The organism is Ferrovibrio terrae, from assembly GCF_943372915.1.
Taxonomy (GTDB): domain Bacteria; phylum Pseudomonadota; class Alphaproteobacteria; order Ferrovibrionales; family Ferrovibrionaceae; genus Ferrovibrio; species Ferrovibrio terrae_A.
In genome coordinates, this window is the sequence record NZ_CALSAN010000007.1 from 111,993 (window position 1) to 159,281 (window position 47,289).

Annotated in this window: 41 protein-coding genes and 1 pseudogene (1 of these 42 cut by a window edge); 18 read left to right on the top strand and 24 right to left on the bottom strand. The window is 63.6% G+C overall.

From position 1 onward, the window contains the following. The 4 genes from glpX to AAG821_RS07160 form a co-directional block, all read left to right on the top strand. Window positions 1-401: the 3' portion of a class II fructose-bisphosphatase gene (glpX, locus tag AAG821_RS07145; protein ID WP_341909320.1), read on the top strand. Its footprint begins 562 nt before the window's first position; 401 of the gene's 963 nt are visible here — the last part of the coding sequence; the start codon falls outside the window, past its left edge; its stop codon occupies window positions 399-401. Between the two features lie 19 nt (window positions 402-420). Continuing rightward, a complete protein-coding gene (locus AAG821_RS07150) occupies window positions 421-2,061 on the top strand; it encodes an alpha-D-glucose phosphate-specific phosphoglucomutase (protein WP_341909318.1) in 1,641 nt (546 codons plus the stop codon). 37 nt (window positions 2,062-2,098) lie between these two features. Continuing rightward, window positions 2,099-3,757 (top strand): glucose-6-phosphate isomerase, encoded by a 1,659-nt coding sequence (gene pgi, locus AAG821_RS07155; protein ID WP_341909316.1) that lies wholly within the window; start codon window positions 2,099-2,101, stop codon window positions 3,755-3,757. 70 nt (window positions 3,758-3,827) lie between these two features. Continuing rightward, window positions 3,828-4,970 carry a hypothetical protein gene (locus tag AAG821_RS07160; protein ID WP_341909314.1) on the top strand — a complete coding sequence of 381 codons (1,143 nt, stop codon included), beginning with the start codon at window positions 3,828-3,830 and terminating at the stop codon, window positions 4,968-4,970. Here the strand turns inward: AAG821_RS07160 and AAG821_RS07165 are convergent. The 4 genes from AAG821_RS07165 to AAG821_RS07180 all read right to left on the bottom strand — a co-directional run bounded on the left by AAG821_RS07165 (window position 4,960) and on the right by AAG821_RS07180 (window position 9,329). Further along, window positions 4,960-6,258 carry a pentapeptide repeat-containing protein gene (locus tag AAG821_RS07165; RefSeq protein ID WP_341909312.1) on the bottom strand — a complete coding sequence of 433 codons (1,299 nt, stop codon included), beginning with the start codon at window positions 6,256-6,258 and terminating at the stop codon, window positions 4,960-4,962. The genes AAG821_RS07160 and AAG821_RS07165 overlap by 11 nt on opposite strands. Before the next feature lie 41 nt (window positions 6,259-6,299). Continuing rightward, on the bottom strand, window positions 6,300-7,715 hold the full coding sequence (locus AAG821_RS07170; protein ID WP_341909309.1) for a hypothetical protein: 1,416 nt from the start codon (window positions 7,713-7,715) through the stop codon (window positions 6,300-6,302). After that, window positions 7,712-8,755: a hypothetical protein gene (locus AAG821_RS07175; protein ID WP_341909307.1), complete on the bottom strand. Its 1,044-nt coding sequence runs from the start codon at window positions 8,753-8,755 to the stop codon at window positions 7,712-7,714. Before AAG821_RS07175 ends, AAG821_RS07170 begins: the two co-directional genes overlap by 4 nt. Before the next feature lie 145 nt (window positions 8,756-8,900). Next, entirely contained in the window at window positions 8,901-9,329 is a 429-nt protein-coding gene (locus tag AAG821_RS07180) for an NUDIX hydrolase (protein ID WP_341909305.1), read from the bottom strand. A 65-nt stretch (window positions 9,330-9,394) separates the two neighbouring features. Between AAG821_RS07180 and AAG821_RS07185 the strand changes: the two genes are divergently transcribed. The 3 genes from AAG821_RS07185 to AAG821_RS07195 all read left to right on the top strand — a co-directional run bounded on the left by AAG821_RS07185 (window position 9,395) and on the right by AAG821_RS07195 (window position 12,650). Further along, window positions 9,395-10,618, top strand: a complete 1,224-nt coding sequence (locus AAG821_RS07185) for a cytochrome P450 (protein WP_341909303.1) — start codon at window positions 9,395-9,397, stop codon at window positions 10,616-10,618. Between the two features lie 107 nt (window positions 10,619-10,725). Continuing rightward, a complete protein-coding gene (locus tag AAG821_RS07190; protein ID WP_341909301.1) occupies window positions 10,726-12,183 on the top strand; it encodes a CHASE3 domain-containing protein in 1,458 nt (485 codons plus the stop codon). A 17-nt stretch (window positions 12,184-12,200) separates the two neighbouring features. After that, window positions 12,201-12,650, top strand: coding sequence for a response regulator (locus AAG821_RS07195; protein WP_341909298.1), 450 nt, complete (start codon window positions 12,201-12,203; stop codon window positions 12,648-12,650). 67 nt (window positions 12,651-12,717) lie between these two features. Here AAG821_RS07195 and AAG821_RS07200 read toward each other — a convergent pair whose 3' ends face one another. The 6 genes from AAG821_RS07200 to AAG821_RS07225 all read right to left on the bottom strand — a co-directional run bounded on the left by AAG821_RS07200 (window position 12,718) and on the right by AAG821_RS07225 (window position 19,944). Continuing rightward, window positions 12,718-15,051 (bottom strand): xanthine dehydrogenase family protein molybdopterin-binding subunit, encoded by a 2,334-nt coding sequence (locus AAG821_RS07200; RefSeq protein ID WP_341909296.1) that lies wholly within the window; start codon window positions 15,049-15,051, stop codon window positions 12,718-12,720. A 151-nt stretch (window positions 15,052-15,202) separates the two neighbouring features. Next, a complete protein-coding gene (locus tag AAG821_RS07205; protein WP_341909295.1) occupies window positions 15,203-16,474 on the bottom strand; it encodes an MFS transporter in 1,272 nt (423 codons plus the stop codon). A 2-nt stretch (window positions 16,475-16,476) separates the two neighbouring features. Beyond that, window positions 16,477-17,637: an acyl-CoA dehydrogenase family protein gene (locus tag AAG821_RS07210; protein ID WP_341909293.1), complete on the bottom strand. Its 1,161-nt coding sequence runs from the start codon at window positions 17,635-17,637 to the stop codon at window positions 16,477-16,479. 99 nt (window positions 17,638-17,736) lie between these two features. After that, the gene (locus AAG821_RS07215; protein ID WP_341909291.1) at window positions 17,737-18,507 is read right to left on the bottom strand and encodes a TIGR02186 family protein; all 771 of its coding nucleotides are present in this window, start codon (window positions 18,505-18,507) and stop codon (window positions 17,737-17,739) included. Beyond that, window positions 18,504-19,430 (bottom strand): sulfite exporter TauE/SafE family protein, encoded by a 927-nt coding sequence (locus AAG821_RS07220; protein WP_341909289.1) that lies wholly within the window; start codon window positions 19,428-19,430, stop codon window positions 18,504-18,506. The genes AAG821_RS07215 and AAG821_RS07220 overlap by 4 nt, the downstream gene beginning before the upstream one ends. Window positions 19,431-19,575: 145 nt before the next feature. Then, on the bottom strand, window positions 19,576-19,944 hold the full coding sequence (locus AAG821_RS07225) for a DUF962 domain-containing protein (protein ID WP_341909287.1): 369 nt from the start codon (window positions 19,942-19,944) through the stop codon (window positions 19,576-19,578). 167 nt (window positions 19,945-20,111) lie between these two features. Here AAG821_RS07225 and AAG821_RS07230 point away from each other — a divergent pair, with 167 nt between their 5' ends. From AAG821_RS07230 to AAG821_RS07260, 7 genes are all read left to right on the top strand, one after another. Continuing rightward, window positions 20,112-20,567, top strand: coding sequence for a MerR family DNA-binding transcriptional regulator (locus AAG821_RS07230; RefSeq protein ID WP_341909285.1), 456 nt, complete (start codon window positions 20,112-20,114; stop codon window positions 20,565-20,567). An 87-nt stretch (window positions 20,568-20,654) separates the two neighbouring features. After that, window positions 20,655-21,791 carry a thiolase family protein gene (locus AAG821_RS07235; RefSeq protein ID WP_341909678.1) on the top strand — a complete coding sequence of 379 codons (1,137 nt, stop codon included), beginning with the start codon at window positions 20,655-20,657 and terminating at the stop codon, window positions 21,789-21,791. A gap of 22 nt (window positions 21,792-21,813) precedes the next feature. Then, window positions 21,814-24,132, top strand: coding sequence for a 3-hydroxyacyl-CoA dehydrogenase/enoyl-CoA hydratase family protein (locus AAG821_RS07240; protein WP_341909283.1), 2,319 nt, complete (start codon window positions 21,814-21,816; stop codon window positions 24,130-24,132). A 24-nt stretch (window positions 24,133-24,156) separates the two neighbouring features. Further along, window positions 24,157-25,950 carry an acyl-CoA dehydrogenase C-terminal domain-containing protein gene (locus AAG821_RS07245; RefSeq protein ID WP_341909281.1) on the top strand — a complete coding sequence of 598 codons (1,794 nt, stop codon included), beginning with the start codon at window positions 24,157-24,159 and terminating at the stop codon, window positions 25,948-25,950. A 49-nt stretch (window positions 25,951-25,999) separates the two neighbouring features. Next, entirely contained in the window at window positions 26,000-27,148 is a 1,149-nt protein-coding gene (locus AAG821_RS07250) for an acyl-CoA dehydrogenase family protein (RefSeq protein WP_341909279.1), read from the top strand. Window positions 27,149-27,193: 45 nt separating this feature from the next. Then, complete coding sequence (locus AAG821_RS07255; protein ID WP_341909278.1) at window positions 27,194-28,402, top strand: acetyl-CoA C-acetyltransferase; 1,209 nt, start codon at window positions 27,194-27,196, stop codon at window positions 28,400-28,402. 28 nt (window positions 28,403-28,430) lie between these two features. After that, window positions 28,431-30,566, top strand: coding sequence for a 3-hydroxyacyl-CoA dehydrogenase NAD-binding domain-containing protein (locus AAG821_RS07260; RefSeq protein ID WP_341909276.1), 2,136 nt, complete (start codon window positions 28,431-28,433; stop codon window positions 30,564-30,566). Window positions 30,567-30,637: 71 nt separating this feature from the next. Here AAG821_RS07260 and AAG821_RS07265 read toward each other — a convergent pair whose 3' ends face one another. The 3 genes from AAG821_RS07265 to AAG821_RS07275 form a co-directional block, all read right to left on the bottom strand. Further along, complete coding sequence (locus AAG821_RS07265; protein ID WP_341909273.1) at window positions 30,638-32,083, bottom strand: TRAP transporter large permease subunit; 1,446 nt, start codon at window positions 32,081-32,083, stop codon at window positions 30,638-30,640. Next, complete coding sequence (locus AAG821_RS07270) at window positions 32,080-32,661, bottom strand: TRAP transporter small permease subunit (protein WP_341909271.1); 582 nt, start codon at window positions 32,659-32,661, stop codon at window positions 32,080-32,082. The genes AAG821_RS07265 and AAG821_RS07270 overlap by 4 nt, the downstream gene beginning before the upstream one ends. A 105-nt stretch (window positions 32,662-32,766) precedes the next feature. After that, on the bottom strand, window positions 32,767-33,909 hold the full coding sequence (locus AAG821_RS07275) for a TRAP transporter substrate-binding protein (protein WP_341909269.1): 1,143 nt from the start codon (window positions 33,907-33,909) through the stop codon (window positions 32,767-32,769). Between the two features lie 221 nt (window positions 33,910-34,130). Here AAG821_RS07275 and AAG821_RS07280 point away from each other — a divergent pair, with 221 nt between their 5' ends. Beyond that, entirely contained in the window at window positions 34,131-34,913 is a 783-nt protein-coding gene (locus tag AAG821_RS07280; protein WP_341909268.1) for a class II aldolase/adducin family protein, read from the top strand. On the opposite strand, the gene AAG821_RS07285 is transcribed toward AAG821_RS07280, so the two are convergent. Next, entirely contained in the window at window positions 34,901-36,052 is a 1,152-nt protein-coding gene (locus AAG821_RS07285) for an aminotransferase class V-fold PLP-dependent enzyme (protein ID WP_341909266.1), read from the bottom strand. The genes AAG821_RS07280 and AAG821_RS07285 overlap by 13 nt on opposite strands. A gap of 60 nt (window positions 36,053-36,112) precedes the next feature. Between AAG821_RS07285 and kynA the strand changes: the two genes are divergently transcribed. Beyond that, on the top strand, window positions 36,113-36,931 hold the full coding sequence (gene kynA / locus AAG821_RS07290) for a tryptophan 2,3-dioxygenase (protein ID WP_341909264.1): 819 nt from the start codon (window positions 36,113-36,115) through the stop codon (window positions 36,929-36,931). On the opposite strand, the gene AAG821_RS07295 is transcribed toward kynA, so the two are convergent. From AAG821_RS07295 to AAG821_RS07330, 8 genes are all read right to left on the bottom strand, one after another. Further along, complete coding sequence (locus tag AAG821_RS07295; RefSeq protein WP_341909261.1) at window positions 36,928-37,866, bottom strand: AEC family transporter; 939 nt, start codon at window positions 37,864-37,866, stop codon at window positions 36,928-36,930. The two genes, kynA and AAG821_RS07295, sit on opposite strands and share 4 nt — an antisense overlap. Before the next feature lie 27 nt (window positions 37,867-37,893). Beyond that, complete coding sequence (locus AAG821_RS07300; protein ID WP_341909259.1) at window positions 37,894-39,258, bottom strand: thioesterase family protein; 1,365 nt, start codon at window positions 39,256-39,258, stop codon at window positions 37,894-37,896. Window positions 39,259-39,315: 57 nt separating this feature from the next. Further along, the gene (locus AAG821_RS07305) at window positions 39,316-39,957 is read right to left on the bottom strand and encodes a helix-turn-helix domain-containing protein (protein ID WP_341909257.1); all 642 of its coding nucleotides are present in this window, start codon (window positions 39,955-39,957) and stop codon (window positions 39,316-39,318) included. Further along, window positions 39,947-40,795, bottom strand: coding sequence for a crotonase/enoyl-CoA hydratase family protein (locus AAG821_RS07310; protein ID WP_341909256.1), 849 nt, complete (start codon window positions 40,793-40,795; stop codon window positions 39,947-39,949). The genes AAG821_RS07305 and AAG821_RS07310 overlap by 11 nt, the downstream gene beginning before the upstream one ends. Before the next feature lie 58 nt (window positions 40,796-40,853). After that, window positions 40,854-41,333, bottom strand: a complete 480-nt coding sequence (locus tag AAG821_RS07315; protein ID WP_341909254.1) for a GNAT family N-acetyltransferase — start codon at window positions 41,331-41,333, stop codon at window positions 40,854-40,856. A gap of 118 nt (window positions 41,334-41,451) precedes the next feature. Then, window positions 41,452-42,258, bottom strand: a complete 807-nt coding sequence (locus tag AAG821_RS07320; protein ID WP_341909252.1) for a PhzF family phenazine biosynthesis protein — start codon at window positions 42,256-42,258, stop codon at window positions 41,452-41,454. Window positions 42,259-42,270: 12 nt separating this feature from the next. After that, complete coding sequence (locus AAG821_RS07325) at window positions 42,271-42,876, bottom strand: LysE family translocator (RefSeq protein WP_341909250.1); 606 nt, start codon at window positions 42,874-42,876, stop codon at window positions 42,271-42,273. 85 nt (window positions 42,877-42,961) lie between these two features. Then, window positions 42,962-43,231, bottom strand: a complete 270-nt coding sequence (locus tag AAG821_RS07330) for a DUF1127 domain-containing protein (protein ID WP_341897753.1) — start codon at window positions 43,229-43,231, stop codon at window positions 42,962-42,964. A 104-nt stretch (window positions 43,232-43,335) separates the two neighbouring features. Between AAG821_RS07330 and AAG821_RS07335 the strand changes: the two genes are divergently transcribed. Together AAG821_RS07335 and AAG821_RS07340 are read left to right on the top strand one after the other, a co-directional pair. Continuing rightward, entirely contained in the window at window positions 43,336-44,760 is a 1,425-nt protein-coding gene (locus AAG821_RS07335; protein ID WP_341909249.1) for a PLP-dependent aminotransferase family protein, read from the top strand. Between the two features lie 11 nt (window positions 44,761-44,771). Beyond that, window positions 44,772-46,211, top strand: coding sequence for an L-lactate permease (locus tag AAG821_RS07340; protein WP_341909246.1), 1,440 nt, complete (start codon window positions 44,772-44,774; stop codon window positions 46,209-46,211). Here the strand turns inward: AAG821_RS07340 and thiD are convergent. Both thiD and AAG821_RS07350 read right to left on the bottom strand, forming a co-directional pair. Beyond that, a complete protein-coding gene (gene thiD, locus AAG821_RS07345) occupies window positions 46,195-47,019 on the bottom strand; it encodes a bifunctional hydroxymethylpyrimidine kinase/phosphomethylpyrimidine kinase (protein ID WP_341909244.1) in 825 nt (274 codons plus the stop codon). The two genes, AAG821_RS07340 and thiD, sit on opposite strands and share 17 nt — an antisense overlap. Next, window positions 47,016-47,289: pseudogene (locus tag AAG821_RS07350) on the bottom strand (phosphoglucosamine mutase); the annotation flags it as partial. The gene thiD and the pseudogene AAG821_RS07350, both read right to left, overlap by 4 nt.

A 47,289-nucleotide genomic window follows, 5' to 3' on the forward strand; every position in this document is an offset into this window, starting at 1 on the left:
GCACCGTGCTGCAGGAAAACGGCGATGTCGCCGGCGCCTTCATGGCGGTGCAAAAGAACAGCAGCGTCGATGCCCTGTTCGGCACCGGCGGCTCGCCCGAAGGCATCATCACCGCGATCTTCGTGCGTGCCATGGGCGGCGAATTCTTCGGCCGCGTCGACCCGCAGGGCGAGGAAGAAGCCGCCAAGGTGAAGGCCTTCGGCCTCGACAGCAGCAAGTGGATGTCGGGCGCGGAACTGGTGAAAAGCGACGATGCCGTTTTCGTCGCCACCGGCATCAATTCCGGACCGGTCTGCCGCGGCGTCACCATTGAACGCGGCATCGCCTCCACCCACAGCGTCATCCTGATGGCCAAGACCGGCGCGCGCCACGATATCTCCAGTCGCTTCCCCGTCGCCTGAGCAACAGCAAGAGTCCCGCATGATGCTGCGCGAAGTCGCGATCAAGCCCTTCGACGGGCAGAAACCCGGCACCTCGGGCCTGCGCAAGAAGGTGACAGTGTTCCAGCAGCCCGGCTATCTGGAAGCCTTCGTGCAGGCGGTGTTCGACTCCGCACCCGAACTGCAGGGCGGCACGCTGGTGCTGGGCGGCGACGGGCGTTTTTTCAATCGTCAGGCCATCCAGATCATCCTGCGCATGGCTGCGGCCAATGGCATCGACCGCGTGCTGGTCGGCCAGCGCGGCATCCTCTCCACGCCGGCGGCCAGCGCGGTGATCCGCCATCACCGCGCGCGCGGCGGCCTGGTGCTGTCGGCCAGTCACAATCCGGGCGGACCGGATGGCGACTTCGGCATCAAATACAACATCGCCAATGGCGGCCCAGCGCCGGAAGCGGTCACCGATGCGATCTTCCAGCGCACGCAGACCATCACGCGTTATCGCATCATCGAGACTGCCGCCGAGATCGACCTGGAAGCCATCGGCAGCCACAGGATCGCCGGCATGACCGTCGCGGTGATCGATCCGGTCGAGGATTATGCCGCGCTGCTCGCGACGCTGTTTGATTTCGAGGCCATTCGCCGCCTCATCGCCAGGCCGGATTTCCGCTTCCGCTTCGATGCCATGCATGCGGTGACCGGGCCCTATGCCCGCCGCCTGCTGGTCGACATGCTGGGCGCGCCGGCCGCCAGCGTGATCAATGCCGAGCCGAAGGAAGATTTCGGCGGCGGCCACCCTGATCCCAATCCGGCCCATGCGCCGGAGCTGTATCAGGAGGTTGTCATCGACGGCCGGCTGGATTTTGCCGCCGCCTCCGATGGCGATGGCGACCGTAACATGATCCTGGGCAAGGGCATCGCGGTGACGCCCAGCGACAGCCTGGCCGTGTTGGCCGCCAATGCCACCCTGGTGCCGGGCTATGCCAGGGGCATCAGCGGCGTGGCGCGCTCGATGCCGACCAGCCGCGCGTCTGATGCCGTGGCAATTGCGCTCAAGATCGAAAGCTTCGAGACCCCGACCGGCTGGAAATTCTTCGGCAACCTGCTGGATGCCGGCCGCATCACCCTGTGCGGCGAGGAAAGCTACGGCACCAGTTCGGATCATGTGCGCGAGAAGGACGGCCTCTGGGCCGTGCTGTTCTGGCTCAACCTGCTGGCGGCCCGACCCGGTGAAACCGTGCTGTCGATCCTGCAGGCACACTGGCGCCGCTTCGGCCGGCACTATTACAGCCGCCATGACTACGAGGCCGTCGATGCCAAACAGGCCGCAGGAGCGCTGGATCGCCTGCGCACCGCGCTGCCGACCCTGCCAGGCCAAAAGATCGGCGCACTGACGATCACGGCCGCCGATGATTTCTCGTATCGCGACCCGGTGGATGGCAGCGAAAGCAAAGGTCAGGGCCTGCGGGTGATCTGCGGCGAACAGGCCCGTATGATCGCACGCCTGTCCGGCACGGGTACGGAAGGCGCCACCGTGCGTTTGTATTTCGAGTTGTTCGAATCGGACCCGGCACGGCAGAATGACGATGTGCAGGCCCGATTGCAGCCGCTGATCGATTTCGCCGAGGCCCAGACCGGCCTTCGCAAGGTCACTGGCCGTACCGCACCGGACGTGATCACCTGAACGACCTGTAGTTCGAGCGTAGTGTAACGGAGGGTTCATGTCGCTGCCGCCGCCGATCGACCAGACGCCTGCCTGGCGCGCGCTTGCTGCCCATGCCACGGCCACGCGCAACCGGCATATGCGCGAGCAGTTCGCCAAGGACCCGGCGCGTTTTGACAAGCTGTCGTTCCGCTGCGGCAATCTGCTGCTTGACCTGTCGCGCCAGCGGATCGACGACGAGACGGTAGAACTGCTGCTCGACTTAGCGCGCGCCGCCGATGTGGAAGGCTGGCGCGACCGAATGCTGCGTGGCGAGCCGATCAATACAACGGAAAACCGTGCCGCCCTGCACACCGCGCTGCGCCTGCCGGCCGGCGGCAACCTGACCGTGGATGGCACCGACATTGCCGCCCTGGTGCATGGCGAATTGCAGCGCATGGGCGAAATTATTGCCGCCGTGCGCGAGGGCACCTGGCGCGGCATCACTGAAAAGCCGTTCAAGAGCGTGGTGGCGATGGGGATCGGCGGTTCCGACCTCGGCCCGCGCATGGCGCTGGAGGCACTGACGGCCGACCAGCTGCCTGGCATCGATATCCACTTCGTCAGCAATGTCGATGGCACCGACATTGCCCGCACGCTGGCAAAATGCGAGGCGGAAACCACGCTGTTCGTGATTGCCTCGAAGACCTTTACCACCCAGGAAACCATGACCAATGCCGAAACGGCACGGTCATGGCTGCAGGAAAAGCTCGGCCCAGGCATCATCGACTGGCCGCGGCATTTTCTCGGCCTGTCGGCCAATACCGGCGTGCCCGGCAAGTTCGGCATCCGGCCCGAGCAGGTGCTGCAATTCTGGGACTGGGTCGGCGGGCGCTATTCGCTGTGGTCGGCGATCGGGTTTCCCATCGCACTCGGCATCGGCATGGACAAGTTCCGCGAGATGCTGGACGGCGCCCATGCCATGGATCGCCATTTCGCCACCACCCCGCTGAACGAGAACCTGCCGGTGCTGATGGCGCTGGCCGGGGTGTGGAATGTCAACTTCCTCGGCTCGCCGGCGCTCGCCGTGCTGCCCTATGACCAGGGCCTGTCCAAGCTGGCGCCGTATCTGCAACAGGCGGATATGGAGAGCAACGGCAAGGGTGTCGACCGCTGGGGCCGGCCGCTGGGCTATGCCACCGGACCCATCGTGTTCGGTGAACCCGGCACCAATGGCCAGCATGCCTTCTATCAATTGCTGCACCAGGGGCCGGAAGTCATCGCCTGCGACTTCATCGCGCCGCTGAAGAGCCGCTATCCGATCGGCCGCCACCACGACATGCTGCTGGCCAATGTCTTCGCCCAGGCCGAGGCATTGATGCGCGGCCGCACCCGCGCCGAGGCCGAGGCCGAACTGCGCGCCGCCGGGGCCGATGATGCGACCGTTGCGCAACTGGCCCCGCACAAGGTGTTCCCGGGCAACTGGCCGAGCACCACCATCCTGCTGCCGCAGGTCGATCCCTATCACCTCGGCATGCTGATTGCGTTGTACGAACACAAGATTTTCGTGCAGGGCGCGATCTGGAGCGTCAATTCCTTCGACCAGTGGGGCGTCGAACTGGGCAAGCAGCTGGCCAAACCGATCCTGGAAGAGCTGACGGATGCTTCGATACAGCATCCGCATGACAGCGCCACCAGCGGTCTGATTGCGCTGGCGCGCAGCCAGCCCCGGTCGTAATCTGGCCGCGTCGGTCGCGGTGGGGTGACCGGCACATCTGGGGTTATCATCCTTTGAGAGTGCGGCCGCCATGAGCGAAGCCGATGCCGTGCGCCAAGATGCGGTCAAACAGGGTATGCGGGAAATCGATTTCGTCCTGCATTCCTCCTGGCGCCTGGGAAAAACCATTGTTGCCGGCTGGAGCCATGATGGCCGCCGGGCCAGTTTCTGCTTTTCCGAACCCTATATGGTGCTCGGCAGTGCCGAAGACCTGCCACGTCTGGTGCGCGGCCGGCGCCTGATGGACGCCGCGGTGTTTGCCGAGACCTGCAAGGTGTTGCGCGCCCGCCCGCTGACCATGGACCTGCCTTTCACCGTCGGCACCGGCAAGGGCGAGGTCAATCCGCTGCTGATCGAGAATCTGGTCAAGCGCTATACGATCAGTGCGACCGAAAGCCGCGCCGTGATCCTGTTCGACATCGTCAGCTTCTCCAAGCACACGCCGCTGGAGCAGGTGGCGCAGCTCTCCTCGCTGGAATATTCGATCAACTCTGCTGCCAAGCGGCTCAACCAGGTGGGCCTGCGCACCGAACTGGCGCGCTCGACGGTGGGCGACGGCTTCTATGTGTGGAATCGCGGCGAAGGCCCCGATGCGGATCTGCGCAGCTGGCTGGCACTGCTGCTGATCCTGGCCGACAATGCTTTGGCGCGGCAGAAGGGCAATCCGAAACTGGTGCCCACGTTACGCGCCGCCTTCAGCATCGGCAGCCATTTCTCCTACCACCAGGTGGAAGGCACCACGCCGCGCGGCTTTGAATATATCGTCGGCGAGGTCACCATCACGCTGGCCCGCATCATCGCCAAGGCGCTGCCGGGCCAGATCCTGATCGGCCAGTTCCAGCGCGAGCTGGGCGGCGTGGCCGGCACCAGCATCGAAACCCTGGGCTTCCTGGCTCGCGCCGAACAGGTGGCCGGCACCCTGTCTGGACTGGAGGTCGGCCATGCCGCCCTGCTGGGCCTGCGCAGCATCACCACGACACCCGGTGACAAGGCCGGGATCGCGGTCTACCGCATCGGCGACAAGCACGGCTACACCCATCAGGCCTTCAATGCCCGGGTGACGGTGGAGCGCGAGAACTGTGATCCGCTGATGCTGGGCCGCACCGGCAGCGATCTGGCAGGCTTTACCGCCGAACCAGCCGCCTATGATGCGAAAGCCGCGCTCAAGCGCTAGGGATCCTGGCGCCGCTGGCGCCGGTGAAATCGGCCCCCTCGGTTTCGGCACCCTCCAGATTGGCCTCCAGCAGATCAGCCTCGCAGAGCACCGCCTGCTGCAACCGCGCACCGCGCAGATCGGCATGGCGCAGATTGGCCGCGTCGAGATGGCAGGGGAAGCTGCGCCCCGCCGCCACCACCAGGGGCCGCAGGTCGGCGCCGCGCAGGTCGGCATGGCCAAGCTTGGCGCCCTTCAGGTTGGCGCCACGCAGATCGGCGCCGGCCAGGCGGCAGTTGCGCAGATCGGCGCCCATCAGCCGCGCGCCCTGGATGGCAGCCCCTTCCAGATTGAGGCCGAAGAACACCGCATTGGCGGCCATGAGGCCGGTCAGTTGGGCCTTGTAGAGACTGCCGATCTTGCGCAGATCGAAGCCGCTGAAATCCACCAGCCGGCCATCCGTGCCACCGGTGGTGACCCAGAGTGCATGCAGGCGCAGGGCCTCCTCAGGTGTCATGCCCAGCTCTTCGATCGGCTTGCCGGCCGGCTTGTCGCCCAGCATGCCGGTGGTATTCGCCCCGCTCATATCGGCCATCTGCAGCTTGGCTTCGGTCAGCACTGCATTGGTCAGCGTGGCGCCTTTCAGTGTCGCACCCGAGAGATCGGCACCCGACAAATCGGCATTGGTCAGGTTGGCATGCGACAGGTTGGCCCGCACCAGGTTGCAGCCAACCATGATGGCATCAGTGAAGTCGGTATGCTGCGCCACCACGCCGCTCATACGCGCCTTCGACAGGTTGGCGCCCTGCATGGCCGCGCCTTGCATGTCGGCCGCCCCGGCCTTGAACTGCATGGCGCGGATGTCGCGCGTAACGGAATCGCGCTCGGCCAGCATGCCATCGCGCAGATCGGCATCGTAAAGATTGGCCTGTGAGAGATTGGCACCCTGCAGCAGCGCGCCGCGCAAATCGGCGCGCACCATGCTGGCGCCGGCCAGGTTGGTGTTGCGCAGGTCGGCACCGAAGAGGATTGCGCGGTCGAGATTGCAACCGCCAAGGCTCGCTCCATACAGCGCAGCCCCGGTGAAATCGGCGTCGCTGAGATCGGCGCCGGCGAACATCATGCCTTCAAGGTCATGGAAGGAGAAACTGGCGCGCCGGCCACCAAACACGCCGTTGCGATAGTCCTGATGCAGTTTGATGATCGTGTTGACTTCGGGCTGGCTCAGCTTCTTGCGAACCGTTCCGCCACTGGCAGAACCGGACGTACTCTGATTACCCTGGGCCGCATCGTTCTGGCGCGCAGTCATCATTTCCTCCGCTGGCATGAGCCCGCAGAGGAGAGATGGCGTCAGGCCGGCATCTTTTCAATGGCCGCGAGGCCATCCTTCATCAGCTTGCCGGCGGCAGCACCACCGCTCACCAGCTCCAGCATACGCACTGCACCATAAAGTTGCTGCCGTGCTGCATCCTTGCCCAGCGCATTCAGCTTGCCTGACTTGATATCGGCGATCAGCGTGCTGCCGCCCTGCTCGATCTGCCCGCCCAGCTGCTTCAGTGTGTTGCCGACATCCTTGTCGGCGCCGATCTCGCCGGCGACACGCGCAACCTTCTGGATTGCATAGACACGATCCTCGGCCTGCACCTTCGCAGCGAAGATTGCTTCCTTGACGGCCGCTTCCTGACCGAACTCGATGGTCGTCGGCGTCGCCAGGGCATCGAGAATCTTGGTGTCGGCGCCTGCCAGCACGCCGGTTTTCACCATGTCACGCAGCTTGCCGCCGGCCGCGTCCATCTCGGGCTGCGGACCTTCGGCCATGCCATCGGCCTTCAGCCGGCCGATCATCACCACGAAATCGTCAACCATGCCGGCGATGTTGCCGGCTTCCATCTTGGCGGAATCCGCGCGTCCGATCGTTTTGAAGAACCGCTTGCTGTCGCCGGCAATCATGCGACGGGCATACTGGCCGGGCTTGAGATCGGCAATGCCGGTCGGCATATCGCCCAGCGCATCGAAGATCGGCAGCGCCTGGAACGGATCGCTCAGACGCGCCAGCACGAAGGCGATCATGTAACCGGGCAAACCGGCGCCGCTGGAACACAGCTCGGTATAGCCTTCCTTGATTGCCTCGACCTGCATGTCGAGCAGCTTGCCCACCGGCTTGGGCGACATGTCGTCGCGCAGTTTCTCCAGCGCGGCGGCAACTTCCAGAGCGCCCATCATATCGATGAGGTCGAGATAGACCGTCTCACCACCAAGCTTGCCGACCAGCTCGGCGCGGTAGGCCGGGTCACTGTCGGCGCGGCTGAGTTCTTCGCGCAGGCGGCGGGAGACAATGCCCCACAAGGTGGCACCAAGCTTGGGAATACGCGGATCGGCATCGGCGCCAATCGCTGGTGCCGTCGAGGCACGCAGACTGGCTTCCAGTTCCTTGACGGCGGCCTGATCCAGGCTGTGCACGATGAAATCCCAGCAGGGCGCCAGAGAGGCTCGCGAGATGCGACCAAACTGCTTGTCGCCGTCTTCAGGGATGATCAGCAGATCTTCGAAAGGATGGCAGAAAATGCGCTGCAGCGTCAGATGGCGGGGCGGCCGGGTCTTGGCCAGGCGCGGCCGCAGCGTACCGAGGGCTGCATCCGCCAGGGCCGCCGAGAGAATGACCGCACGCGAGCGCTCGATAAGAAGGGTGAGCTGCGCCACCTTCTCATCGGGAATCTCGAACAGCTTGCGCTCGATATCACGCAGCTCGGATGCAAGATCGGTCATATCCGTTTCCGCTTCACGTTCTCGACGCGCCGGACCATCTCGATATCGAGAGAGCCCGAATTCCACCCCTCAAGCGCGCGCACCTGCATGCGCGTATTTTCCTGCATCGCCGCCAGGTTCGGCCGGTTTGCGGCTTCCTTATCCGGGATAATGGGCAGAACTCGATAAATTTCCGTTACTGCCGCCCGCTGGTGATCGCGATCCTGCCCTTCGGCATCCTTCCACAGTAGAAGGATGAATTCCCAGCCATCCACCGTCCACCACAACCGGTCGATATCGCGCTGCAGCGCTTCAGTGGCTTTCTCCCAATTGGATAGGACACGTTCGGCATACTCGACCGGACGTATAGCCGCCGCGGCAAGGTCACGCGCGAAGTCGTCGGTGAAAAACGCCACCTTGGCGATGCCGCGCGCCAGATAGGCCGCCTCGGATTTATCGGTGTCGGCCCAGTGGTTCATACTCTGGCCCAGATTGCCGATGCCGCTGATCAGGCGGCGCAGGCGGGCTTCCTTGGGCATGCCCGGCATGCCCAGCGGCGAAATGAACTGGCCCCAGCGCTCAAGCCGGTCGTACAGCTCGTTGGCCGTGGTACCGAACTTCTTGGCGATCTCGCCCAGCCCGGAGCGGATGCGGTCGCGGCCAGAGGCCGAGGTGAAATCCGAGACATGCAGGGCCATCAGGCCGCCGGAGAGTTTTTCCAGCGCCGATTTGAACAGGTAATACCGGGTCAGCAGAACCTCGTTCTCTTCCTCGGTGATGGCTTCCTCGGCACTGCGCTGTGCCTCAGGTCCGGCCAGGCCGGTACGTGCGGTTTCCAGAGTCGCCATGCGCACGTCTGGCGGCAGACAGGAATTGCGCTTGAAGATCTCTTCCTGCAGCGCGCGGTCATGCATGGTGAGCTGGAAGATTTCGGGCACGTCCTTCCAGCGGATGACGTAGTTGCCCTTCACCCCGGAAAACGCCGAGACGGTGAGTTCAAGATTGTCGCGACTGTCCATTCGCACGCGCGCCTGATTCAGCGCCGGCGTGGTGAACGCCACAGCCGTCCCGCGCTCCTCGAACTTCGCGGGCTGAAACTGCGACGCGGACCCTCTTGGAAAATTCATCCCCTGCCCGACAATAGATAGCGGAAACCCCACCCCTACTAAACCATAAGGCGGGTGCGGCGCAAACCGCCCGGCCGCCTCAGACCAGCCAGGCGCGCGATTTTTCGATGACCCGGATGGTCTCGTCCCACAGGTCGAGTCGGTGCAGGTCGGCCGGATCGACCCAGGCCACAGCGGCGGCATCATCGCCAGCCACGGCCTCGCCGCCGACCCAGCGGGCGGCAAAGTCGATAATCGTATAGTGATAGAGCACCCGCCCAGTGGCATCCCGCTGGATCGAATCGATCACCTCGACCAGGCCCAGCAGCTCGATCTGCACGCCGGTCTCCTCGGCGATTTCCCGGTGGATGCCGGCCTGCACGGTTTCGCCCAGATGCTGGGCGCCCCCCGGCAGGCTCCAGATCCCGGCCCGCGGGGGATTGCCGCGCTGGATCATCAGGACCTGACCATCCTTCCAGACAATGGCGCCGAGCCCGACCAATGGATTCGGGGGGTATTCACGCGGCATGCCTTTGTCTCCATACTTGGCCGGCTGAAGGGCGCTACGATAACAAAAATCCGGAGGAAACGCGCGTGACGGTGCTGTTCGATGCCCGCAATGCTGCGGTGATTGCCGACCCCTATCCGGCGCTGGCGCGCCTGCGCGAGGCGGACCCGGTCCATTGGGATGATCGGCTGGGTGGCTGGATGCTGACCCGCTACGACGATATCCGCGGCAGCTTGCGCGATCCGCGCCTGTCGTCGGATCGCATGCGGCCCTTCTTCGCCCATCTGCCCGATGCGGCACGCAGTAGCCTGGCCGACCTGGGCGACCATATGGCGCTGTGGGCCGTGTTCAACGATCCGCCCGACCATACCCGCCTGCGTGGCCTGATGAACCGCGCCTTCACCAGCGCGGCCGTCGCCGCCCTGCGTCCCAAAGTGGCCGCCATCGTCGAGACCCTGGTCGACGATCTGTTGGCCCAACCCGAGTCCGACTTTATCGAACGTTTCGCCTATCCGCTGCCGGCCACCGTGATCGCACTGCTGATCGGCGTGCCGCTGCAGGATGTCGACCTGCTCAAGCGCTGGTCCGACGATCTGGGCAGTTTCGTGCTGGCCTCCCGGCTGTCAGCGGACAAATACAGCCGCGCCAATGCCGCGATCCGGGAAATGAACAGTTATTTCGGCGACCTGGTGGAGGCCCGCCGCCGCAATCCGGCCGAAGACGTCGCCTCGGCCATGGTCGCAGCACAGGAACGCGGCAACTTTCTCAGCCGCGATGAGCTGGTGGCGGCCTGCGTGCTGCTGCTGTTCGCCGGCCATGAGACCACCACGCATCTGATCGGCAACGGCCTGCTGGCCCTGCTGCGGCACCCGGAACAGATGCGCCAGCTGCGCGAAGGCCGCCATAACGACGCGCTGGTTGCCAACGCGGTCGAGGAAATGCTGCGGTGGGATGGCCCATCCCTGGCCCAGGTGCGCGTGGTGGCAGCAGACTATGAGCTGGACGGGAGGGTCATGAAGGCCGGCCAGCGCGTCTTCCAGATGCTGGCTGCCGCCAACCGTGATCCTGGAACCTTCGCCGAACCCGACCGTTTTGACATTTCGCGCAGCGACAGCAATCGGCACCTCACCTTCGGCTTCGGCATCCATTTCTGTCTCGGTGCGCCACTGGCCCGGCTGGAAGGCCAGGTCGCCTTCCCGATCCTGCTGGACCGGCTGCGCGATATCGCGCTGGCGGCACCGCCAGACTGGAGTGATTCGATTGTGGTGCGCGGCCTGAACGGATTGCGCATCCGCTGCAGTGCGGCCTGACAGGCGGGCAGGCCAGATGCCTGGCCTGGAATGATGTTTTTGCTTCGGGTACAGACATTCTTGGATAAGATGAGCAATGTCAGTCTGTTAGGATGGTGTACCGCGCCGTGAGCATCACCCTGCCCATCATCAGGAGCCGCATTCCAATCCAGGTCGCCCTGCTGGTGGCCGGCTTCGCCGTGCTGGCGACGATGAGTCTCACTTCGCTCTGGCTGGCCCATGAATCCGACCGCGCCTCGGAATACGTCGCCCATACGCTGGAGGTGAATGCCACCATCGTGACCTATCAGGGTGCTCTGCGCCGCGCCGAGAGCGGTGAACGCGGCTTTCTGCTGACCGGTGAAGCCGCCTATCTCAATGATTACGCGATCGGACAACGTCGCCTGGGGGAATTGCAGGTCGATCTCGAACGTCTGATTGCCGACAATCCGCAGCAGCAGGCGAAGCTGCAGGACGTGCTGCCACTGGTGCGGCAGAAAATGGAAAAACTGGCCACCACCATCGCGCTCAAGCAGCAGGGCCGGAACGACGAGGCCATTGCCATCACCAAATCCGGCGCCGGCCTGGACCTGATGAACCGTATTCTGGCGCAGATCCTGGCCATGCTGAATGACGAACGCAGCTTGCTGCATGAGCGGCAGGAATATGCTGACCGGACCAACCTGCTGCTGTTTGCCGTGAATTTCGCCGGCGGATTGATTATTACCATCCTGGCACTGGCCTCGATTTCGCTGATCCGCAAGCGCAGCCATCAGCTGGCCCAGGCCCATGCCGAACTGGAACAGGCCAATCGAGGCCTGGAAGAACGCGTTGCCGAACGCACGGCCGATCTACGCGAGGCGAATGACGAGATCCAGCGCTTTGCTTTTATTGTCAGCCATGACCTGCGTTCGCCGCTGGTGAATATCATGGGCTTCACCAGCGAGCTGGAAGCCCTGGAGAATGAGATCTTCTCCGACGCCGAGATCACGCCGGAACAGCGCGAGATGCAACGCAAAGAAGTGGCTGAGGCGCTGGGCTTCATCAAAACCTCGATCGGCAAGATGGATCGGCTGATCAAGGCCATCCTCAACCTGTCGCGCGCCGGTCGGCGCGAATTCCACCCGCAACCGGTATCTCTGGACAGCCTGATCAAATCCCTGACCGGCGATGTCACCCATCGCCTGCAGGAGATCGGCGGCCAGATTGATCTGGGCCCCATTCCGGATATCGTCAGCGACCGGCTTGCCCTGGAGCAGATTTTTTCCAACCTGATCGACAATGCGATCAAATACCGGCGCGATGACCGCCCGGTGCAGATCAAGATCGACAGCGAGGAACGCGGCAATTTCATCATCGTCCGGGTGGCCGATAACGGACGCGGCATCGAGAAGCGCGATTACGAACGCATTTTTGAGCTGTTCCGCCGCGCCGGCGCACAGGACCGGCCCGGGGAGGGCATTGGCCTGGCGCATGTGCGCGCCCTGGTGCGGCGTCTGGGCGGCAGCATCCGGGTCGACAGCATATTTGGACAAGGCACCACCTTTGCCGTAATTCTACCGAAGCAGTGGATTGCGGTTGCCTGAAGTCTGAGGGGAAGGTCATGTCCGACCATACATCTGTAACTATCGTCATGATCGAAGATGACGAGGGACATGCGCGCCTGATCGAAAAGAATATCCGCCGCGCCGGGGTGAACAACGAGATCAAGCCATTCACGACCGGCGCCAGCGCGCTGGAATTCCTGCTCGGTGCGGATGGCACCGGCATGCAGCATGCGGGCGAGACATTGCTGATCCTGCTCGATCTCAATCTGCCTGATATGGCGGGGACCGATATCCTGCAACAGATCAAGCAAAGCGCAGGTCTGAAGCTGGCCCCTGTGGTGGTGCTGACCACCACTGAGGACCGTCGCGAAATCCAGCGCTGCTACGATCTGGGCTGCAACGTCTATATCACCAAGCCGATGGACTACGAACATTTCGGCCAGGCGATTCGCCAGCTCGGCCTGTTCTTCTCAGTCATCCAGGTGCCGGAAGCCGGCAGAGTCTGACGCCATGCCGCAGACATGAAAATGGCGGCCCGCACCTCCGGGCCGCCATTTCCGTTTACGCTATCGCTTACTCCGCGGCCTGGGCAGTGCCACGATTGATGATCTGCCACAGCTTCTGCGGTGTCGCCGGCATATCGACATGGGTGACGCCCAGGTCGGCCAGCGCATCGACCACTGCGCTGATGGTGGCCGGGGCCGAGCCGACCGCACCGGCCTCGCCCGCACCCTTGACGCCGAGCGGGTTGGTCTTGCACGGCACTTCGCACAGGATCACATCGATATCGGGGAAGTTGTCGGCGCGCGGCAGGCAGTAATCGGTGAAGCTGCCAGTCAGCAGCTGACCGTCGCCATCATAGACCACATGCTCGTACAGCGCCTGGCCGACACCCTGCACCACGCCGCCATGAATCTGGCCCTTGACGATGGTGGGGTTGATCACCTTGCCCATATCGTCGGCCACCACATAGCGCACCACGGTGGCGACGCCGGTGGCGGAGTCGATCTCAACCTCGCAGGCATGGCAGCCATTGGGGAAGGTGATCGCCTGGATCTGGTGATCGGTGGCGGTATCGAGGCCGGCGGCCTGGTCATAGCCGACGCCGGCGCGCTTCCGCGCCTCGGCCGCCACTTCCATGATGCCGATGCCACGATCCGTGCCGGCTACGGCGAAGCGACCTGCGGCGAACTCGATGTCGCCTGCAGCCGTCTCCAGCATATCGGCCGCCACCGCCTTGCCCTTCTCAATGATGGCATCCTTGGTCTTGAGGATGGCGCCACCCTGCGAATAGAGCGAGCGGGCACCGCCGGTGCCGCCACCCGTGGGGATCATGTCGCTGTCGCCCTGCTTGATGCGGATCCTGTCGAAATCGACCCCCAGCTGCTGCGACACGATCTCGGTATAGGCGGTTTCATGGCCCTGGCCGGTCGACTGGGTACCGACATAGACATCGACATAGCCATCCTCGGCAAAGCGGATCTCCGCCCGCTCGGTCGGCGCACCGCCGGTGGCCTCGAGATAATAGGCCATGCCGATGCCGCGGCGCATGCCGCGCTTGGCCGCTTCGGCCCGGCGCGTCACGAATCCGGCCCAGTCGATGGCCGTCAGGGCCGCCTTGGCGGTGTTTTCGAAATCGCCCGAGTCATAGACCAGGCCCATGGCGCTGGTCCACGGGAAGGCGTTGGCCGGGATGTAGTTCTTGCGGCGCAGTTCGGCGCGATCGATCTTCAGCTCACGGGCCGCCGTGTCGATCAGCCGCTCCATGATGTAGTTCGATTCCGGCCGGCCGGCACCGCGATAGGCATCCACCGGTACGGTGTTGGTGAACACGCCCTCGACGCGCGCATGCACCGCCTGGAAGCGATAGACCGAGGACAGCACCTTGGTGCCGGCCATGGTCGGGATCATCGGCGCATAGGTGGAGAGATAGGCCCCCATATCGGCGATGTTGTGGATGCGCAGGGCCAGGAAATGGTTGTCCTTGTCGAGCGCCATTTCGGCATGGGTCAGGTTGGCGCGACCATGGGTATCGGTGAGGAAGGCCTCGCTGCGTTCCGAGGTCCACTTGACTGGACGGCCGAGTGCGCGAGCGGCAAACAGGGTCAGCACCTGTTCGGGATAGATGAAGATCTTCATGCCGAAGCCGCCGCCGACATCGGCGGTGTAGACGGCGAATTTCTCATCTGGCAGGTCAAAGATCTTGGCCAGCAGCTTCTTCAGCACCCACACGCCCTGGGTCGGCACATGCAGGGTGAAGCGGCCGGTGTCCTTGTCGAAGGCGGCGAGCGACACGCGCGCCTCCATCGAGGCGACGACGATGCGGTTATTCTCCAGCGTCAATTTCACCGTCTTGGCGGCAGCGGCGAAAATGCCGTCGACCTTGGCCTTGTCGCCCACTTCCCAGTCGAATGCCCGGTTGCTGGGGGCTTCCGGCCAGATCTGCGGCTGGCCGGGTTCCATGGCCGTCGCCAGGTCGGCGGCGGCCGGCAGGCCGTCGTAATCCACCTCGATCAGTTCCGAGGCATCGCGCGCCTGCGCGGCCGTCTCGGCCACCACGAAGGCGACCGGGTCGCCGACATGGCGCACCATGCCATCGGCAAGGGCCGGGCGCGGCGGATCGGCGCGCATCGAGCCGTCGCGATTCTTCAGCGGAATGGTGCAGGGCAGATCGCCAATGCCCGCGGCCTTCAGATCGGCAATCGTGTAGACCGCCAGCACGCCCGGGGCCGCCTTGGCCGCGGTGGTGTCGATCTTCAGCACCCTGGCATGGGCATAGGGCGAACGCAGGAACACGCCATGGGCCTGGCCGGGCAGGCTGATATCGTCGGTATAGCGCCCCTTGCCGGTGATGAAGCGCTGGTCCTCGACACGGCGAACCGGCTGGCTCTGGCCGAACTTGGTCATACGGGCAGTCCTTTCAGGGAAGACGCGGACCCGATACATCCGGGGCCGTTTCTGGGGGCGGTTTTGCGGTAAATGATAGGCATTTGGCCCATCCTTTCAACCCGCCGGATTGCATCCCTGCAATCCCGGCCATGGTTCACCGCGCGGTGCCTTAGGGCCCATAGGCCCGCAGGGAGCGGTAGGTCCAGAATGGCATCGCGCCCATCAGGATGCAGATGGCCGAAAACAGGAAAACGGCGGTATAGCCGCCGGTGATGTCATGCAGGATGGCGCCGGAAAAGGTGCCAAAGGCAATACCAAAGCCACTGCCCACCATGATGGTGCCAAAGATAACGCCAAAGCGCGGACCATGGAAAATCCGGGCCGCTGTCGCCCCCACCATCGGGCCGCGGGCGCCAAAGGACAGGCCGACCAGCAGGACGAAGCTCCAGAGCAGCAGTGGCGACTGCCATGCTTTCAGAGCCCAGAGCGAACCCAGCCCGAGCAGGCTGAAGGAATAGGACAGCGCCGCCGAACTGTGCCGGCCGATCCGCGCATCGAGCCAGGAAAAGCCGAGGATGCCGACCGGTGTCAGCACCCCGATCAGACCATAGATCGATGCCGCCTTCAGCGGGGCATAGCCCAGTTCGACCAGATAGGCCACGGCCTGCACCAGCACCGAGAACATGCCCGCCGAGGTGAAGCAGAAAACCGAGGTCAGCCCCCAGAAGGCCGGATTGCGCATCGCCTTGCCGATGGTCCATTCGGTCACCACCATGGTTTCGACCACATCGCCGTCTTTTTTCGGCGGCGGCGGCAGGCGGACCCGGCCGGCCTGCACCACGGGCCAGGATACCAGCAGCAATGCCGGCATCGCCGCCAGCGCGATCACCGCCAGCATGCGATAGGCGTTGCGCCAGCCCCAGGTTTCGATCACCAGCTGCGCCAGCGGCACCAGCAGCAGCGAGCCGACGCCCAGGCCGGCATAGACCACGCTCATCGAACGCGTCAGGCCGGTGCCATCGAACCAGCGCGCCAGCAGGGCCGAATGCGGCGCATTCCCGAGCGCCGCCGCCGCACCGCCAACACCGATGCCGATAAAGATATACATCTGCCAGACTGCACCGGCGAAAGAGGCCAGCAGCAGGCCGGCGATCAGCAGCACCAGTCCGCCGATATAGAGCTTCAGCGGACCGAAGCGATCAAAGCAGTATCCCGCCAGCGGCGCGCAGATGCCGGCCAGCAGCATCTGCAGCGAGTAAATCGCCGCGACATCGGCGCGGTTGGCCTGGAATTCCGCCGTCAGAGCCAGCAGGAAGGTGGTGAAGGTCTCGCCGCTGCCGCGCGAAAGCAGATTGAGCAGGGCGCAGAGGCCTACCAGGATGATGGCGGTACGCGCAGAATTCTGTGCGGGGCTGCGACTGGCTGATCCGTCTTCCGGCATGGTCAGGCGTCCTGGCCGGATTCGGCCTGGCGCAGCATCTGCTTGGCGATCACCAGCTGCTGAATCTGGCTGGTGCCTTCATAGAGGCGGAACAGGCGGACATCGCGGTAGAAGCGCTCGACGGCGTATTCCTGGATGTAACCCGAACCGCCATGAATCTGCACCGCCCGATCAGCCACGCGGCCGACCATCTCAGAGGCAAAATATTTGCACGACGAGGCCTCCATCGACACGGTTTCGCCGGCGGCATAGCGCCTGGCCGCATCGCGCACCATGCAGCGGGCCGCATAGGCCTCGGTGCGACTATCGGCCAGCATGGCCTGGATCAGCTGGAATTCGGCAATGGCCTGGCCGAACTGCTTGCGGTCGCGCGCATAGCTCACCGATTCATGGATCAGGCGTTCGGCGGCGCCGACGCACATGGCGGAGATATGCAGACGGCCGCGATCAAGCACCTTCATCGCGGTCTTGAAGCCCTGCCCTTCCTTGCCACCGATAATATTGGCAGCCGGCACCTTCGCATTCTCGAAGATGACATCAGCGGTATGCGAGCCACGCTGGCCCATCTTCTTGTCCGGCTTGCCGATGGTGATGCCCGGCGTCTTGGCCTCGACGATGAAGGCGGTGACACCGCCGGCGCCCTTGTTGCTGGGGTCGGTGCGCGCCATCAGGGTGAAGATGCCGGCATGCGGCGCGTTGGTGATGAAGCGCTTCGTTCCGTTGATCACATAATGATCGCCCTGCCGCTCGGCGCGCGTCTTCACACTGGCAGCGTCGGAGCCGGCCTCGGGTTCGGTGAGCGCGAACGAGGCTGTCACCTCACCACTGGCCAGCCGAGGCAGCCAGGTTTCCTTCTGCTCCGCCGTGCCATCCATCAGGATGCCCTGGCTGCCGATGCCGACATTGGTGCCGAACAGGCTGCGAAACGCCGGCGAGGTCCAGCCCAGTTCAAAAACCAGTTCGACTTCCTCGGCCATGCTGAGGCCGAGACCGCCGTATTCCTCGGGGATCGACAGGCCGTACAGGCCCATCTCGGCAAAGCCGCGCCGGATCTCGTCGGGGATGCGGTCTTCGTCGGCGACCTGTTTTTCGAGGGGGACCAGCTTTTCGCGAACGAAACGGCGCAGGCCGAGCCGGGTCTGCTCCAGCGTATCCTTGTCCATCGGGGCACTCACTCTTCCAAAAGGTCTGGCCCAAACTTGGCACAACCGCGGCATGACGCAAGCGGCCGGGCAAAAAACTTGCCACGCAAACCTAGCCCGTCAGTTGCGCCGGAAGGCGACGGCGGCCAGCCAGCCCGACATCACCGCCAGCAGCACTGCCACCAGGCCATAGACGGCCGGTTCCTGCCGCGAAAAATCAAAGACCTGCTGCTCGACACCCTGCTTGTCGATGAACAGCGGTGTCGATTGCGCCGCGACAATGCGATTGTCACGGATCAGGTAAACTTCGGTCTGGTAGGTGCCGACCGGCACGGTCGAAGGGAAGCTGATTTCGGTGCGGAACAGCTTGGGGCCGAGAAAATCGATGGCTCCGATGCTTTCGCGATACAGGCCGTCACCCAGTTTCCGCCGCACAATGGCCTTGTGATACTCCGCAACATCTTCGGGGCGCCGGGTGCCGATATAGCGGAAGCGCAGGGTTTCGGTGCCGATCTGCAGGCGCTGCAGCAGGCTGTTCGGTGCAATGTCTTTCAGCGGCTTGCTGCTGGCGACGGCGTAATAGGCCGGCACATTGTCGAAGCTTTCGGAGCGCCGGGTCAGCCAGAAGCCGAGCGTTGGCCGCTTACGACGCACCACCGACGTGGCAGTCGGGCCGCGCACCACCACAACCACATCACCCGGTTCGTCGATGGCACCAAACAGCAGCAGCTCGGTGCCGGTGAAGCTGGAGGTGATGGCAATCAGATGCGACGACAGGTCGGTGATCAGCGGCGCATCGGCTGGCGCCGGGCCGCGCGGCGCGTTTGGCGTCGCCTGGGCGAGAGCATCGCCGGACACCAGCAGCAGCAGAATGGCAAGCACCCGCCTCATCGCGCAGTCCCCGCCTCGAGGAAAAACTGGTCATCTGGCGGCAGGACCAGCTCGATCGCCAGTGCAATGGCAACCGCCAGCACCAGGGCGGCCAGCAGGCCGCGGATCTGTTCGCCGCGCAGCCGCGCGCCATGACGCACACCATACTGCGCGCCGATCACCGAGCCGATCAGCAGCAATAGCGCCAGCGTCACATCCACCGTCTGCGTGGTGATGGCATGCAGCATGGTGACATTGGCGGTGACGAAAATGATCTGGAACAGCGAGGTGCCAACCACGATGGCGGTGGGCATGCCCAGCAGGTAGATCATTGCCGGCACCAGCAGGAAGCCGGCGCCCACGCCCATGATGGCGGCCAGGATACCGACGAGGAAGCCAAGCACCAGCGGCATCAGCGCGCTGATATAGAGCTGCGACTTGCGGAAGCGCATCTTGAACGGCAGCGCGCGGATCAGGGCATGGTCGTTCAGGCGCTTGCGCCGCACCACTGGCTGCGCGCTCGGCTTGGCGCGCAAAGCGCGGATGCTTTCGGTCAGCATCATGCTGCCGATGGTGCCCAGGATCAGCACGTAGGACAGCGCGATCACCGCATCGAGCTGGCCCAGCCGCTTGAGCACCGCGAAAAGATAAGCGCCGAAGCTGGACCCGGCGAGACCGCCGATCAGCAGCATGGTGCCCATCTTGAAATCGACATTGTCCTTGCGCCAATGGGCGTAGACCGCCGAGACGCTGGCTGCCACCACCTGATTGGCCGAGGTGGCCACCGCGACCGGCGGCGGCACGCCGATGAAAATCAGCAAAGGGGTGAGCAGGAAACCGCCGCCGACGCCAAACAGGCCCGACAGGTAGCCAACCGCCCCGCCGAGGCCGAGCAGCAACCAGATGCTGACCGACAACTCGGCGATGGGGAGGTAGATCTGCATAAGTGTGGCCGGACCCTGACGACTACGCGGCGTGGCGCTTCAGCGACTTTTGAAGCACCTTCTGCTTATAAAGCTCTGTCGCCAAACTGCCACGGCTATCGTTGCAAATATGTGATTTTCCCGGCGATTCCGTCCGCACCGACAGCTATGGGGTCCCGGCCTGGCTGTTATGGCCCAGCCCGGCCGGCACGCCCGCCCGCTCCAGCTCGCGACCCAGCCCGCCCGACAGGAAGGTGAAATACATGCGGAAGTCGGAAAAGAAGGACCACAGCGGGTATTTGAAGCTGGCCGGCTTGTTCTTCTCGAAGAAGAAATGCCCGATCCAGGCCGGGCCGTAGCCGATCAGCAGCGCCCCCACCAGCCAGGGCCAGTCCCCGGTGAAGATCAGGGCGACCAGGCAGGCCAGGGCTAGTGTGGTGCCGCCATAATGCCAGACCCGGGTGACCGGGCGGGCATGCTCGCGCAAATAAAACGGCCAAAAATCGCCATAGCTCTTTATCCGATTGTCGGACATAGTTGTTTCCTCCGTTTATTTAACGTTCAGTGTACGGCAGTAATTCGCCGTTTTCCAGTAAATATGTGGAAGATAGGCACGCGAATGAGATTCGAGTTGACGTTGACGTAAACGGAAACTAAGACTCACTCCAACATCAAAACCGAGCCTTTAGGGAGGGCTTAGCCGTGTCGGACAACAAGACCTATACGATCACCGATCTGGCGCACGAATTCAAAGTCACGGCGCGCGCCATCCGCTTCTATGAAGACAAGGGCCTGCTGCATCCGTCCCGCCAGGGCATGATGCGGGTCTATGCCAAGCGCGACCGCGCCCGCCTGCTGCTGATCCTGCGCGGCAAGCGCCTGGGCTTCAGCCTGGCCGAAATCCGCGAGATGATCGACCTCTACGATCTGGGCGATGGCCGCATCGAGCAACTGACGCTGACGCTGAAGCGCTCGCGCGACCGCCTCGCCGCCCTGGAAACCCAGCGCGAGGATATCGAAGAGGCGATCACGCAACTGAAGCAGGATGTGCGTATCCTCGACGACTTCCTGAAGCTGAACCGCGACCGCAGTGCCGCGGTGTCGTTCAAGGAATTCGTGCAGAGCCACAACACCCAGTTCGCCGCCGTGGCTGAATAAGGCTGGCGCCGGTTCCCCGGCGCCCGCTGAAGTTTCTTCGTTTCTGAACCATATAAAAATCCGTCCTCGCAAGGAGACATCGTCATGATGCGCAACGTGGTGATTGCCGGCTATGCCCGCTCGCCCTTCACGCTGGCCCGCAAGGGTGCACTCGCCAAGGTTCGCCCCGACGATCTCACCGCGCAGGTGATCAAGGCCCTGATCGAGCGCACCGGCGTTGACCCCAAGGCGATCGAGGACGTGATCGTCGGCTGCGCCTTCCCCGAGGGCGAGCAGGGCCTGAATGTCGCGCGCCTGATCAGCTTCCTGGCCGGCATCCCGCAGGATGCGGCCGGCACCACGGTCAATCGCTTCTGCGGCTCTTCCATGCAGAGCATCCACCAGGCCGCCGGCGCCATCCAGATGAAGGCCGGCGAGGCGTTTATCTGCGCCGGTGTGGAGAGCATGACCCGCGTGCCGATGGGCGGCTTCAACACGTTGCCCAATCCGAAGCTGCTGAAGGACTATCCGCAGGCCTATGTCTCGATGGGCATCACGGCGGAAAATCTGGCCAAGAAATACAGCATCGATCGCAAGGCGCAGGAGCAGATGGCCGTCGAAAGCCATGCCAAGGCGCTGGCCGCCCAGAAGGCCGGCAAGCTGAAGGACGAGATCGTCGCCATTGTCGACGGCAACAACCGCGTCGAGCTGGACGGCTGCATCCGCCCGGAGACCACCGCCGAAGGCCTCGCCGGCCTCAACCCCGCCTTTGACGCCGCCGGCACCGTTACCGCCGGCACGTCTTCGCCGCTCACCGATGGCGCCTCGGCCACGCTGGTCTGCTCGGAAGATTTCGCCAAGGCCCATGGCCTGAAGGTTCTGGCCCGCATCAAGTCGGTCGCCGTAGCCGGCTGCGCGCCGGAGCTGATGGGCATCGGTCCGGTGCCGGCCACCAAGAAGGCACTAGAACGCGCCGGGCTGAAGCTGGGCGATATCGACATCATCGAGCTGAACGAGGCTTTCGCCGCCCAGGCCATGGCCTGCGTCGCCGAAGCCAAATACGACATGAAGAAGGTCAACCTGGATGGCGGCGCCATCGCGCTGGGCCATCCGATGGGCGCCACCGGCGCGCGCATCACCGGCAAGGCCGCGTCGCTGCTGAAGCGTGAAGGCAAGCAGTTCGCGCTGGCCACCCAGTGCATCGGCGGCGGTCAGGGCATCGCCACCGTCCTGGAAGCCGTTTGAGCCGCACCGGAGCAGTCAGATCATGACCGAGATCAAGAAAGTCGCGGTGATCGGTGCCGGTGTGATGGGGTCCGGCATCGCCGCCCATGTCGCCAATGCCGGCATCCCCGTCATCCTGCTGGATATCGTGCCGACCGGCGCGAATGACCGCAGTGCGCTGGCCAAGGGCGCCATCGACAAGATGCTGAAGACCAAGCCGGCGCCCTTCATGCATCCGCGTGTTGCCAAGCTGGTGACGGCGGGCAACCTGGAAGACGACCTCGACAAGCTGGCCGACGTGGACTGGATCTGCGAGGCGATCATCGAGAATGTAGAGCTGAAGCGGAAGCTCTATGCCCAGTTGGAGCAGAAGCGCAAGAAAGGCTCGATCGTCACGTCGAACACCTCGACGATCCCGCTCGACCTGCTGACCGAAGGCCTGCCGGAAAGCTTTGCCGCCGATTTCGCGGTGACGCATTTCTTCAATCCGCCGCGCTATATGCGACTCTTCGAGCTGGTGAAGGGCCCCAAGACCAAGCCCGGCGTGATCGACGCGCTGCGCCAGTTCGGCGACGTCAAACTCGGCAAGGAGGTGGTCGACTGCAAGGACCGCCCGGGCTTCATCGCCAACCGCATCGGCATCTACTGGTCCACGGTCGCCACCGCGCTGGCCTATGACATGGGCCTCACCGTCGAGGAAGCCGACAGCATCGTCGGCAAGCCGATGGGTATCCCGAAAACCGGCATCTTCGGCCTGGCCGATCTCACCGGCATCGATCTCGGCCCCTATGTGGTCGGCTCAATGCTGAAGACCCTGCCCAAGACCGATCCACTGCATCAGTTCTACAAGGCGGATCACCCGCTGAATGCCCTGATGCAGAAGCTGATCAAGGATGGTTACACTGGCCGCAAGGGCAAGGGCGGTTTCTATCGCAACAAGGGCAAGGAAGCACTCGATCTCAAGACCGGTGAATTCCGCGCCACCAAACGCGCCAATCTCGACTCCGCCAAGGTGGCGAAGAAGGGCCTGCGCGCACTGGTCGAGCATCCCGACAAGGGCGGCCAGTATGCCTGGGGCGTTGCCAGCCGCGTGCTGAGCTATGCCGCCGATCTGGTGCCGGAGATTGTCGACGACATCATGGCCGTCGATATCGCCATGAAGACCGGCTACGCCTGGAAATACGGCCCGTTCGAGCAGATCGACCAGCTCGGCACGCAGTGGTTCGCCGATAAGCTGAAAGCGGCGGGCATGCCGATCCCGAAGATGGTGGAAGTCGCCGCCGGCCGGCCTTTCTACAAGGAAGAAAACGGCAAGGCCTATCGCCTCACCACCAAGGGTGACTATGCCGAGATCGTCGTGGCACCGGACGCCTGGATGCTGGCCGACATGAAGCGCGGCAAGCAGCCGATCGCCTCCAACAAGGGCGCCAGCCTGTGGGATGTCGGCGATGGCGTCGTCTGCCTGGAATTCCACACCAAGATGAATGCGGTGGATGCCGATATCATCACGATGGTGAAGGAAGCCGCCAAGATCGACAAGAAGGGCTTCAAGGCGCTGATCATTGGTTCCGATGCCGACAATTTCTCGGTCGGCGCCAATGTCGGCATCGCGCTGTTCCAGGCCAATATCGCCATGTGGCCTGCCATCGAGCAGGGTATCAGCGAAGGCCAGGACGCCTATATGAAGCTGAAATACGCACCCTTCCCTGTCGTGTCGGCAGTCGCCGGCATGGCATTGGGCGGCGGCTGCGAAATCACGCTGCATTCCTCGGCCATCCAGGCCCATGCCGAAAGCTATATGGGTCTGGTGGAAGTGGGTGTCGGCGTCATTCCCGGCTGGGGTGGCTGCAAGGAGCTGATCACCCGCGCCATCACCAACAAGCGTCGTCCCGGCGGCCCGATGCCGGCGCTGGCCCAGGTGTTCGAGGCGATCTCGACCGCCAAGGTGGCGACGTCCGCCATGGAAGCGCGCGACATGCTGATCCTGCGCGACAGCGACGGCATCACCATGAACCGCCGCCGCCTGCTGGCCGATGCCAAGGCCAAGGCGCTGGAACTGGCCAAGGATTACAAGCCGCCGGTGCCGGTGGAAATCAGCCTGCCGGGCCCGACCGCCAAGGCGGCGATGAGCCTGGCGGTGGAAGGCTTCTTCCAGCAGGGCAAGGCCACCAAGCATGACGTGGTGGTCTCCGGTGCGCTGGCCAATGTGGTGTCGGGTGGCAACACCGACATCACCGAGGTGATCACCGAGAAGAAGCTGCTGGAGCTTGAACGCGAGAACTTCATGGCGCTGATCAAGACCAACGCCACACTGGACCGCATCGAACATATGCTCACCAAGGGCAAGCCCCTGCGCAATTGAGCAGGGATTGAGGGAGACAAGGCCATGCCGAGCTATACCGCCCCGATCAAGGACTTCCAGTTCGTGCTGCACGACGTGCTGCAGATGGAAAAGATGAGCAACCTACTGGGCTTCACCGATGCCAGCCGCGACGTGATCGATGCCGTGCTGGAAGAAGCCGGCAAGTTCATGAGCGAGGTCACCGCGCCGCTCAATCGCGTCGGCGACCTGGAAGGCTGCAAATGGGACAACGGCGTGGTCACCACGCCGACCGGGTTCAAGGAAGCCTACAAGCAGTATTGCGAAGCCGGCTGGGGCGGCCTGACGGCGGAAGAGAAATATGGCGGCCAGGGCCTGCCCCATGTGCTGGGCATCGCCATGGCGGAGATCCAGTCCTCGGCCAACATGGCCTTCGCCATGTATCCCGGCCTGACCCATGGCGCCTATGAGGCGCTGCTGCGGCATGGCTCGGAAGAGCAGAAGGACATGTATCTGCCCAATATGGCATCCGGCAAATGGACCGGCACCATGAACCTGACCGAGCCCCATTGCGGCACCGATCTGGGCCTGATGCGCACCAAGGCCGAGCCCCAGGCCGATGGCAGCTACCTGATCTCCGGCACCAAGATCTTCATCTCGGCCGGCGAACACGACATGGCCGAGAACATCATCCATCTGGTGCTGGCCAAGATTCCCGGCGGTCCGGAAGGCATCAAGGGCGTCAGCCTGTTTGTCGTGCCGAAATTCTTGGTCAACAAGGATGGCTCGCTTGGCGCCCGCAATGGCGTCAGCTGCGGCTCGATCGAGCACAAGATGGGCATCCACGGCAATTCCACCTGCGTGTTGAATTACGACAATGCCAAGGGCTGGCTGGTCGGCCAGATGCACAAGGGCATGCAGGCGATGTTCGTGATGATGAATGCCGCCCGCCTCGGCGTCGGCGTGCAGGGCCTGAGCCAGGCCGAGGTCGCCTACCAGAACGCACTGACCTATGCCAATGACCGTCTTCAGGGTCGCGCCATTACAGGCACGAAGGCGCCGGATAAGCCCGCCGATCCGATCATCGTGCATCCCGATATCCGGCGCATGTTGATGACCATCAAGGCTTTCGTCGAGGGCAGCCGTGCGTTGGCGCTGTGGACCGGCATCGAACTTGATATCGCCGCCAAGCATCCCGATGCCGAACGCCGCCAGGAGGCCGACGACCTGGTCGCCTTCCTCACCCCGATGGTGAAGGCCTATATGACCGATTACGGCTATCAGTGCGCCACCATGGCCCAGCAGGTCTATGGCGGCCACGGCTATATCGCCGAATGGGGCATGGAGCAGTTCGTGCGCGATGCCCGCATCGCCATGATCTATGAAGGCGCCAACGGCATTCAGGCACTCGACCTGGTCGGCCGCAAGCTGCCGACCGGCATCGGCCGCCTCGCCCGCCGCTTCTTCCACCCGGTCTCCAGCTTCATTGAAGAAAAGATGATGGACCCCGCCATCGGCAAGGATTTCGTCATGCCGCTGGCGAAAGCCTTTGCCCGCCTGCAGACCGCGACTGCCGTGGTCAGCGAGCGCGGCATGAAGAACCCTGACGAGGCCGGTGCCGCCTCCTGGGATTACCTCAACCTCTTCGCGCTGGTGGCGCTCGGCTACATGTGGGCGAAGATGGCTGCCGTGGCCAAGCAGAAGCTGGCCGATGGCGAGGGCGACAAGGACTTCTTCGAGACCAAGCTGATCACCGCCCGCTTCTTCATGGATCGCATGCTGCCCGATACGGCAGCCCAGCTGGCCAAGATCCAGGCCGGCAGCGAAAGCACCATGATGCTGAAGGCCGCCAATTTCTGACCATGCAAGCCACGTAGTACGTGGCCCAAGTCCAGGAGGAAACGAACGAATGACCGAATACGGCATCCCGCGCAGCATCTATGGTGAGGACCATCAGATGTTCCGCGACGCGGCGCGCAAGTTCTTCGAGCGCGAAGTCATGCCCCACCATGCCAAATGGGAAGAAGATGGTGTGGTGCCGAAAGAGGTGTGGCGCAAGGCCGGCGAGAACGGCTTCCTTTGCGCCACCATGCCGGAAGAATACGGTGGCTCTGGCGTCGACCGGCTCTATTCGGCCATCCTGATGGAAGAACAGGCCTATACCGGCTGCACCGGTCCGGGCTTTTCGCTGCATTCCGACATCGTCGCGCCCTATATCCTCGCGTATGGCTCGGAAGAGCAGAAAAAGAAGTGGCTGCCCAAGATGGCGACGGGCGAAGTGATCGGTGCCATTGCCATGACCGAGCCCAGCGGTGGCAGCGACCTGCAGGCGGTGAAAACCACCGCGATCCGCGATGGCAACGAATTCGTCATCAACGGCCAGAAGACCTTCATCACCAACGGCCAGAATGCCGATCTGGTGATCGTGGTGACCAAGACCGACCCCAAGCAGGGTGCCAAGGGCACCACGCTGTTCCTGGTGGAAGCCGGCCGCGAGGGCTTCACCAAGGGCCGCAATCTCGAAAAACTCGGCATGAAGGCGCAGGACACATCCGAGCTGTTCTTCGCCGATGTGCGCGTGCCGCCGGAAAACATGCTGGGCGGCGAAGGCCAGGGTTTCTTCTACTTGATGCAGGAACTGGCCTGGGAGCGGCTGCAGATCGCGATCATGGCGGTGGCCGGCTGTGAAGCCGCGCTGAAATGGACCATCGACTATACCCGCGAGCGCAAGGCGTTCGGAAAGTCGGTCATCGATTTCCAGAACACCAAATTCGAGCTGGCCGAGATGAAGACCGAGACGCAGATCGCCCGCGTCTTCGTCGACCAGTGCATTGCCATGGTGGCCGAGCACAAGCTGGATGTCGCAACCGCGGCCATGGCGAAATACTGGTGCAGCGACCTGCAGTGCAAAATTCTCGACCGCTGCCTGCAGCTGTTCGGCGGCTACGGCTTCATGTGGGAATATCCGATCACCCGCGCCTATGCCGATGCCCGCGTGCAGCGCATCTATGGCGGCACCAACGAAATCATGAAGGAAATCATCAGTCGCACTTTGTAAGATCCGGGTATCCGGCGGAAACACGACAAAAAAGGGAGAGAGACCATGACCGAAGCCTTCATCTATGACGCCGTGCGCACACCGCGCGGCAAGGGCCGCGCCAGCGGCGCCCTGCATGAAGTCACCCCGATGCGCCTTGCCACCACGGCGCTGGAAGCCGTGCGCGACCGCAACGAACTGGATACGTCTCTCGTCGATGACGTGGTGCTCGGCTGCGTCATGCCGGTGGGTGAACAGGGCTCGGATATTGCCCGCGTCGCCGTGATCCAGGCCGGCTATGCCGAAACCACCGCCGGCGTGCAGATCAACCGCTTCTGTGCCTCGGGCCTGGAAGCCTGCAACATGGCGGCCGCGCAGGTGATGTCGGGCCAGAGCCAGATGGCGATCGGCGGCGGCGTCGAAAGCATGAGCCGTGTGCCGATGGGCTCCGATGGCGGCGCCTGGGCGACCGATCCGGCCGTGGCAATGCCGACCTATTTCGTCCCGCAGGGCATCTCGGCCGACCTGATTGCGACCAAATACGGCTTTAGCCGCGACGATGTCGACTCTTACGCCGTCGAGAGCCAGAAGCGCGCCAAACGCTCCTGGGATGAAGGCCGCTTTAAGAAGTCGATCATCCCGGTGAAGGACATCAACGGCCTGACCATCCTGGACCGCGACGAGCATCTGCGGCCCGAAACCACCATGCAGTCGCTGGCCTCGCTCGATCCGTCCTTTGCCGTCATGGGCGAACAGTTCGGCTTCAATTCGGTTGCCACCCAGCGCTATCCGGAGGTCGAGCGCATCGAACATGTGCATCATGCCGGCAATTCCTCGGGTATCGTCGATGGCGCTGCCGCCGTGCTGATCGGCAATGCGGAGGCCGGCAAGAAGAGCGGCCTCAAGCCGCGCGCCCGCATCCGCAGCTTTGCCTCGATCGGGTCTGAGCCGACCATCATGCTGACCGGCCCGAGCTTTGCCGCCGAGAAGGCCCTGCGCCTGGCCGGCATGAAGCCGTCGGATATCGACCTCTATGAGCTGAACGAGGCCTTTGCCTCGGTGGTTTTGCGTTTCATGCAGGCGCTGAACATCCCGCATGACAAGATCAACGTGAATGGCGGCGCCATCGCGCTGGGCCATCCACTGGGTGCTACCGGCGCGATGATCCTGGGCACCATGGTCGACGAGCTGGAGCGCAGCGGCAAGAGCACGGCGCTCATCACGCTCTGCGTTGGCGCCGGCATGGGCACCGCCACCATCATTGAGCGCGTCTGAGCGCCTGCAGCAGTCTGGGGATATAGCAATGATCGATTACACTGTTGACGGCGACGGCGTCGCCTCCATCACCTGGAACATGACCGACCGGTCGATGAACGTCATGAACCGGGCCAGCATCGCGGCCTTCCGAGAAGCTGTCGACAAGGCCATCCAGGACAAGGCCGTGAAGGGCGTCATCGTCACCTCGGCGAAGGCTGATTTCGTCGCCGGTGGCGACCTGGTCAGTATGCTGGAAGAGTCCAAGGATGCGGCCAAGGCCCTGCAGAACAGCTTTGCCCTGCAGAAGCTGTTCCGCGATATCGAGAAGGCCGGCAAGCCCTTTGTCGCCGCGATGAACGGCACCGCCCTCGGCGGCGGCTACGAGATCTGCCTGGCCTGCCATCGTCGCATTGTCGTCGACAATCCCAAGACCCTGATCGGCCTGCCGGAAGCCACCATCGGGCTGCTGCCCGGTGCCGGCGGCACCCAGCGCCTGCCCCGCCTGATCGGCGTGTCCAAGGCCCTGCCGATGATGCTGGAAGGCAAGAAGGTTGATCCCAAGGCCGCGCTGGCCCTGGGCATGGTCGACGAGGTTGTCGCACCGGCCGACCTGCTCGCCCGCGCCAAGGCCTGGATCTTGAGCGATGGCCAGACCGGCCATGTGAAGCCCTGGGACCAGAAGGGCTTCCGCGTGCCCGAAGCCGCCAACACACCGAAAGGCGCCCAGGTCTTCACCGCCGGCAACGCCATGCTGCGCGCCAAGACCATGGGCAACTACCCCAATGCGCAATACATCATGTCCTGCGTCTACGAGGGCATGCTGGTCGATATCGACACCGGCCTGAAGATCGAAAGCCGCTATTTCGTCGCCTGCACCCAGTCGAAGGAAGCGCGCAACATGATCCGCTCGCTGTTCTTCTCGATCGGCGAGGCCAACAAGCTGGCCAACCGACCGAAGAATGTGCCGACCCAGACCTATAGCAAGGTCGGCATCCTCGGCGCCGGCATGATGGGCGCCGGCATTGCCTATGCCACGTCGTCGGCCGGTATCGAAACCGTGCTGCTGGATTCCACGCAGGAATCGGCTGACAAGGGCAAGGCCTACAGCGCCGGCCTGCTCGACAAGCGGGTGAAGGCGAAAAAGGCCAGCGAGGCCGACAAGGAGAAGCAGCTCGGCCTGATCAAGGCGACAACCTCCTACGACGACCTCAAAGGCTGCGACCTGATCATCGAGGCGGTGTTCGAGGATCGCGCCATCAAGGCCGATGTGACGAAGAAGGCCGAAGCGCAGATCGCGCCGACCGCCATCTTCGCCTCCAATACCTCGACGCTGCCGATCAGCGGTCTGGCCGAGGCCAGCAGCCGCCCGGCCAACTTCATCGGCCTGCATTTCTTCTCGCCGGTCGACAAGATGCCGCTGGTGGAAATCATCCGCGGCAAGCAGACCTCGGATGAGACCCTGGCGCGCGCCATGGATTTCGTGAAGAAGATCCGCAAGACGCCGATCGTGGTCAACGACAGCCGCGGCTTCTACACCAGCCGGGTCTTTGCCACCTATGTCAGCGAGGGCCTCACCATGCTGGCCGAGGGCGTGGCCCCGGCGCTGATTGAGAATGCCGGCAAGGCTGCCGGCATGCCGGTCGGGCCGCTGGCGCTGGCAGACGAAGTCTCGCTGGAGCTGATGCATCGCGTGCGCACCCAGACCAAGAAGGATCTGGGCGATGCCTACAAGCCCGATGGTTCGGCGCCAGTCCTGTCGCTGATGGTCGAGAAGCTCGGCCGCATGGGTAAGAAAGCCGCCAAGGGCTTCTACGAATACCCGGCCGACGGCAAGAAGAAACTGTGGACCGAGTTGGGCAAGCATTTCCCGGTCAAACCCGAAGCGGAACAGCCTGCCCTGGCCGATGTGATCAAGCGGCTGGTCTACATCCAATCGGTCGAGACCGCACGCTGCGTGGAAGAGAATGTCATCATTGACGTGCGCGATGCCGATGTCGGCTCGATCATGGGCTGGGGCTTCCCGCCCTTCCGTGGCGGCACCATCAGCAATATCGACACCGTGGGCGTGCAGCCCTTCGTGACGGAATGCGATGCGCTGGCGCAGAAACATGGTGCGCGCTTCACACCACCCAAGCTGCTGCGCGACATGGCAGCAGGCGGCAAGAGCTTCTACGCCGCCTGAGCCTTCGCACCGCGCAAACAGAAAGGGCCGGGTTTCCCCGGCCCTTTTTTTATTGCCTGTGCTGGCTCCGGTCAGTCTGGTGCAGGCACTTCGCCTTCTTCCTCGCTCGGGGCATCGGACTCAAACAGCGTGGTATTGCCGGCTTCGCCTCCACCGGGCAGGCCATCGACCGGCAGAGCATTCATCGCATCACTGCCACCGCCATAGAGCTGCTCGGGCAGCCACAGCGCGATCTGCGGGAAGCTGTAAAGCAGCACCATCGACAACAGCACGATACCGACGAAGGGATAGATGCCCTTGAAGATCTGTTCGATCGAGATGTTCTTCGGTGCCACGCCCTTGCAGTAGAAGGCCGCCATCGCCACCGGCGGTGTCAGGAACGACGTCTGCAGGTTCAGGGCCACCAGGATGCCGAAGAACAGCGGGTCGACGCCGTAATGCTGCAGCAGCGGCAGGAAGATCGGCACGAAGATGATGATGATCTCGGTCCATTCCAGCGGCCAGCCAAGCAGGAAGATGACGAACTGGGCCAGGATGAGGAACTGGGTCGAGGACAGATCAAGATAGTCGATCAGATCCTTCACCACCTCATGGCCGTTCAGATAGGCAAACACCGCCGAGAAGGTGGCCGAGCCAACAAACAGCCAGCAGACCATTGCCGCCGACCGCGCCGTCAGGAACACCGATTCCTTCAGCTTGGTGATGCTGAAGCTGCGATAGCCGATGGCCAGGACGATGGCGCCGGCGGCGCCAACGGCCGCCGCTTCGGTCGGTGTCGCCAGGCCGAACAGAATGGCCCCCAGTACGGTGCTGATCAGCAGCGCCAGCGGCAAGAACGAGGTCGCCAGCGCCCAGATCACCTTGCTGAAGGGCACATCGAGAATTTCGCGCGGCGGTTTCGGCGCCAGCGACGGATTGATCATGGCACGGCCGATCACATAGACCATATACAGGCTGGCCAGCATCAGGCCCGGCAGGAAGGCACCGGCATAGAGCTTGACCACCGAAACGCCCGCCGTGGCGCCATAGAGGATCAGCAGCACGCTGGGCGGGATCAGGATACCGAGACAGCCACCGGCGCAGATCACACCGGTCGCCAGTTTCGGATCGTAGCCGGCCCGCAGCATGGCCGGCAGCGCCAGCAGGGTCATCAGGGTCACCACCGCGCCGACAATGCCCGTGGCGGTGGCGAACAGCGTGCAGGTCAGCAGCGTGGCGACGGCCAGCGATCCCGGCAATCGTTTGGCCGCCAGTTCTATACTCAGGAACAGGCGGTCGAGGATATTGGCGCGCTCGACGATATAGCCCATGAACAGGAACAGCGGCACCGAGATCAGCACGTCATTGGCCATGACGCTAAAGGTGCGCTGGACGAAGAGCTCGAAGATATGATTGCCCATGGCGAAATAGCCGAAGCCCACACCCATGGCCATCAGGGTGAAGGCAATCGGGAAGCCGAAGCCGATGGCGAACAGGAACGCCACCAGCATGAGAATGCCAACCTGCGGATCGGTCATCGGCCGGTCTCCTCAGCGGCATGCTCTTTCTGCAGAATCTGCTCCAACTCCTCGACATCGCCCAGACGCGGCGGCCATTTGCCGGTCTTGATGCAATACATACAGCGCATCACCTCGGCGATGCCCTGCAGGATCAGCAGCGCGCCGGCAATCGGAATGATGGTCTTGAAGGGATAGATGATCGGCCCAGCCGGTGTGAACAGGCTGCGTTCCTTCATCGACCAGGAATGCGCAGCGTATTCCCAGCCGGTATAGAGCAGCGTGATGATGCCCGGAAAGAAGAAGACGAAATAGAGGATCAGATCCCAGCGCGCCTGGGTGCGTGGCTGCCAGTTGCGATACAGCCAGTCACCACGGACATGGCCGTTGCGTGCCAGGGTATAGGCGCCGGCCATCATGAACAGTGTGCCATAAAGGATATAGGCCGCATCGAAGGCCCATTCGGTCGGTGCCTGCAACACGTAACGGGCAAACACCTCGTAGGAGGTGGCCGCAGTCAACAGCACGATGCACCAGCCGAATGCCTTGCCGACCCAGGTGTTGATCGTATCAATCCAAAAGACAAACCGATTATCCATGCGCGTCCCTGTTTCGCGTATTTATGCGGCGTTTATGCGTGCCCCACTCAAACGACGGGAACCGCCGGTTGCCCGGCGGTTCCCGCATCACTCCAATGCCGAAGCTTAGCCCTTGCGGTTGAAGAAGTGGTTATAGGCCATTTCCTTGCTCGGGTTGTTCAGCAGCTCGTAGCGCACCGTGCGGCGCACCCAATCCAGCTGCGACTTGATCACCTTGGCGAAGAATGTTTCTTCATTCTGCGCCTTCAGAACGACATCCCATGCCTTGAGCTGCGCTTCCTGCACCGCGCGCGGGGTGCGGAAAACGCGGACCTTGTCCTTACTCTGCATCTCGGCCAGATCCTTCGAGTAACGGTCGAGCGCCTTCCATGACATGTCGGAGGAAGACGCCTCAGCCGCATATTTGAGGATCTGCTTCTGCTCGGTGGGCAGGCTGTCGTACTTGGTCTTGTTGAACAGGATTTCGAACATCTCTGCCGCCTGGTGATAGCTCTGCAGCATGTAGACTTTCGAAACATCAGGGAAACCGAGCAGACGATCGGACGACGGGTTATTGAACTCCGCGCCGTCCAGCAGGCCGCGATCCATCGCCGGCACGATTTCACCGCCAGCCACGATGGTAACGGCTGCGCCCATTTCCTTGAACAGATCGGCCGAGAGACCGACCGTGCGGTATTTGATATTTTTCAGATCGTCGGCGGTCTTGATTTCCTTCTTGAACCAGCCAAGCGGCTGGGCCGGCATCGGACCGGACATGAAGCCGACCAGGTTCAGCTTCAGGACACTGTGCATCAGCTCGTTATACAGCGTGTAGCCGCCACCATAGTTCATCCAGGCCAGCACGCCATTGGCATCCCAGCCGAACGGCGGCACGGTGCCGAACAGCGAGAAGGCCTTGTGCTTGCCGTACCAGTAGGCCGAGACGCCATGACCGGCATCCAGCACGCCGCTATGCACGGCGTCCTGCATGCCGAAGGCGGGTACCACCGAACCGGCAGCCAGCACATCGAGCTTCAGGCGGCCGCCCGACAGCTCGTTGACACGGGTAGCGAAGTCAGTGGCCATCTCATGGAAGATGTCCTTGGTCGGCCAGGTCGACTGATATTTCAGCGTCACCGTCTGGGCGCGCGATACGTTCGGCATCGCCACGGTCGCTGCAGCAGCACCGGCGGCAATGCCCGCTCCGCGGAGGAACTGGCGACGTCCGGACTTTTTGGGCGCAGCGGGGGTATCGTTCTGCTCGGTCATTATATCCTCCCAAGGATGTTATCGCCGGTTTCCGGCTGTGTTTTGAATCGGAACGTGAATTCGAGCGCCGCCATCATTGGGCGTATACGTTGTCCGGGGCAAGAGGATTTTTACACCCCGGTTATGCGCCGCAATGCACAATTTTGCGCAAACCACCGATTTGACGCGCCTGCACAACCAGCACAGACTAAAGTTCAATAAAAAATGATCGGAGGAATACCATGACACCGCCTGCCGCCACTGCCCTGAAATCCGTCGCTGATACTCGCACGCAGGTGAGTGCCGAGGAGTGGCAGACCCGCACCGACCTCGCCGCCGCCTATCGCCTGGTGGCCCATTACGGCTGGGATGACCTGATTTTCACCCATATCTCGGCGCGGGTGCCGGGACCGGACCATCACTTCCTGATCAATCCCTATGGCTGGATGTTCCATGAGATCACCGCCTCGTCGCTGGTGAAGGTGGATCTGGAGGGCAATATCGTCTCGCCCACCGAGCACATCATCAATCCGGCCGGCTTCACCATCCATTCCGCCGTGCATGCCGCGCGCCATGATGTCGGCTGCGTACTTCATTTGCATACGAGCGATGGCATCGCGGTCTCGGCCATGGCCGATGGCCTGCTGCCGTTGAGCCAGACCGCCATGGTGGCGCTGAGCACGCTGAGCTATCACGAGTTTGAAGGGATTGCCCTCAACCTCGACGAGCGCGAGCGGCTGGTCGCCGATCTGGGCGATAACAACCTGATGATCCTGCGCAACCATGGCACGCTGGCCTGCGGCAGGACCGTGGCCCAGGCCTTCCTCAACATCCACCTGCTGGAACGGGCCTGCCAGGCCCAGGTGCGCGCGCTGGCCGGCGGGGCAAAGCTGCATCCGGCCCAACCCGGCGTGCAGGAGCTGGTGAAGCAGCAGGTGCGGGGCATGAAAATCGATGTCAGCGGCCTGGCCTGGAGCGGGCTGCTGCGCCTGCTGGATGCCAAGGACGCGTCTTATAAATCCTGAAGCCGGCCCAGAAGCGCCTCGACATCGGCTGCCGTATGATACAGGCCGAAGCCGATGCGCAGGCGCTGGCCGCGATGATCGGTCACCACGCCGGCGCTGGCCAGGCGCTGCTGTACGGCCTCGGCATCCGCCAGTTCGAAGGTGAGAAAATTGCCATGCGGCAGGCTGTCCGGCACCACCAGCTGTGACGCCTGCAGCGGGCCTTTCGGCAGAGCCGCGATGAATTTGCGCTGCAGAGCCCGCACATGGTCGTGGATCATCGCTACGCTGATGCCCTGCTGCACCAGCCAGTCCTGCACCGCATTGAAGCGATACAGCCCTGATGGATCGAAGGTGGCGCCCATGAAGCGCCAGCCATTCTCCGCGTAAGCCGTGCGGTTATCCTGCGCACCGCTGAGCGCCCCGAAAGCGGCATACCAGCCGGTATCGCGCGGCCGCGCGCCCCAGCCCGGCGGGCAATGCATGAAACAGGCGCCCTCGCCCGCCATGGCGTACTTATAGCCGCCGGCAATGTAGAAGGCGCGCGCAGCATGAGCCGACCAGTCGACCGGCCGCGCCATGAAGCCGTGATAGCCATCCACCACCAGCATGGCATCGCCGGCCGCCGCCGCAAGGACGCCGATATCCTCCACGGCGAAGCCGGAATTGAAAAACACCTGGCTGACGAAGATCAGGTCGAAGCCTGCCTTGGCGGCGACGGCAAAACGCGTGGCAAAGGTCTCGAACGGCGCGCTGGGAATCCGCGTCACCTGGACCAGGCTTTCTTCTTCCATCCGCGCGATCTGGCGGGCGAAGGAATGGAACTCGCTGTCGCTGGTCAGCAGCCGGATCGGCCTGTCGGCCGGGAAGCAGGACAGCAGCCGCTTCACCAGCTCATGGGTGTTGGGCGCAAACACCACGCTGGCCGGGTCGGGCAGGCCGAGCTGGCGGGCCACATGGCTCTGCGCTGCGGGCAACACGCTGCCCAGCACATGCTCCCATTTGCCGTCGATCAGCCGGGCGGCATCGTCCCAGGCCAACAGCTGCCCTGCCCGGCTCGCATCAGGCCAGCAGGAGTGGCTGTGGGCAGCGAAATGCAGGCGCTGCGGATCGCTTTGCAGGAAGTGAAAGAAATGCTGTTTCAGGTCGAGCTGGGTCATTTCACGCTTTCCGTCGGGCGCGGAATATTTTAATCTTAAAATAATTCCGGGAGCAAGACCATGACGACGGACGGCATCCAGACCGATTTCTCCGACCGCATGAGCTATGGCGACTATCTGCGCCTCGACACCCTGTTGTCGGCGCAGCAGCCGCTATCGGCCGAGCAGGACGAACTGCTGTTCATCACCATCCACCAGGTGCAGGAACTGTGGATGAAGCTGCTGAACAACGAGCTGGACATGGCCATCGCCCATATCCGTGCCGACACCCTGGGCCCCAGCTTCAAATGCCTGTCGCGCGTCTCGCGCATCCAGGTGCAGCTGATCCAGGCCTGGGATGTGCTGGCCACCATGACGCCGGCGGATTACCTGCGCTTCCGCCCGGTGCTCGGCTCCTCCTCGGGCTTCCAGTCCTGGCAGTATCGCCAGATCGAATTCAAGCTGGGCGCCAAGAATGCCCTGATGCTGAAACCGCATCAGCATCGTCCCGATATCCACGGCCCGCTGGAGGCCGCCTTCAACGCGCCCAGCCTGTATGACGAGGCCCTGCGCCTGCTGGCCCGCCGCGGCCTGCCGGTGCCGGACGACATCCTCAAGCGCGATGTGACCAGGCCGCACCAGGCCGATGCCCGCGTGGAAGCTGTCTGGGCCGCGATCTACCGCGAGTCCGAGCGATACTTCGATCTCTATGAACTGGCCGAGGAGCTGGTCGATGTCGAGGACAGCTTCCAGCAATGGCGCTTCCGCCATATGAAAACCGTGGAGCGCATCATCGGCATGCGCCAGGGCACCGGCGGCAGCGCCGGCGTGTCTTACCTGCGCCAGGCGCTGGAGCGCAGCTTCTTCCCCGAACTGTGGTCGGTGCGGACCAAGCTCTAGTAGGCCGTGAACAGCACCATGAAGGCCGACACCGTGATGGTGGCGATCACCGTCGTCACCAGAATGGTGCTTGAGGCACGCTGCACATAGGTGTTCTGCTGGGTGGCGAGGATATAAACATTCGCCGCCGTCGGCATCGAGGCCTGGATCACCGCCACGGCAGTGAGGAAGGCATCCAGCTTCAACACATGGACAGCCAGGATCCAGACCAGCAGTGGATGCACCGCCAGCTTGCCGACGGCTGCCAGGGACACCTGTTCCAGCCCTTCCGAGATCGGCCGGCCGACCAGCGTGAGGCCCAGCGCGAACAGCGCGCAGGGCGCCGAGGCATTGGCCAGCAGGTTGAGCAAGGTTTCCAGCGGGCTGAACAGGCTGAGCCCCGTCAGGCCCCAGAGCAGGCCGGCAAAGGTGGAGATGATCAGCGGATTGCGCGCCATGCCGGCAGCGACGCGGCGGAAGATCGCGGCCAGAGAGGCGTTGCCGCCATTGGAGCCCTCGATCAGCGCCGTGGTCAGCGGGATCAGCAGGACGTGGTCGAACACGATGATCAGCACGGCGGGCAGCACGGCGGCATCGCCGAACAGCGTCACCAGGATCGGCAGGCCCATGAACCCGACATTGCCGAAGGATGCGCTCATGCCCTGCACCGCGCGCTCGCCCCAGTTCATCGCGAACAGCAGGCGGCTCAGGCCCACCGTGAAGGCATAGGCCAGCAACCCGCCGCCGCTATAGGCCGCGACGAATTTCCAGTCGAAGGCGGAAAACACCGGCGCCGAGGCCATCTTGATGAACAGCATGGCCGGCAGCGCAAACCAGATCACGAAGGCATTGAGGCCGAGATAGGCCTGCGCCGTGATGATACGGGTATAGCCGGCGGCATAGCCGACGAAGATCAGGCCGAAGAAGGGCAGCGAGACATTGAGCAGGGTTCCCATGGCGCTGCGCTCTTCTCTTTCTCGGTTTTATTGCGCCGGCTGCAGCTGGATCAGCCGCTTGGCGAAAGCATTGCGTGCCAGTTCGGGCATCGGAATCGATTTGCGCGCCTTGAGATCGAACAGCACGGCGACGATCTCGGCACGCGCCAGCGGCTGTTGCGTGTGGCTGTCGAGCAGGAAATGGCAGAAGCGCCAGGTCTTCTCGCGCAGCTCCAGGATGCCGGTGCGGGCGTAATAGGCGTCGCCGATATTGAGCGGCCGGAAATAGTCGATGGCGTATTCCAGCGCGGCCGAACCCAGCCCCAACTCGCGCATGCGCTCGGCTGTCATGTCGCCGCCAGCCAGCATGTTGCCGGCCGCCTCGGAAAACCGCGCCATGTAGAACCGTGTCGCCATGCGGCCGGTTTCCTCGGCTTCCCAGCGATCGACCGCACCGCGGCAGGTTTCGTACATCCCCTCCACCGGCGCGGCCGGCGCCCGCGGCCCGGTCTGCGGTCTGGGCGGTGGCGGGGCCTTGAGCTGCACAGCCAGGGCCTCGGCGGCCGCACGCACATCCTGCGGCATCGCAAGCGGCCCGGCACCATCCAGGCGATCGAGGATCAGCGTCGCCTCGCAGGTGGCCGACAGCGTGTTGGTCTCGTCCTCGTAAAGTTCGTGATAGAGCTGCAGCCGGTCGGCCTCGACGCTGCGAATGCCGCTGCGCACCCGCAGCACGGCAGATTCATGGTTCTCGCGTCTGAATTGGATGCGATGCCGCAGCGGCCGCACCGCCACCGCATCGGCGCGTCGCCGCGTCGGGCCATAGCCCAGTGCCAGCAGCAGCTGCTTCTCGGCCTCGGCGAAACGCGCGAGGTAGAACTGCACGTTCATATGTCCCATGCGGTCGCATTCCCAGGCCTGTACCGACGAACGTCCAGTCGGCACGCAGCCATCTTCTGCCACCGGTACCGCAACCTGCTCATGCGGCGCATCGCCATCCACCGTGATCGCCTTGAATCCCTCGGCGATATCGGCCGGCAGCGGCACCGATTTGCGCTGCGCCAGGTCGAAACACAGGCCCAACACATCGGCAGTCATGCACAGTGCGCCGCTCTCGGCATTGAACAGGCGATGATGGAACCGCACCTTCCTGCCTTCGGCGAGCGTGACGCCGCTTTCCATGCGGATCAGGTCGCCGGCATGCAGCTCGCTGAAGAATTTCGTTTCGGCATTGACGGCAACAATACCCAGCTTGTGCTTGACCAGCGCCTCATGACCGAAGCCGGCGGCCAGCATGGCGGTCGCCGCCGCATCGCTGACGCGCCCGGTGTAGAACTGCACGTTCATATGGCCGTACTGGTCGCATTCCCAGGCGGCAACGGAACCGCGGTAGGTTTCGCGGAAATTGGTCACGGGCAAACTCGCTGCGATGGAGACTTAAATCTTGGGGCCGGCATCTATGTTCGCGCCTTACCCGCGTCCGTGCAACCGCCCCATCAGGTGTTCGACATGGCGCCGCACCACCGCCTCGCCGGTATCGCCCAGCACCTTGAGCCGCCCGGTGGTTTCCAGCATCAGCGCCCCACCCATGGCTGCCGCGAGGGAAACCGTCTCCGCCCGCAGCATTTCCGCCTCCAGCGGAGCGATGCGCCGCATGGCATCGCTTAAGACCGTGTAGCACTGGATCAGCCGGCCGTTGAGCAGGCGATCAAGCTCCGGCGTCAGGCCGGTCGGCCGGAAACCCTGGCCCAGATAGAGGCCCAGATAGAGGTCATCAGGCCGCTGACGGTAGAAGTCATAAAAGGCCAGCGCGCCGGCCAGAAGCTGCGCCTGTGCATCCGTTTTCGTCACCGCCGCGCGCAGGTGCTTCAGCAGATCGGCCAGCGAGCCCGCCAAGAGTTCGGCATACAGCGCCTCCTTGCTGGGATAATGCAGATAGACCGTGCCAACGGCGATCCCCGCTTCGGCCGCAATCGCGCGCAAGGTGGCGCCATCGAGGCCATCGCGGGCGAAAATCTTGCGCGCCGCCTGCAGGATGGCATCGCGCTTGAAGGCGCGAACAGCATCCCGCCGGCCCGTTTTCTTCTCTATGATTGCGGCTTCAGCGGGCATTTTTCCACGCCAGCGGATCGCCGCCATCCCGTTCTTTCACCGCGGCCTTGAAGCCGATCTGTTCGCAACGCGCCTTGAAGGCGACGCCTTCGGGCGAATGGCGCGTGATGCCATCGAACAGCGTCGCCAGCGTCTGCGTCGAATTCAGGCCCATATTGTCATAGGCCTGGTTCACCATCAGCTTCTGCATCATCAGCTGGTTCTTCGGCACACTGGCGATCCGCGCCACCAGCGCCTCCACATGCGCATCCAGCTGGTCGGCCGGCACGGCATCAATCACCAGGCCATAGTCCTTCGCCGTCTTGCCATCGATCAGGTCGCCAGTCAGAAGCATGCGCTTGGCCTTTTCCGCGCCCAGGCGATAGACCCACATCGCCGTAGTCGGGCAGCCCCAGATGCGCGCCGGCGGATAGCCGATCTTGGCATCCTCGGCCATCACGACCAGATCGCAGCACAGCGCGATGTCGCTGCCACCCGCCACCGCATAGCCATGGATCTTGGCCACGACGGGTTTCAGCGAGCGCCACAGGCTGAAGAAACAGTCGGTGCTATGCCGCATCCACTGGTAATCCACCAGCGGGTCCCAGGGCATGTCCTGGCTGCCCTTCACTGGGCGCGGCGCTTCGGCATATTCCTTGAGATCGTAGCCGGCGCAGAAGGCACGCCCGGCCCCACTCAGCAGGATCACATGCACATCGTCGTCCTGGTTGGCGCGCTCGACGGCGGCGCGCAGCAGGTCCGGGGTGGTTTCGTGGATGGCGTTGAGATGTTCGGGCCGGTTCAGCGTGATGCGGGCGATACGGCCGTCGCGCTCATACCGAACGAAAGGGTCTGCCATGACGGTTCCTCCATGTTTATGGAGAAACCTTACATCCGTTCATAAAAATGAACAACGTTCATAATTTCAGTTCGCGATACCGCGCACCTGGTAACGGATTGTCATAATAAGGCGGAATATCGCCAAAACCGAGTGCGTCATAGATGCGGTTGGCCGCCACCATCGAGGGAAAGGTGTCGAGCCGGATGGCGCGATAACCCAGCTGGCGCGCCTGCGCCAGCACCGCATCGGCCAGGCGGCGGCCCAGATTCTGGCCGCGGCCCGCCGGATCGATATAAAGCCGCTTCATCTCGGCCACACCGTCGCCGAGGTCGCGCAGACCGACGACACCGACGGCCTCGCCATCCCGCTTGCCCAGCAGCAGCGCGCCACGTTCCGCTGGCGCGTATTTGCCCGGCAGGGACGCGAGTTCCTCATCGAAGCCCTGAAAACACAGGCTGAAATCCAGCGACTGCGCATAGGCGGTGAACAGGCGTCGGGCCGCGGCAAGGTCTTCTTGTGTGACGGCGGGCTGGATCGTGATGGCTGAGTCGGTCATGACACCATGAGAAAAGAAATGGGCGCGACATACAACAGGGGATGATGCCGCGCCCAACCGGTTTGCACCGGCTCCCGGCGGCTATCGGGGCAACCGCCGAAACGAAATCTGATCACGCCTAGAGCGTAACCGTGCCCTCCAGATAAGGCTTGCAGGTGCCAGCCATGCGCACGCGCGCACCTTCGTCGCGGCAGTACAGCGTGCCGCCGCGCGCGGAAGCCTGATAGGCCGTGATGTCGCGCTTGCCGAGCCGCTTGGCCCAGTAGGGCACGATGCTGCAATGGGCCGAACCGGTGACCGGATCTTCAGGAATGCCCTTGGCTGGCGCAAAGAACCGCGACACGCAATCGATGCCCGGCCGGTCGCCCGGCGCGGTGACGATGACGGCGAATTTGTCGAGATCCATCAGCCCGTTCATGTTGGGCCGCAGGTTGCGCACGATGTTGGCATTGTCATAGACGAGGAAATAGCTATGGCCGGCCAGGATTTCGGTTGGCTGGGCGCCGATGGCCTCGATCAGCCCTTCGCAGGGTTGCGCCGGAGATACGGCTCGCATGGGAAAATCCAGCGACAGGCGGTCGCTTTCGCCATCCTGAGTCACGGTCAGCGTGCCGCTCTTGGTGAAAAAGTCGATGCGGCTGCGTGCCCGGTCCAGTCGGTGGAAGATCACCCAGGCCGAGGCCAGCGTGGCATGGCCGCAGAGATCGACCTCCACTTCCGGCGTGAACCAGCGCAGCCCATAGCCATCCTCACCCAAGCCGCCCTTCTGCGGTACGAAGAAGGCGGTTTCGGCGAGATTGTTTTCCGCCGCGATCGCCTGCATGACGGCATCCGACAGCCAGGTGTCCAGCGGCATCACGGCAGCAGGATTGCCCTTGAACACCGCATCGGCGAAGGCATCGACCTGATAGAGCGGCAGTTGCATCTGCTATCCCCTTCAGACGTACAGCAGCACAGCCGACAGCAGCGTCAGCCCGGCCATGGTGAAATTGAAGATCGTGCGGGCGCGGTCATCGCCCAGGAAGCGCCCGATGCCGACACCAAACAGCGCCCAGAGCGACACGCAGGGCAGATTGATGATGGTGAAGATCAGCGCAATCAGGCCCAGCTCGATGGCGTAATGACCGCCGGGCGTGGTGAAGGCGGCAACGGCGCCCACCGCCATCATCCAGGCCTTCGGATTGACATACTGGAACAGTGCAGCCTCATGAAAGCGCATCGGCCGCAGCTCGGCTCTGCTTTCGATTCCGCCGGCGCGCGACAGCTGCCAGGCGAGCCAGACCAGATACAGCGCGCCGATGGCCTTGAGCGCCTGGTGCAGCCAGTCGCTGGCCAGGATCACGGCACCAAGGCCGAGGCCGGTGACGATGATGAGGGAGAGAAAGCCGGCACTGATGCCCAGCATATGCGGCACCGTGCGGCGAAAACCGAAATTGGCACCCGAGGCGGTCAGCAGAATGTTGTTCGGACCCGGCGTGATCGAGGTGACCACGGCAAACAGCATCAGCGGGACCAGCAGGAAGGTTTCGGCTTGCAAGGACATAATGGCTCTCCTGGGAGAACCGGCGTCGCAGCACAGGAAATGATGATGCGCGACGCCGGCAGCCGGGGGGCTTAACGCTTACGCCCTATCGAAGCCACAACGGCTTTTTCAGCAGCTCGGCTTCAACATCGGCGCGGGTGAGGCCGACATCCTTCAGAATCTCTTGCGGCAGGCCGGCAAGATCGGCCCGCTCACGGGCCTGGCGCTGCCAGTTGAGCAGCATCAGCATGAGACCCGTCGCGCCTTCGGCGGCAACAGCTACCATGCGGTCGATGACCCGGCCGATCGTGCTGCCCGCGCGTTCGACCGGGCCTGTACCATAAGGTCGGTCGATTGTATCGATACAATTCGTCATGACACCCTTCCATTTTTGGATGAATTCTAACAATGAACCCGATCAATTCGGGCAATGCGATAATTGATTGACTCTTGAATGGGGTCAATGACAATATTGACACCATGACAATGTGGACCCCCAATCTCGACGCCTTCCCCGGCCCGCGCTACCAGGCGCTGGCCACGGCCATCGAAACCGCGATCCAGACCGGCGAATTGCCGGTGGGCGCCAAACTGCCGCCGCAACGCAATCTCGCCTGGAAGCTGGGCGTCACCGTCGGCACGGTCAGCCGTGGCTACATGCTGGCCGAACAGAAAGGCCTGCTGTCGGGCGAAGTGGGCCGCGGCACCTTCGTCAAGCCGAATGACGGTTTCGGCAACAGCACTGCATTCCGCAGCGAGATCATCACGCCGCAGCAGGATATCGCGCGGCTCTCCACGCCGGGCGTGATCGAACTGTCGCGCAACGAGCCGAGTCTGACCGATTACGACGAGATCATGCGCACTTCGCTGCAGCGCCTGTCGCTGCGCGGCGGCCTGCAGAACCTGCTGGGTTACAGCCGCACGCTGGGCGATCCGCTGCATCGCGCCGCTGCTGCGCAATGGATCGCACGCACCGGCCTTAACGTGACGCCGGAACAGATCATCGCCACCGCCGGCGCGCAGCAGGCGCTGGCCGTGGTGATGACGGCGATGACCATGCCGAACGAGATCATGCTGGTGGAAGCGCTGACCTATGGCGGCGTGCATGAGAATGCCCAGCAGCGCCCGATCCGGCTGGAAGGCGTGGCGATGGACGACGAAGGCATGCGCCCCGATGCGCTGGCCGAGGCCGCGCGCCGCACCGGCAGCCGGCTCGTGCTGATCCAGCCCACCATTCACAACCCGACCACCGTGATGATGACGGCCGAACGCCGCGCCGCCATCGTGGCCGTCGCCCGCAAGCATGACCTCACCATCATCGAGGACGATGTCTACGGCTTCCTGATGCAGGACCGGCCGCTGCCGGTGGCCGCATTGGCGCCCGAACGCACCATCTACATCACCAGCGCATCGAAATGCATGGCACCGGGCCTGCGGGTGGGCTGGATCGCCGCACCGCCGGTGCTGATCGAGCGCTTCGCCGATACCCTGCATGCCGTGGCGGTGAACAACCCCCGACTGAACCAGGAAATCGTGCGCCAGTGGATCGAGGATGGCACGGCGGCGATGCTGGTCGAACGCCTGCGGGAAGAAGCCGCGATCCGCAACGCCATGGCGGTCGAGACCTTCGAGGGCCTGACCATGCGCAGCAATCCGGCCAGCCTGCATTGCTATCTCGAGCTGCCCAATCCCTGGCGGCCGAATGAATTCACCAACCAGGCGCTGGGTCAGGGCGTGCGCATCGCCAGCTGCACATCGTTCCTGCTCGACAACCGGCCGAATCCGCCGCCGTGGGTGCGCATCTCGCTGGCGCCCTCGCCCGACCGCAATGACGTGGCCGATGGCCTGCGCCGCCTGCGCGGCCTGATCGAGCGCGGCCCGGAAGCCCGTCACGCCATCGTCTAGTCCATAGGACCGTGCAGATCCTTCTTTATCTGGCGCCGATCATCCTGGTGATCGGGCTGGTGGCGACCGGCCGTGTCGCCCTGGTGCATGCCGGTCTCGCCGGGTTGCTGGCCACGCTGCCGGCGGCAGCCGTCGCGCTGCATGGCCAGCGCGACCTGCTCGATTTCTTCGTCATCGAAAGCCTGAAGGGTGCATGGCTCGCCTGGCATGCCATTGCCGTCATCCTCGCCGGCCTCACCGTGCATCACGTGATTCAGGCCGCCGCCCCGCCCCCTGCGGATGCGCCGCAGATTGCGCCGGTATCACGACATCGCCAGGCCTATTTCCTCAGCTTCATCGCCGCCGGGCTGATCGAAACCGCGATCGGCTTCGGTGTCGGTTTCGCCCTCGCCATCCATGGCCTGCGCCGGTTGGGCGTGGCACCGCTGCCCGCCGTTGCGGTTGGCCTGTTGAGCCAGATGCTGGTGCCATGGGGCGGGCTGGGTATCGGCACGGTGATCGGTGCGGCGCTGGGCAATCTGCCGCTGCAGGGTTTCGGCCTCTCCAGCGCCAGCCTGATGCCGGTGTTTCTGCTGGTGCTGCTCGGCTGGTTCTGGTGGTGGTCGCACCGGCTCGGACTGGGCCTCAGCCTGCGCAACATGGCGCTTGATCTGCTGTGGACCACGGCTCTGCTCGGCCTGCTGTATCTGGGCAACCGTTATGCCTCGGTGGATACCGCCGGCCTGATCGCCACGGCGCCGTTGCTGGCGCTGGGCACTCTGCTGAACCGCAACCGGCCGCCGCTGCGCGCCCTGCTGCGCGTCGCGCTGCCGTATCTGCTGCTGATCGCCGTACTGCTCTCCACCCGGCTGATCCCGCCGCTGTCGCAGACATTGCAGAGCATCGCCGTATCAAAGCCCTTCGCCGACATGCCGGCCTTCCCCTGGGCCTACCAAGCGGGCGTGATGCTGCTGCTTACCGCGCTGCTTTATGGCGCACTGACCCTGAAGCCGCAGCAGATCGGCGGCGTGCTGCGCCAGACCTGGGCAGCCGGCCGCATCGCGATTGCCACCACGCTGATCTTCCTGGTGATGGCGCGGCTGATGGCGGCCAGCGGTATCCCTGCGGAGCTTGCGGCAGCCTGGCAGGATGTGGCCGGCGGGCAGGCCCTGCTGGCCTCACCGGTCTTCGCCGCCATCGCCGGCGGCCTGACCGGCAGCAACACGGCGTCGAACAGTTTGCTGCTGCCACTGCAGGCGGCGATGGCCGGCTCAGCCGGTGCCAGTGTGCTCTGGGTCAGTGCGCTGCAAAATGTGACCGGCAGCCTGTTCACGCCCTTCTTCCCGGGCAAGATCGCCATGGCCTGCGCCTTTGCCGGCATCATCGGCGGCGAGCGCCTGGTCTATCGCCAGGTGATCGCGCTGGCGCCGCCGCTGTTGATCGCGGCGATCCTGATTACCCTGGCCTTCTGACCGTATGCGCGTGGTTGAGCGGACCATGGCCATGGCCGAAGCCCGGCGCGGTCTCGATTGCCTTGCGCACATAGGCGCGCGCCTGCGCCACGGCGTCGCGTAACGACAGGCCAAACGCCAGGCCGGTGGCGATCGCAGAGGCCAGCGTGCAGCCGGTGCCATGCGTCGACGTCGTGTCGATCCGCGTATCGGTGAAGCGCTGGCTGCCGCGCGCATCGCGCAGCAGGTCCACCAGCAGGTCACCCGGCAGATGGCCGCCCTTGAGCAGCACGGCCTGCGGTCCGAACTGCAGCAGGCGTTCGGCTGCGGCCGGCATATCGGCCTCGCCGGCAATCTTCAGGCCCGACAGCACTTCGGCCTCGGGCAGGTTCGGCGTGATCAGCGTGGCGCGCGGGATCAGCCGGGTGCGCAGCGCCTCGGCCGCCGAAGGCTGCAGCAGGCTGGCGCCACCCTTCGCCACCATCACCGGATCGACCACCAGCGGCACATGCGGCGCGTATTGATCGAGTGCGTCGACCACGGCTTCGATGATGTCGGCGCGATGCAGCATGCCGGTCTTGATCGCGTCCGCCCCGATATCCTGCAGCACGACGCGCAGCTGCAGGGCGATGAAGGCGGCCGGCACCTCATGGATATCGTGCACCGTGCGGGTATCCTGCGCGGTCAGCGCAGTAATCGCGGTGGCGGCATAGCCGCCCAGCGCGGTGACTGCCTTGATATCGGCCTGGATGCCGGCACCGCCGCCGGAATCCGATCCGGCAATGATCAGAACCCGGCCACGATGTGTGGCCGACGCAGCAGAAGTCATGCCGCCTGTTCCAGCGCCGTGATGATGTCGTCGACCACGGTCTTGACCAGGCCTTCATCCTCGCCTTCCGCCATCACGCGGATCAGCGGCTCGGTGCCGCTCGGGCGAATGACGATGCGGCCGGCCTTGCCGAGTTTCTTTTCGGCGGCATCAATCGCCTGCTGCACCTTCGGCGCCTCCAGCGGCTTGCCACCGCCATGGCGCACATTGCGCAGCAGCTGCGGATAGGGTTCGAAACGGCGGCAGAACACGCTGGCCTTTTCGCCTGAC

Excerpts from the sequence above, each read along its gene's own strand:
- AAG821_RS07150 (WP_341909318.1), top strand. The coding sequence starts at position 421 with ATGATGCTGCGCGAAGTCGCGATCAAGCCCTTCGACGGGCAGAAACCC.
- pgi (WP_341909316.1), top strand. The coding sequence starts at position 2,099 with ATGTCGCTGCCGCCGCCGATCGACCAGACGCCTGCCTGGCGCGCGCTT.
- AAG821_RS07160 (WP_341909314.1), top strand. The coding sequence starts at position 3,828 with ATGAGCGAAGCCGATGCCGTGCGCCAAGATGCGGTCAAACAGGGTATG.
- AAG821_RS07165 (WP_341909312.1), bottom strand. The coding sequence starts at position 6,258 with ATGACTGCGCGCCAGAACGATGCGGCCCAGGGTAATCAGAGTACGTCC.
- AAG821_RS07170 (WP_341909309.1), bottom strand. The coding sequence starts at position 7,715 with ATGACCGATCTTGCATCCGAGCTGCGTGATATCGAGCGCAAGCTGTTC.
- AAG821_RS07180 (WP_341909305.1), bottom strand. The coding sequence starts at position 9,329 with ATGCCGCGTGAATACCCCCCGAATCCATTGGTCGGGCTCGGCGCCATT.
- AAG821_RS07195 (WP_341909298.1), top strand. The coding sequence starts at position 12,201 with ATGTCCGACCATACATCTGTAACTATCGTCATGATCGAAGATGACGAG.
- AAG821_RS07200 (WP_341909296.1), bottom strand. The coding sequence starts at position 15,051 with ATGACCAAGTTCGGCCAGAGCCAGCCGGTTCGCCGTGTCGAGGACCAG.
- AAG821_RS07205 (WP_341909295.1), bottom strand. The coding sequence starts at position 16,474 with ATGCCGGAAGACGGATCAGCCAGTCGCAGCCCCGCACAGAATTCTGCG.
- AAG821_RS07210 (WP_341909293.1), bottom strand. The coding sequence starts at position 17,637 with ATGGACAAGGATACGCTGGAGCAGACCCGGCTCGGCCTGCGCCGTTTC.
- AAG821_RS07215 (WP_341909291.1), bottom strand. The coding sequence starts at position 18,507 with ATGAGGCGGGTGCTTGCCATTCTGCTGCTGCTGGTGTCCGGCGATGCT.
- AAG821_RS07220 (WP_341909289.1), bottom strand. The coding sequence starts at position 19,430 with ATGCAGATCTACCTCCCCATCGCCGAGTTGTCGGTCAGCATCTGGTTG.
- AAG821_RS07225 (WP_341909287.1), bottom strand. The coding sequence starts at position 19,944 with ATGTCCGACAATCGGATAAAGAGCTATGGCGATTTTTGGCCGTTTTAT.
- AAG821_RS07235 (WP_341909678.1), top strand. The coding sequence starts at position 20,655 with ATGCGCAACGTGGTGATTGCCGGCTATGCCCGCTCGCCCTTCACGCTG.
- AAG821_RS07240 (WP_341909283.1), top strand. The coding sequence starts at position 21,814 with ATGACCGAGATCAAGAAAGTCGCGGTGATCGGTGCCGGTGTGATGGGG.
- AAG821_RS07245 (WP_341909281.1), top strand. The coding sequence starts at position 24,157 with ATGCCGAGCTATACCGCCCCGATCAAGGACTTCCAGTTCGTGCTGCAC.
- AAG821_RS07250 (WP_341909279.1), top strand. The coding sequence starts at position 26,000 with ATGACCGAATACGGCATCCCGCGCAGCATCTATGGTGAGGACCATCAG.
- AAG821_RS07255 (WP_341909278.1), top strand. The coding sequence starts at position 27,194 with ATGACCGAAGCCTTCATCTATGACGCCGTGCGCACACCGCGCGGCAAG.
- AAG821_RS07260 (WP_341909276.1), top strand. The coding sequence starts at position 28,431 with ATGATCGATTACACTGTTGACGGCGACGGCGTCGCCTCCATCACCTGG.
- AAG821_RS07265 (WP_341909273.1), bottom strand. The coding sequence starts at position 32,083 with ATGACCGATCCGCAGGTTGGCATTCTCATGCTGGTGGCGTTCCTGTTC.
- AAG821_RS07270 (WP_341909271.1), bottom strand. The coding sequence starts at position 32,661 with ATGGATAATCGGTTTGTCTTTTGGATTGATACGATCAACACCTGGGTC.
- AAG821_RS07275 (WP_341909269.1), bottom strand. The coding sequence starts at position 33,909 with ATGACCGAGCAGAACGATACCCCCGCTGCGCCCAAAAAGTCCGGACGT.
- AAG821_RS07280 (WP_341909268.1), top strand. The coding sequence starts at position 34,131 with ATGACACCGCCTGCCGCCACTGCCCTGAAATCCGTCGCTGATACTCGC.
- AAG821_RS07285 (WP_341909266.1), bottom strand. The coding sequence starts at position 36,052 with ATGACCCAGCTCGACCTGAAACAGCATTTCTTTCACTTCCTGCAAAGC.
- kynA (WP_341909264.1), top strand. The coding sequence starts at position 36,113 with ATGACGACGGACGGCATCCAGACCGATTTCTCCGACCGCATGAGCTAT.
- AAG821_RS07295 (WP_341909261.1), bottom strand. The coding sequence starts at position 37,866 with ATGGGAACCCTGCTCAATGTCTCGCTGCCCTTCTTCGGCCTGATCTTC.
- AAG821_RS07305 (WP_341909257.1), bottom strand. The coding sequence starts at position 39,957 with ATGCCCGCTGAAGCCGCAATCATAGAGAAGAAAACGGGCCGGCGGGAT.
- AAG821_RS07310 (WP_341909256.1), bottom strand. The coding sequence starts at position 40,795 with ATGGCAGACCCTTTCGTTCGGTATGAGCGCGACGGCCGTATCGCCCGC.
- AAG821_RS07315 (WP_341909254.1), bottom strand. The coding sequence starts at position 41,333 with ATGACCGACTCAGCCATCACGATCCAGCCCGCCGTCACACAAGAAGAC.
- AAG821_RS07320 (WP_341909252.1), bottom strand. The coding sequence starts at position 42,258 with ATGCAACTGCCGCTCTATCAGGTCGATGCCTTCGCCGATGCGGTGTTC.
- AAG821_RS07325 (WP_341909250.1), bottom strand. The coding sequence starts at position 42,876 with ATGTCCTTGCAAGCCGAAACCTTCCTGCTGGTCCCGCTGATGCTGTTT.
- AAG821_RS07330 (WP_341897753.1), bottom strand. The coding sequence starts at position 43,231 with ATGACGAATTGTATCGATACAATCGACCGACCTTATGGTACAGGCCCG.
- AAG821_RS07335 (WP_341909249.1), top strand. The coding sequence starts at position 43,336 with ATGACAATGTGGACCCCCAATCTCGACGCCTTCCCCGGCCCGCGCTAC.
- thiD (WP_341909244.1), bottom strand. The coding sequence starts at position 47,019 with ATGACTTCTGCTGCGTCGGCCACACATCGTGGCCGGGTTCTGATCATT.